This window comes from Coleofasciculus sp. C1-SOL-03 (assembly GCF_040220555.1).
Taxonomy (GTDB): Bacteria; Cyanobacteriota; Cyanobacteriia; order Cyanobacteriales; family Coleofasciculaceae; genus Coleofasciculus.
In genome coordinates this window covers 1-57,671 of the sequence record NZ_JAVJUO010000021.1, presented here as the reverse complement: position 1 = coordinate 57,671, position 57,671 = coordinate 1, and the positions used below count along the sequence as shown (strand labels likewise).

The 57,671-nt window shown below is 45.2% G+C and carries 38 protein-coding genes and 1 pseudogene (1 of these 39 running past the window's edge); 24 read left to right on the top strand and 15 right to left on the bottom strand.

Going from position 1 to position 57,671, the window contains the following annotated elements:
* The 7 genes from RIE73_RS02660 to RIE73_RS02630 form a co-directional block, all read left to right on the top strand.
* Nucleotides 1–6,573, top strand: the 3' portion of a protein-coding gene (locus RIE73_RS02660) for a calcium-binding protein (protein WP_446399707.1). It extends 531 nt beyond the left edge of the window; the window shows 6,573 of its 7,104 coding nt (coding positions 532–7,104); its start codon lies beyond the left edge, outside the window; the stop codon is at nt 6,571–6,573.
* Nucleotides 6,574–7,939: 1,366 nt separating this feature from the next.
* On the top strand, nt 7,940–8,188 hold the full coding sequence (locus tag RIE73_RS02655; RefSeq protein ID WP_446399706.1) for a hypothetical protein: 249 nt from the start codon (nt 7,940–7,942) through the stop codon (nt 8,186–8,188).
* 338 nt (nt 8,189–8,526) lie between these two features.
* On the top strand, nt 8,527–13,743 hold the full coding sequence (locus RIE73_RS02650) for a two-partner secretion domain-containing protein (RefSeq protein WP_446399705.1): 5,217 nt from the start codon (nt 8,527–8,529) through the stop codon (nt 13,741–13,743).
* Between the two features lie 254 nt (nt 13,744–13,997).
* Nucleotides 13,998–14,822, top strand: a complete 825-nt coding sequence (locus RIE73_RS02645) for an Rpn family recombination-promoting nuclease/putative transposase (protein WP_446399704.1) — start codon at nt 13,998–14,000, stop codon at nt 14,820–14,822.
* A 198-nt stretch (nt 14,823–15,020) separates the two neighbouring features.
* A complete protein-coding gene (locus tag RIE73_RS02640; RefSeq protein WP_446399703.1) occupies nt 15,021–17,756 on the top strand; it encodes a CHAT domain-containing protein in 2,736 nt (911 codons plus the stop codon).
* Nucleotides 17,757–17,945: 189 nt separating this feature from the next.
* Nucleotides 17,946–18,587, top strand: a complete 642-nt coding sequence (locus tag RIE73_RS02635; protein WP_446399702.1) for a restriction endonuclease subunit R — start codon at nt 17,946–17,948, stop codon at nt 18,585–18,587.
* A gap of 196 nt (nt 18,588–18,783) precedes the next feature.
* Nucleotides 18,784–19,353: a Uma2 family endonuclease gene (locus RIE73_RS02630; RefSeq protein ID WP_446399701.1), complete on the top strand. Its 570-nt coding sequence runs from the start codon at nt 18,784–18,786 to the stop codon at nt 19,351–19,353.
* A 134-nt stretch (nt 19,354–19,487) separates the two neighbouring features.
* Here the strand turns inward: RIE73_RS02630 and RIE73_RS02625 are convergent, their stop codons facing one another.
* From RIE73_RS02625 to RIE73_RS02605, 5 genes are all read right to left on the bottom strand, one after another.
* Entirely contained in the window at nt 19,488–20,465 is a 978-nt protein-coding gene (locus RIE73_RS02625; protein ID WP_446399700.1) for a tetratricopeptide repeat protein, read from the bottom strand.
* Nucleotides 20,466–20,735: 270 nt separating this feature from the next.
* Nucleotides 20,736–22,553, bottom strand: coding sequence for a protein kinase domain-containing protein (locus RIE73_RS02620; protein WP_446399699.1), 1,818 nt, complete (start codon nt 22,551–22,553; stop codon nt 20,736–20,738).
* Between the two features lie 9 nt (nt 22,554–22,562).
* On the bottom strand, nt 22,563–23,861 hold the full coding sequence (locus RIE73_RS02615) for an NB-ARC domain-containing protein (RefSeq protein WP_446399698.1): 1,299 nt from the start codon (nt 23,859–23,861) through the stop codon (nt 22,563–22,565).
* Between the two features lie 251 nt (nt 23,862–24,112).
* Nucleotides 24,113–24,517, bottom strand: a complete 405-nt coding sequence (locus tag RIE73_RS02610; RefSeq protein ID WP_446399697.1) for a hypothetical protein — start codon at nt 24,515–24,517, stop codon at nt 24,113–24,115.
* 138 nt (nt 24,518–24,655) lie between these two features.
* On the bottom strand, nt 24,656–26,056 hold the full coding sequence (locus RIE73_RS02605) for a cytochrome P450 (protein WP_446399696.1): 1,401 nt from the start codon (nt 26,054–26,056) through the stop codon (nt 24,656–24,658).
* 464 nt (nt 26,057–26,520) lie between these two features.
* Between RIE73_RS02605 and RIE73_RS02600 the strand changes: the two genes are divergently transcribed.
* From RIE73_RS02600 to RIE73_RS02535, 14 genes are all read left to right on the top strand, one after another.
* Complete coding sequence (locus tag RIE73_RS02600) at nt 26,521–28,734, top strand: phosphoketolase (RefSeq protein WP_446399695.1); 2,214 nt, start codon at nt 26,521–26,523, stop codon at nt 28,732–28,734.
* Between the two features lie 118 nt (nt 28,735–28,852).
* Nucleotides 28,853–29,185 carry a hypothetical protein gene (locus RIE73_RS02595; RefSeq protein WP_446399694.1) on the top strand — a complete coding sequence of 111 codons (333 nt, stop codon included), beginning with the start codon at nt 28,853–28,855 and terminating at the stop codon, nt 29,183–29,185.
* Nucleotides 29,182–29,616 carry a type II toxin-antitoxin system VapC family toxin gene (locus RIE73_RS02590; RefSeq protein WP_446399693.1) on the top strand — a complete coding sequence of 145 codons (435 nt, stop codon included), beginning with the start codon at nt 29,182–29,184 and terminating at the stop codon, nt 29,614–29,616. The genes RIE73_RS02595 and RIE73_RS02590 overlap by 4 nt, the downstream gene beginning before the upstream one ends.
* Nucleotides 29,617–29,642: 26 nt before the next feature.
* Nucleotides 29,643–30,590: a hypothetical protein gene (locus RIE73_RS02585; protein ID WP_446399692.1), complete on the top strand. Its 948-nt coding sequence runs from the start codon at nt 29,643–29,645 to the stop codon at nt 30,588–30,590.
* Between the two features lie 43 nt (nt 30,591–30,633).
* Nucleotides 30,634–30,783, top strand: coding sequence for a PIN domain-containing protein (locus RIE73_RS02580; protein WP_446399691.1), 150 nt, complete (start codon nt 30,634–30,636; stop codon nt 30,781–30,783).
* Between the two features lie 249 nt (nt 30,784–31,032).
* Nucleotides 31,033–31,410 (top strand): DUF433 domain-containing protein, encoded by a 378-nt coding sequence (locus RIE73_RS02575; RefSeq protein WP_446399690.1) that lies wholly within the window; start codon nt 31,033–31,035, stop codon nt 31,408–31,410.
* Nucleotides 31,407–31,799: an ACP S-malonyltransferase gene (locus tag RIE73_RS02570; protein ID WP_446399689.1), complete on the top strand. Its 393-nt coding sequence runs from the start codon at nt 31,407–31,409 to the stop codon at nt 31,797–31,799. The genes RIE73_RS02575 and RIE73_RS02570 overlap by 4 nt, the downstream gene beginning before the upstream one ends.
* A 22-nt stretch (nt 31,800–31,821) precedes the next feature.
* A complete protein-coding gene (locus tag RIE73_RS02565) occupies nt 31,822–32,025 on the top strand; it encodes a DUF4926 domain-containing protein (protein WP_446399688.1) in 204 nt (67 codons plus the stop codon).
* Between the two features lie 318 nt (nt 32,026–32,343).
* Nucleotides 32,344–36,633, top strand: a complete 4,290-nt coding sequence (locus RIE73_RS02560) for an NACHT domain-containing protein (protein ID WP_446399687.1) — start codon at nt 32,344–32,346, stop codon at nt 36,631–36,633.
* A 17-nt stretch (nt 36,634–36,650) separates the two neighbouring features.
* A complete protein-coding gene (locus RIE73_RS02555) occupies nt 36,651–36,893 on the top strand; it encodes a hypothetical protein (protein ID WP_446399686.1) in 243 nt (80 codons plus the stop codon).
* Nucleotides 36,893–37,297, top strand: coding sequence for a PIN domain-containing protein (locus tag RIE73_RS02550; RefSeq protein WP_446399685.1), 405 nt, complete (start codon nt 36,893–36,895; stop codon nt 37,295–37,297). Before RIE73_RS02555 ends, RIE73_RS02550 begins: the two co-directional genes overlap by 1 nt.
* An 83-nt stretch (nt 37,298–37,380) precedes the next feature.
* Nucleotides 37,381–38,514, top strand: coding sequence for an AAA family ATPase (locus RIE73_RS02545; protein ID WP_446399684.1), 1,134 nt, complete (start codon nt 37,381–37,383; stop codon nt 38,512–38,514).
* Complete coding sequence (locus RIE73_RS02540) at nt 38,507–39,277, top strand: hypothetical protein (RefSeq protein ID WP_446399683.1); 771 nt, start codon at nt 38,507–38,509, stop codon at nt 39,275–39,277. Before RIE73_RS02545 ends, RIE73_RS02540 begins: the two co-directional genes overlap by 8 nt.
* Nucleotides 39,278–39,351: 74 nt before the next feature.
* Nucleotides 39,352–39,954 (top strand): Uma2 family endonuclease, encoded by a 603-nt coding sequence (locus RIE73_RS02535; protein ID WP_446399682.1) that lies wholly within the window; start codon nt 39,352–39,354, stop codon nt 39,952–39,954.
* Nucleotides 39,955–40,319: 365 nt separating this feature from the next.
* Here RIE73_RS02535 and mutL read toward each other — a convergent pair whose 3' ends face one another.
* The 9 genes from mutL to RIE73_RS02490 form a co-directional block, all read right to left on the bottom strand.
* The gene (mutL, locus tag RIE73_RS02530) at nt 40,320–42,053 is read right to left on the bottom strand and encodes a DNA mismatch repair endonuclease MutL (RefSeq protein WP_446399711.1); all 1,734 of its coding nucleotides are present in this window, start codon (nt 42,051–42,053) and stop codon (nt 40,320–40,322) included.
* 409 nt (nt 42,054–42,462) lie between these two features.
* Nucleotides 42,463–44,124 (bottom strand): PAS domain-containing sensor histidine kinase, encoded by a 1,662-nt coding sequence (locus RIE73_RS02525; protein WP_446399681.1) that lies wholly within the window; start codon nt 44,122–44,124, stop codon nt 42,463–42,465.
* A 7-nt stretch (nt 44,125–44,131) separates the two neighbouring features.
* The gene (locus RIE73_RS02520) at nt 44,132–44,638 is read right to left on the bottom strand and encodes a Rab family GTPase (protein ID WP_446399680.1); all 507 of its coding nucleotides are present in this window, start codon (nt 44,636–44,638) and stop codon (nt 44,132–44,134) included.
* 89 nt (nt 44,639–44,727) lie between these two features.
* On the bottom strand, nt 44,728–47,403 hold the full coding sequence (locus RIE73_RS02515; RefSeq protein ID WP_446399679.1) for an OmpA family protein: 2,676 nt from the start codon (nt 47,401–47,403) through the stop codon (nt 44,728–44,730).
* Between the two features lie 202 nt (nt 47,404–47,605).
* A complete protein-coding gene (locus RIE73_RS02510; RefSeq protein ID WP_446399678.1) occupies nt 47,606–48,217 on the bottom strand; it encodes a hypothetical protein in 612 nt (203 codons plus the stop codon).
* Between the two features lie 366 nt (nt 48,218–48,583).
* Nucleotides 48,584–49,402, bottom strand: coding sequence for a DUF928 domain-containing protein (locus RIE73_RS02505; protein ID WP_446399677.1), 819 nt, complete (start codon nt 49,400–49,402; stop codon nt 48,584–48,586).
* Nucleotides 49,403–49,419: 17 nt separating this feature from the next.
* Nucleotides 49,420–50,244 (bottom strand): DUF928 domain-containing protein, encoded by an 825-nt coding sequence (locus RIE73_RS02500; RefSeq protein ID WP_446399676.1) that lies wholly within the window; start codon nt 50,242–50,244, stop codon nt 49,420–49,422.
* Nucleotides 50,245–50,481: 237 nt separating this feature from the next.
* Nucleotides 50,482–51,321: a DUF928 domain-containing protein gene (locus RIE73_RS02495; RefSeq protein WP_446399675.1), complete on the bottom strand. Its 840-nt coding sequence runs from the start codon at nt 51,319–51,321 to the stop codon at nt 50,482–50,484.
* A gap of 506 nt (nt 51,322–51,827) precedes the next feature.
* Entirely contained in the window at nt 51,828–52,625 is a 798-nt protein-coding gene (locus tag RIE73_RS02490) for a DUF928 domain-containing protein (RefSeq protein WP_446399674.1), read from the bottom strand.
* A gap of 196 nt (nt 52,626–52,821) precedes the next feature.
* Between RIE73_RS02490 and RIE73_RS02485 the strand changes: the two genes are divergently transcribed.
* The 3 genes from RIE73_RS02485 to RIE73_RS02475 all read left to right on the top strand — a co-directional run bounded on the left by RIE73_RS02485 (nt 52,822) and on the right by RIE73_RS02475 (nt 57,184).
* Entirely contained in the window at nt 52,822–54,501 is a 1,680-nt protein-coding gene (locus RIE73_RS02485) for a transglutaminase domain-containing protein (RefSeq protein WP_446399673.1), read from the top strand.
* A 262-nt stretch (nt 54,502–54,763) separates the two neighbouring features.
* Nucleotides 54,764–55,537: a 1-(5-phosphoribosyl)-5-[(5-phosphoribosylamino)methylideneamino]imidazole-4-carboxamide isomerase gene (gene hisA / locus RIE73_RS02480; RefSeq protein ID WP_446399672.1), complete on the top strand. Its 774-nt coding sequence runs from the start codon at nt 54,764–54,766 to the stop codon at nt 55,535–55,537.
* A gap of 285 nt (nt 55,538–55,822) precedes the next feature.
* A complete protein-coding gene (locus RIE73_RS02475; RefSeq protein WP_446399671.1) occupies nt 55,823–57,184 on the top strand; it encodes a protein kinase domain-containing protein in 1,362 nt (453 codons plus the stop codon).
* Nucleotides 57,185–57,307: 123 nt separating this feature from the next.
* On the opposite strand, the pseudogene RIE73_RS02470 reads toward RIE73_RS02475, so the two are convergent.
* Nucleotides 57,308–57,671: pseudogene (locus tag RIE73_RS02470) on the bottom strand (ATP-binding protein); the annotation flags it as partial.

Below are 57,671 nucleotides of genomic sequence, written 5' to 3'. Positions count from 1 at the left end.
ATACTCTTTATTAAGGAGGTTGCTGGTTTTCTTCCAGGTTTCGGAAATATTGTTGATGTAATTGACAGTATGATAGAAGCTGCTCCTGAAGATTTGAAAGAATCTCTAGAACAGTACTGGTATGCAGAGAGTAAATTTCAAGATATAAACAACACATGGACAAACTCTGCAAAAGAATGGTTATCTTCACATAAACACAATCCCTTCGACAATAATTCCTTGATTTTGCTAGGTCACTCTCAGGGAAATTTCTTTCTTGAGGATGGACTAATTGATATGGGCGCTCAAAATGACCCATCTCGTATCAGGGTATTGGCACTCGCTTCGCCAACGAGTTATCTAAATGCTGGTGGTATTAATTTGTACAAGGGTTCTGCTGTTCCAAATAATAATATCAAGAACTCTGGAGATCCTGTAACGTTTCTTCAATTTGATTCAGAGCCTTTTGTTTGGGACAAGATTGGTAAAATATTCAATCTATTAGCAGGTATAGGAGGTATAGGGCAACATCCACTTGACAAGTATTTGGAACGAGATGACGTTAAAAGTTATCTCAAAGATACCGTCTATGAACTTCACCCAAAGGGTTACTACTTTCCTAGTAGTGACACATCCTTGCGTCCTGGTACACCAGATGATGACTGGATAGAAGGAACCTCAGCTTCTGACACGATTGATGGAAACGAAAGAAACGATGTTTTGCGTGGTAATGGTGGCGATGATACTTTAATCGGTGATTCGGGCTATGATTTCTTAGATGGTGGAGAAGATAAAGATACAGCCAATTACTCTAGCAGTCCCAATAAAATCAATGTTCGGGCAGAAAAAGTTGATGGTCAAGATGTATACAAAGTTAACGATGGCTTTGGTACAGTAGACACCCTGGGAAACATTGAAGTTATTAGTGGTTCAAACCATGATGACATCATGGTTGGAGGTGACTATCAAGACATATTCAAAGGTCAAGATGGCAATGATAACTTCAAAGGAAACGGAGGAGACGACAAGTTTTACGGGGGTGCTGGTGATGATCAAGCCCTTGGTGGAAATGATAATGATGATCTCCGAGGAGAAGATGGAAACGACAAATTAAATGGAGAAGATGGTAACGATACCCTTTACGGTGGTGCTGGGGATGATCAACTGGTTGGCGGAAATGGTGATGATGAACTTCACGGAGAAGATGGTAACGACTATTTAAGGGGAGAAAACGATAACGATACTCTTTACGGAGGTGCTGGAGAAGACACCCTTGTTGGCGGTCAAGGTGAAGATCAACTCTATGGAGAAGATGGAAATGATGAACTTTTTGGTGGAGACAATAACGACACCCTCAAAGGTGGTTTAGGAGAAGACACGCTAGTTGGTGAAGAGGGTAATGATGACCTTCAGGGTGAAGACGGTAATGATAATTTAATTGGAGGAAACGGAAACGATACCCTTAGTGGCGGTAATCACAATGATACCCTCCACGCAGGTACTGGCGAAGACCTCCTCCATGGTGAAGATGGAGACGATATCCTCCATGGCGAACAAGGGAACGATACCTTATACGGCGGAAATGACCAAGACCAACTCCATGGCGGATACAATCATGACATCCTTTACGGTGAAGCTGGCGATGACCAACTTCACGGAAACGAAGGCAATGATGTCCTCTATGGTAATACCGGAAACGACCAACTCTACGGTAATGATGGGTACGACTATCTAGAAGGCGGCGATAACCAAGATTACTTGTCTGGCGGCTACGGTTTTGATACCCTTTACGGTCAAGCCGGAAACGACCAACTCTACGGAAACGCGGGTGATGACTTCCTTGATGGTGGTAGCCATGGGGATCAACTCTATGGTGGCACAGGTCGCGACGTTCTCTATGGTCAATCTGGGAATGATTTCCTCAATGGCGAAGCCGATAACGATGTTCTCGATGGTGGTTCCGGTGTCGATACCTTAGATGGCGGTACGGGAGAAGATACCCTTTATGGTCAAACTGATGACGATTTCCTCTATGGAAATGCAGGTCATGATGTATTAGAAGGCGGTGACGGAAACGACTACCTAGAGGGAAATTCCGGGGATGATATCCTTCATGGTCAAGCCAACAACGACCAACTCTACGGAAATCAAGGGAACGATGAACTCTATGGCGAAATTGGCGATGATTTCCTCATGGGAGAAGCCGGGGATGACCTGATTCATGGCGGTCGGGATAATGATACCGTGAGTTACCAAACCTCACCCAATGGCGTCATCGTTAATATTAACGAATATCGCGATTATGACCATAACCGCAGCGATCGCGCGGCGCAAGAAATTACTGATGCGAACCCCAGTGATTACTATAGCGACTTAGAACCGGATTTTGCGATTAACTCCGGAACCGCCATTGACGGATTTGGTACCACGGATACGCTGAAGAACTTAGAACATATCATCGGGTCTGAATTCGATGATATCCTGATTGGCAATCAAAAAGATAACCAAATCCAGGCGTTAGCTGGAGATGACTTAATTCTCAGTACCGCCGGAAATGACCAGTTTGATGGGGGGAATGGTACCGATACCCTCAGCTTCCGCCGTGATCCGGGATCTGTACAGGTGAACCTGGAAACGGGACGAGTGATTGATGGTTGGGGGGATATGGATATTATTATCCCGCGCCAAGACAATAATTCCCTCTCCACGATAGAAAATGTGATTGGTTCTCGCCATGATGACGAAATAATTGGCGATAATCAAGCCAATTGGATTACCGCAGATAAGGGCGATGATACCCTGGATGGACAAGCCGGAAATGACTCCCTGTACGGCGAACGCGGCGATGATCAGATAATTGGGGGTTTGGGTGAAGACCGCATCTTTGGCAATCAAGGCACCGATACCATCTATGGTGACTTACAAGGCGTTACCGATCAAGGCGATGCAGATTATATCCGTGGCGGCGATGGAGATGATACGATCCACGCTGGCGGTGGTGATGATTGGGTCAAAGGCGATAACGGATATGGCGATGATCTGATCTACGGAGACGATGGGGATGATACCCTAGAAGGCGGTGCTGGTGAGGATTTCATCAGTGGTGGAACCGGAAGCGATCGCATTTTTGGCGATGATGAGAATGACCAACTCTACGGTGATGCGGGGGATGACCATATTGTCGGCGGTACAGGGGATGATCAACTCGATGGTGGTGCAGATAACGACTATTTAGAAGCCAACGAAGGGAATGACCGACTCTTGGGTCAAGCTGGAGATGATTTCCTCTCCGCTGGCGATGGAGAAGATTCTCTCTGGGGAGGTGACGGTAATGATTGGCTAGAGGGAGAAGCCGGGGATGACTACCTGGCTGGCGAAGCCGGAAATGACCATTTAGAGGGGTCTGATGGGAATGATGAACTCTATGGTCAACAGGGGGATGATCACCTGGATGGGGGAGATGGACAGGATTATCTCATCGGTGGCGATGGTGATGATGTCATCTTTGGACAAACGGGTGAAGATACCCTGGATGGCGGTAGCGGTGAAGATGTTCTCATCAGTGGTGACGGTGATGACCTGCTGATGGGTCAAGCCGGACATGATATTTTAGACGCGGGTGCAGGTAATGATAGTTTATCCGGTGGCGATGATACCGATTTCCTCTATGGTCATCAGGGTGAGGATACCTTAGATGGCGGACAAGGGGATGATCATTTAGAAGCGGGTGAGGGGAATGATGAACTCTTCGGACAAGCTGGAGATGATCTCCTGGATGCAGGAGAAGGAAATGATACCCTGTTTGGCGGAACTGGAAATGACCAACTGTTTGGACGCTTAGGGGATGATATTTTAGAGGCTGGCGCGGGAGATGACCATTTAGAAGCTGGCGCTGGGGATGACTCCCTCTACGGACAAGCCGGAAATGATTTCCTCAATGGTGGCGATGGACATGACTATTTAGAGGGTGGCGACGGCGATGACGAATTAATCGCAGCAGCCGGAATCGATTACCTAGACGGCGGTTCTGGCGATGATAGCCTCAGTGGTGGCGATGATCACGATCAACTTTTGGGTCAGGCTGGGGATGATACCCTCGATGGCGGTTCTGGCGATGATAATCTCATTGGGGGTGATGATCATGACCAACTTTTGGGTCAAGCTGGAAACGATGACCTCGATGGTGGCGCTGGTGATGATTTCCTTAATGGTGGCGATGGGAATGATCACCTCTATGGACAATCCGGTAACGATACCCTAGACGGTGGCGCAGGTCAAGATAACCTTTATGGTCATGATGGAGACGATGAACTCATCGGACAAGCTGGGGATGATTATCTAGAAGCCGGAGACGGGAATGACCGAGTATCCGGTGGCGAGAATAACGATAAACTCTACGGAGAAGCTGGGGATGATACCTTAAATGGCGGTAGCGGCGATGACCGTTTAGACGCCGGAGAGGGAGATGACCAGTTATCCGGTGATGCGGGTTTTGATTACCTGGATGGCGGTTTCGGGAATGACCAACTAGCTGGCGGTGATGACAACGATCGCCTCTATGGTCGCCAAGGTAATGATACCTTAGATGGCGGCGCTGGGGTCGATTATCTCAATGCCGGGGAAGGGGAAGACCAGATTCTCGGTGGCGCGGGGAATGACCAACTCTATGCTGATGCTGGCAATGATACCTTAGATGGCGGTGCGGATAATGATTACCTGGATGGGGGTGCAGGTGAAGACCGCCTCACGGGTGATGCCGGGAATGACCAACTTTATGGTCAACAAGGCAATGATACCCTGGATGGGGGGACTGGCGACGATTACTTAGAAGGCGGTGATGGGGAAGATCACCTCACGGGTGGTACTGGAAACGACCGTCTCTATGGTAAAGGCGATCGCGATACTCTCCAAGGTGGCGATGGCAATGATCTCCTGGATGGTGGCGATAGCAGTGACCAACTCTATGGAGATGCTGGCAATGATACCTTATATGGTCGCGCCGGATTTGATACCTTAGCGGGTGGTGTCGGAAATGACGCCCTTTGGGGGGGTGGTGACGCCGATATATTATCCGGAGACGCCGGAACCGATGTCCTCCAAGGTGGCGATGGTAATGATCAGCTTGCTGGGGGTGAGGGAAATGACCGCCTCTACGGGAACAACGATAATGATACTCTAGAGGGCAATACTGGCAATGACCTCCTCAACGGGGGTGCTGGGAATGACTACCTACTGGGGAATGCAGGATTTGACCGCCTCTATGGGAAGAAAGGCAATGACTGGTTAGATGGCGGGGATGGAAGTGACCAACTTCGGGGTGAAGCGGGTGCAGATACCCTATTCGGACAAGCCGGAACCGACTATTTAGACGGCGGTTCTGGGGATGACCAACTCTATGGTGGCACAGGACGCGATCGCCTTTATGGACGTGATGGTGAAGATGTCCTCGACGGTGGCGCAGATCATGACCTCTTGCAAGGCGGTTCCGGGGATGATCAACTCTATGGTCAAACGGGTAACGATATCCTCAATGGTGGTCGCGGTGATGACCTAATTTGGGGCGGTGATCACAATGATACCCTGGACGGTGGTTCTGGGGATGACTATCTCGATGGCGGAAGTGGCAATGATCAGATTAACGGCGGTGGCGATAATGACCAACTTTTCGGTCAATCCGGTATCGATAGCTTAAACGGCGGTTCCGGGAATGATTACCTGGAAGGCGGCTTAGACAATGACCAGCTTAGCGGCGATCGCGGTAACGATCAACTCTATGGTCAACAGGGCGATGATTCCCTAGAAGGTAACGCCGGAAACGATTACCTCGAGGGCGGTTTAGGTAATGATACCCTAGCAGGCGATCGCGGGAATGACCAACTTTATGGTCAAGACGGTGAAGATATCCTCACTGGCGGAAGCGATGATGATTACCTCGATGGTGGTGCAGATAATGACCAACTGCTGGGAGGTAAAGGCAATGACCAACTTTATGGACAAGCCGGAGATGACGTATTAGAGAGTGGCGACGGTGACGACTATCTAGAGGGAGGTTCCGGTGATGACCAACTTTTAGGCGGCAAAGGCGATGATCAATTATACGGTCAACAGGGAACCAATTACCTTGATGGCGGTGCGGGTCATGACTACCTCGAAGGTGGTGATGGGATGGACACCCTGTTAGGACAATCCGGGGATGATTACCTGATTGGCGGTGATGGCGATGATCTCCTCAAAGGCGGTTCCGGTTACGACTGGTTAGAAGGCGGCGCTGGGAATGACCAACTCTATGCAGGTAGTGGTGATGATATCCTCGATGGCGGTATCGGTCAAGACCAACTCTATGGCGGAAATGGCATGGATACCTTTATCCTCGGTGCGGGTGCAGGTGTCGATACCATATTCAACTTTACCGTGGGCATGGATTGGATTGGTTTAACGGGCGGAATTACCTTTAATGATCTGTCAATTAGCCAAGGCACTAATAGCCAAGAAAATGACACCTTGCTCACGATTCAGGACAGTGGTGAACAGCTTGCCACCTTAACTGGGGTTCAAGCCAACACCCTCTCCAGTTTCGACTTCACGATCATCTAGAACCGCGATTAAACCAAGACAGGGACATGATACTATCGTGTCCCTACAAACGATCCGGTTTTAATTGTCAATCAAAGGAACATTGCCAAAAAAAGACCAAATCAGGGCTTGACCTTCTGGCAAATTTTAGGTATTTTTATACAATGGGAAAATGTGCCGTCCTATAGACCCCAATCAACCGTAACCCGTAGAGTCCCGTAGGGTGGGTTAGGCGGTAATCAATCCAGGAAACAAACCCTTTAATTAACTATCCGCCGTAACCCACCGAGTTATCCGTTGCAACAGGTGAACCAACGACGATAGACCCAAAATAACCGTAACCCGTAGGGGGGCTCTTGCAGTAATCAATCCACAAAACCAACCATTTAATTACCTATCTGCCGTAACCCACCGAGTTATCTTTGCAACAGGTGAACCAACGACGAGGGCGAGTCGATAACATTAGTGGATTTCCCCGTAACGATAGCTAGGGCGCAAGCATTGCGCCCCTACAAACAGGACACAGGACATAATAAAATAAATATCAGGTTAGGAATTACCTAAATCTCACATCTAAAGGGTGCTATGATGACCATCAATCAAAGCTTACAGCGTATAGGCTATTGGAGCGCGATCGCAAACGACCTCATCATCTCTTGTCACCCGATTCTTGCCCAGATTCTGCCCGATTCGACATGAAGTTCTGAATGTTCCTCAATCCTACCGAGGTTCCGGTTGGGTTTGCAGATCACAGGAGTAATCGCGGCTCAAAAAAAATAGGATTAGGGGTTGATTTTGGGGGAGAGTTTTGGTAATTTTATACCATGGGAAAATATGCCGTCCTATAGACCCCAATTAACCGTAACCCGTAGGGTGGGTTAGGCGGTACTCAATTGACCCAACAAATTATTTAATTAGATATCCGCCGTAACCCACCGAGTTATCCTTTGCAACAGGTGAACCAACGATGAAGGTTTCTCAACACAAGTAATGGATTTCCCCTGAACGATAGGGGGGCGAGTCGATAAAATTAATGGATTTCCCCTGGAAAATAGTGCAGCGACTCGCCCCTACCCCTACCGACAGGAAAATAAGACAATAGGACGACAGAACATATAAAATAAATATCAGGTTGGGAATGACCATTATCTCAAATCTAAAGGGTGCTATGTTGACCATCAATCAAGGCTTACAGCGTCTAGGCTATTGGGACGCGATCACAAACGACCTCATCATCTCTTGTCACCCGATTCTTGCCCAGATTCTGCCAGATTCGACATAAGAGACTCTTGCGGTGATCAATCCACGAAACAAACCCCTTAATTCCCTATCCAACCCACACAATCAACCTTTCCCACATCAGTCATTAATTGAGGACTACTTACTCATGAATAGTTCAGAGCTAAGAACCAAAGTTTTGCAAGAAATCCAGAGTGTTCCAGATGAGCAACTGATTGAACTATTAGAACTGATTCATACATTCCGACTACGTTCAGAAGCTGCCCATACTTCCAGCCAAATCATCATGAAATTCGCAGGTTGCTGGAGAGAGCTATCCAACGACACTTATACGGAATTCTTAGACGACATTTCCCAGCGCCGTCAGCAAGCATTTCAACAGAGGCAAAATCGGTGAAGCCCGACTTAATAGAATTAGTGCTTGACTTTCTGTCTGATTTTAGGTATTTTTATATCATGGGAAAATATGCCGTCCTATAACCCCCAATTCACCTTAACCCGTAGGGTGGGTTAGGCGGTAATCAATTCCGGAAACAAACCCTTTAATTAACTATCTGCCGTAACCCACCGCATTATCCTTTCCCACAGGTGAACCAACGATGAGGGCGAGTCGATAAAATTAGTGGATTTCCCCTTAATGATAGTGCAGCGACTCGCCCCTACAAACAGGACACAGGACATAATAAAATAAATATCAGGTTGGGAATTACCTAAATCTCACATCTAGAGGGTGCTATGATGACCATCAATCAAAGCTTACAGCGTCTGATACAGGGAAGCGCGATCGCCTCATTCCTCTTCATCCCCTGTAACCCTATCCTCGCCCAGATTACACCCGATTCCACATTAGGCGCTGAAGGTTCCTCAATCCTACCCAATGGGGTGGTTATCGATGGAGTAACCGCCGATTTAATCCAGGATGGCGCTAGCCGAGGTTCGGCATTATTCCATAGCTTTTTAGAGTTTAATATTAACGAAGGACAACGGGTTTATTTTGCCAACCCTGACGGAATCGAAGCCATTTTTAGTCGCGTAACTGGAACTGATCCCTCGGACATTTTAGGGACATTAGGCGTCAATGGTGCAGCCGATTTAATTTTCATCAATCCCAATGGAATTCTCTTTGGCGAAAATGCTCAACTCGATATCCGGGGTTCCTTTATCGGGAGTACAGCCAATGGGGTGGTATTTGAGAATGGCACAACGTTTAGTGCGACTAATCCCGAAGCGCCGCCATTGTTGACGATTAATTTGACACCAGGATTGCAGTACGGGTCAAATCATCCAGGAAGAACTATCACAAATTCTGGTAATTTAGCAGTAGGACAAGATTTGACTCTAGCTAGTGCAGGTAATCTGGATTTACAGGGTCAGTTACAGGCTGGCGGAAATTTGACACTTTTTGCGACAGATACCGTTAAGATGCGCGATAGTGTCGCCAATCCTTTTATCGCCGCCGCCATGGGTCAATTGTTGGTGCAAGGGAATCAAAGTGTGGATATTTTTGCCTTGAATCACCCCGATAGTGGCTTGTTCTCTGGGGGGGATATGACACTGCGTTCTGCTAATACTGTGGCAGGTGATGCTCATTATTGGAGTGGTGGCAATTTCCAGATTGAACAGCTTGATGGTTCTCTGGGAAATTTGTTGAGTCCCGATGACCCAATTATTCGTTCCCGTGGGGATGTTCGTTTTAATGGTTATCAGGGAGCCTCCCTTCATATTTTAGCCGGGGGACAGGTGAGGATTGGTCAAGTCACGATTACGAGACGAGAATTTGGTAGAGCCGGAAATGATTACATTGATGAAGATGTGACTTTATCAGATGGTCAAGTGGTACATATTAATGGGAGGGAGCGTCCTACTTTTGATGTACGTGCAGGAGTAGACCCAAATGTAATTGGTAAGAAGGGAGTGACGGGTCTAATTCCCGTGATTGATACCTTCTTCAATTTGGTTCCCTTTGCATATCCTGACATTAAAGATACTGTCACGAATGCGGACATCAGAATTCGTAGCATTTCTATCGAACAGCCTAACGGTCAAGTTTTGCTCACAAATCAGTATGAGCCAAATACAGAAATCAGTGGCAATATTCAAGTCAACGAGATTCGTGTTGATGACAACAATGGTGCTTTTCCTAGCTTTAAGGGGGATGGGGGTGATGTATTTTTCGACTCACGCGGCGATATTACTATCTCTAATGCTGGTGAAATTGGAACAAATTCTGCCACTGGCGATGCGGGTGATATTACAATGCTGGCTCAGAACTCAATCTCTTTATCAGATGAAGCTAATATCCAAAGTGTTACTAATGGTTCAGGGAAGGGAGGTGATATCACCATCCAAGCATGGTCACTGTCTATGATGAATAATGTTCAATTAGCTACTGCCACTTTTGGCACAGGAGATGCAGGAAATGTAAACATTAATGTTACGAATACATTCTCTATAAGAGATAGTGCTATTCTCAGCACTGTAGGATCTGGAGCAGTAGCAAATGCAGGTGATATTGAAATTGAGGCTGGTTCAGTTCAGCTAAAAAATCGAGCTTTCTTGTGGACTAGTAGCTGGGGAGAGGGAAATGCTGGAAATGTTTCTGTTGAGGCTGATGACTCTGTGGAAATCGTTGATAACAGCGTCATTTTAACGGGTGTATATCCAGAAGGTATGGGTAATGCTGGTGATGTTGATATTAAATCTCGTACACTTTCTTTGACAAGTGGCTCCGGGATTTTTACTAATTCTAACTCAGACAATAGCTCTGCTGGCACGGCGGGAAGTATTCAAATTAATGCAGAAGAATCAGTGACTCTTTCTGGTGTTAGTTCTGTCTATGGATATTCTAGTGGTTTATATGCTGGCAACGCTGATAACTTCGATGCTCCAGTAGGTGAGATTGAAGTAACTACGGGTACATTTCGCATAACGGATGGCGCAGTTATAGACAATTCAACCTACAATTCCAGTGATGGCGCTACTGTTACTATTAATTCTGATACCTTAGAACTCACTGGAGGTGGACAAGTCCTCGCCGTTACTCGTGGTAGTGGCAAAGCAGGTACTATCGACCTTAATGTAACGGATAATGTCACCATCTCAGGTAACGACTCTACCTATTTCAATCGCTTACTTCAATTTGGCCCCGATGTTGTGACAAATGAACCTTCCGCCCGTGACCTTACGGATACCACTATAGTTGCTCCCAGTGGACTTTTTGCAGGTAGCTCGGTTCTAGGTGTAGGTTTGACAGGAAACGGCGGCACAATCTCTATTAATGACACAAAAAAGCTAACGGTTAGTAATGATGGACAAATTTCTACGGCGGCTTTTGGTACAGCCGATGCCGGAAATATATTCATTAGCAATACAGGCTCAATAAATGTTAGTGATGGGGGCAGAATTCTCACGGCAGGGTTTGGTACAGGAAATATTGAAACATCTTCTGATGGCGGTGCTGGCGGCGAACTTTTTATTGATACAGAAAGCCTAAGTATTCGAGATCAATCCCAAGTTTTCAGTGGTACAGGTGGTGCAGGAACAGGAGGAAATATAACAGTAAAAGCCGCAAATTCCGTAGAAGTTATCAATGACAGTTTACTCTCTACAGATACAGTAAGCAGCGGCAATGCTGGCAATTTAACCATTGAAACCAGAAACTTGACCGTTGGCGATCGCGCAGGGATTTCATCTTCTACTCAAGGTGCTGGACAGGGTGGAATTTTAAGCGTGGATGCTACGGATTCTGTTACTCTAGATAACCAAGGTGCAATTACGACCTATTCAAATGGTACAGGGGATGCGGGACATCTGGAGATTAATACCGACAAGCTAGAGATTCAAAATGAATCAGTCATTAGCAGTAGTACCTTCAGTTCTGGAACCGCTGGAAACTTAACCATAACAGCCGATAATTCTATCAATCTTAATAATCAAAGTCGGCTAGAGGCGAACACCTTCGGGAGTGGCAATGGCGGAAATTTGCGGGTTGACACAGGGAATTTGAATGTTGAGAATCAGTCAAAAGTCTCCTCTTCAACCCTGGGTAGCGGTCGAGGTGGAAATCTCAGCATAGACGCGGTTGATGCTGTCAATATAGATAGTGAGAGTACAATCGCCACATTTTCTACTGACATCAATACAGGAGCTGCTGGTAATCTTTCTGTTGAAACGGGACAACTCAGCATCCAGAATGAGTCAGCAATTCTGACTTCAACTTTGAGTGCAAACGATGCTGGAGACTTAACCATAAAAGCAACGGACTCGATTGAACTTGCCAATCGCAGTTTCGTTTCTTCTGGAACAGTAGCCAGTGGAAATGCTGGGGACTTAACCATTGAAACCAAAGACTTAAACCTGCGCGATACTGCAATTGTCTCAAGTAGCACCACAGGTAGCGGTGAAGGGGGAAATCTGCGAGTACAAGCCTCTGATTCCGTGAATTTAACTAACTTTAGTGCCATCATCACCGCCTCTGGTTTTATGGATGTGAATAACCCAGACCAGGTTATGGCATCAGCGGGAGATACAGGCAAAGCTGGGGATTTATCCATTGAAACACAAACCCTGAGTATTCGCGATCGCTCTTTAGTCAGTACCACGACAATTAGCACCAATGAAGCTGGCGATGCAGGGGATTTGACGGTACAAGCGACTGATTCTGTGGAAGTGATTAATGGGAGTCGGCTTTTAGCCGATACTCTAGAACATAGCCGTGGCGATGGCGGAAACTTAACGGTTAAAACTGGCACATTTAGTATCCGAGATAATTCAGAAGTAAGAGCTAGCACAGCTCTTTTCAGTCGTGGACAAGCTGGGACAATCAACGTAGATGCTGCTGATTCTGTAGAAATTAGTGGGAGTAGCGCCTTATTTACCCTGACAGGGGGGTCTGGACGTGCTGGCGATATGATTGTTAATACTGGCAAAGTCGTTGCTACCGATGGAGGACGAATCGAAGCCGGAACTTTTGGGATTGCGCCAGGGGGAAATTTAACCGTTAATGCCTCTGAGTCTATCGCATTGAGGGGGAGTTCATTGAATGGTTTTCGCAGTGGGTTGTCGGCGTTTAGCCTAACACTTGGTAATGCTAGAAGTGGAAACTTGACAGTGAACACAGGAGATTTCACCATTAATGATGGAGCCGAAGTCACCGTCACCAGCCTGAAAGGACAAGCGGGTAATGTGGATATCACCGCCAATTCGCTCTGGCTGAATCAAGGATATGTTACGGCGGAAACCCGATTAGGTGAAGGAGAAGGCGGTGCAAATATTTTCCTGCAACTGGATGAGGATTTAATTCTGCGGAATGAAAGCTTGATTTCCGCCACCGCGTTTGAGGAAGCCAATGGTGGTAATATTACCCTGAACACGCGATTTGTGATTGGCTTACCCCCAGAAGGTCCAGAGGGGAGTGATATTATTGCCAATGCCTTCTTCGGCGATGGGGGTCGGGTTAATGTTACTGCTCAATATCTGTTTGACATCGATTTTCGCGATCGCCGCACGCCTTTAAATGATATCACTGCCAGTTCAGAATTTGGTGAACAAGGTGTAGTGACAATTGAAACGCCGGGAATTGACCCGAACGCGGGATTAGTTCAATTACCTCCCCCAGCGTCTCCCCCAGAGTTTGTCAATTTCTGTCAAGGGCGTTCTGACCAAACTCCCAGCCATTTTATCATCAGTGGACGCGGCGGAGTTCCGCCCACAATTTCTCAAGTAACGGGAACATATAATGTGTGGGAAGATTTACGTCCATTGACTCCCAGTAGTGATAACTCTCCGGCAAAAATTGAACCTGTAAGCCAGAGGAGTTCAAGGACAATCATTGAGGCTCAAGGCTGGATAAAGTTACCCGATGGAACAATCGTTCTTACCGCCCAAGCGCCCAATGTTACGCCGAATACGGGTTGGCAAAATCCGCTACATTGTCAGAGTGCGGTTGAGTGATGCATGGGGGATAATAATTAGGGATGAGATTGAGTGGGTGAGGCGTGAGGTACACCCAAATATAAGGGCGAACGTAGGGGCGCACCGACGTGCGCCCTCATAAACCTCATCTTATGAGCAACGTTATATATTTTTTAACGCAGAGGTTCGCAGAGGTTTACGCAGAGGGCGCAGAGGGATTGAGTGGTGGGGTGGTGGTAGGTTGGGGTTGTTTAAATGGACAGGATGGAATAGTTAAGGGAGGTGGATGACTGATGACGTTTATTAATCCGAAAACTGATTTTGCCTTTAAGAAGATTTTTGGGTCGAAGAAAAGTAAGGAAATTTTGATTAGTTTCCTGAATGCTATTCTGTATCAGGAACAGGAGATGATTCAAGACCTAGAAATCCTTGACCCTTATCAATCGCCTCGCATCCAGGGAATTAAGGATTCCTATTTAGATGTTAAAGCCGTCATCACTGGAAACAAAACCGTCATCATTGAAATGCAGGTACTCAACGTTTTAGGCTTTGAGAAACCAGTCCTGTATAATGCCGCCAAAGCTTTTTCCATTCAACTAGGCGTCGGGGAAGATTACAACTTGTTGAATCCGGTGATTGCCTTAACCATTACCGACTTTGAGATGTTCTCCAACAGTACCAACGTCATCTCTCGCTATTGCCTCAAGGAGAAAGAAACCCTAACCGATTATACCGATGATATTGAATTAGTCTTTGTCGAATTACCCAAATTCAATAAAACCCTAGAGGAATCAGAAACCTTAACCGATAAATGGCTCTACTTCCTCAAATTTGCCAACACCTTAAAAGACGTGCCGCCGCCAATGGCAACAATTCCCGCCCTAAAACAAGCATTTACAATTGCCAGACAGAGTAAACTAACTAAGCGAGAGTTAGAAGCCCTAGAGAAGCGAGAGATTTTTATTCAAGACAGTCAGAATGCGATTCGCAAAGCTAAACTAGACGGTATGCGTGAAAAAGCGATTACCATTGCCCGTGAATTACTCGATGTTTTAGATATTGAAACAATCAGTCAAAAAACCGGATTAAGTATTGCCGAAATCCAAGACTTAAATTGATCCGCTTCCCTAACCACCCATAACAAAGGGCTAATAAACCTTAAAGAATGACGAAATAATCTCCTTAAAAATCCCAATCATTCTCTCTGGATAAAGAACATAAAATTTCCGTGTAATCAGTGTAAATAAACTCTCACCTCCCTACCCCTATCTCTCCAATAAATCCGTGAAATCAGTGTTTTGACAAAGGACAAAAAAATGAACAAAACCCATCGCCATCTACTCATTGGATTTATTCTCGGATTATTCCTATTCATCGGTATCCCCCCTGTCTTATCCCAAATTAATCCAATCACCCCCCCTATCCAATCCGCCGCACAATCTATCGCCCAAGGGAGAACCTTCTACGCCGCCAAAGAGTATCAACAAGCCATTCACCTCTGGCGACAAGCCGCCCAAGGCTATGAAACCCAAGGCGATACCCTGCATCAAGCCCAGGCGTTGAGTTATCTCTCTTTAGCCTATCAGAAACTGCACCAATGGACAGACGCCGACGCCGCAATCACAGCCAGTCTGAGTCTATTAGATACCGTAGCAGAATCAACAGAGCGATCGCGCCTTTATGCTCAAGCCCTGAATCACCGAGGTCGTCTAGAATTAGCCTTAGGGCGGGCAGAATCTGCATTAGCCACCTGGAAGCAAGCCACGCAAATCTATCAGCAACTGGATGATGACATCGGCGTCACAGGTAGCCGATTCAACCAAGCCCAAGCCATGGAAGCCTTAGGATTCTATCGTCGCGCCTGTCAAGTTTCTCTGCAAGCCCTCCAAGTAGACAATCACTGCAATTTGTCCGAGTCAGGCGAATTAGCCGCCGCCGTTAACACCTTTGAACAGCAATCTCAACCCGCGTTTACCGTTGTCGGGTTACGCCACTTAGGAAATGTTCTCCGCTTGGTTGGACATTGGCAGGAGTCAAACCACATTTTACAGCAAGCCTTAGACTTAGCCGAACAAATCGACTCCCCATCCGACCAAAGTGCCACATTACTCAGTTTAGGCAAAACCCAATACGCCTTATACCGTCAAGCCAAAGATTTATGGGAGAGAAGTAATATCACCCAGAATCGCGACAAAGCCAAACAATTGGCAAGAAAAGCCTTAAACACCTATCAACAAGCCGCCGCCATCAACACCGACTCCACCACCTTACCCCTAGAAGCCCAACTGCATCGACTCCATTTATTAATCGAGTTTCAGCAATGGTTACAAACCCTAGAAAAAACCGATACAACCGCAAACCCTGCTGAATTTACCCCTCAAATCAAATCCCAAGTTGACACATTACTCCAGAGTACCCTTGCCAACTTACCGCCCAGTAAAATCGCCATTTATAGCCGACTTAAGTTTGCCAAAGAGTTACTAAAATCACCCCAGTATGACCCAAACTTTAGTCATGCCTTAAATTATACCAAAGTCGCATTAAATCAAGCGCAATCCCTACAAAACCAACGGGCAGAATCTGAAGCCCTGGGTACATTAGGTCACATTTACGAACACAATCAACAATGGAAAGATGCCCAAGACTTAACCCATCAAGCCCTCGGTTTAGCCCAATCCCTTGACGCCGAAGACTTAGCCTATAAATGGTTATGGCAATCGGGACGAATTTATTGGCAACAGCAACAAAAGGAAAACGCCATTCACGCCTACGACGCCTCAATCAACCTGCTGGATTCCGTGCGCCGAAATTTATTAGCCATCAACCCCGGTGTGCAGTTTTCCTTCTTAGACGATGTACAACCCATTTATCAAGAATTCCTGCAAATCCTACTCCAACCCGACGCCAATTCTGACCATCTCCGCCAAGCCACCCGCATCAGCGAAGCCCTACAACTGGCTGAACTCGAAGACTTTCTCCGCTGTAGCTTTACCAACTTAGTCCCGATTGACAAAAGTGACAATCCCCCAGATGCAATTATTTATCCCATTTTACTGGAAAACCGTTTAGAAGTTCTAGTAAAATTGCCCCAATCTGAATCATCTCCGGAAAAAATTTATCGATATACGCCCCACGTTTCCGCCCAAGACATTCGCCAAACCCTCTACGACTTGCGCCAACAATTAGATGACCCCCGAAATCCAGTAGACCGCTTAATTTTACCCTCAGCCCAAAAACTCTATAACTGGTTACTCCAATCAGCGCAGGCTAACTTACCCCCAGAGGGAACCCTAGTCTTTGTTCTCGATAGCACCCTGCAAAATCTCCCCCTTTCCATTCTCCACGATGGTCAGCATTACTTAGTCGAAACCTATAACATTACCGTTAGCCTTGGGTCACAATTTCCCAACCTCAACCCCTTATCCCCAAGCCATTGGCAAGGGCTATTAGGAGGAATTCATAAAAAAGCCGAGAGTTACCCGCCCCAATTACCCGCCTTATCCAGTGTCTGGGACGAACTGCAACAGATTCACAACACCGTTCCCAGCCAACTGCTAGAAAATGAACAATTTACCCAAACCAACTTCCGCAACCAACTCATTGACCATCCATTTTCCGTGATTCATCTAGCCACCCATGGCGAATTTAGTTCAGATGCAACCAAAACCGTCATCTACGCTTGGGACAAAAAAATCCCCGTAGAAAAATTTGGTCAACTGCTGCAACAGAGAGAACAAAGCCGCAGCGAACCGATTCAATTATTAGTCCTCAGCGCTTGTCAAACAGCCTCTGGTGATAAACGCGCCGCCTTAGGATTAGCTGGGGTCGCCTTAAGAACAAATGCCAGTAGTACCGTCGCCAGTTTATGGCGTGTTAGTGATAACTCTACCGCCCAATTAATGAACGACTTTTACCAGCAATTAAGCCAAGGCATTCCCAAAGTCGAAGCCCTAGCCAACGTGCAACGTAAATTTATAAATAATCCCGATTCTCCGACCTATCAACATCCTTACTATTGGGCAGCATTCATCCTCGCCGGAAACTGGTTTTAATCGTCATTGGTCATTAGTCATTGGTCATTGGTCGTTTTGGTTTGACACCAAAATTGTAGGGTGCGTTAGCGAAGCGTAACGCACCAATAGAAAGGTAACGTAACGCACCAATAGAAAGGTAACGTAACGCACCAATCATCTTACAATAGCCTTATAATAGTCAACATTAACGCTATAATTTTTAACCCCATGGTTTTAACAGTTAAAGCCTCAGTTATCCCCATAGACGAACTAGAACGACAATTTGGTCTAGTCGAAGTCGAGGATACTCAATTTTTTCAAGAATGGCAAAATAATCTCCCCGAACTCTCTGACATCGAGAAACAGATGTTAGACAAACTCAAGCGAGGTTACTTCAATTTCCTCAAACACCCACCCCTATTAGAAAATGCCATCCGCATGGCAATAATTGCCCCACTACTATTTTTAGCCGACTTTTACCTATTCCCCTTTCACATCAAAGCCGAAAAATCCGTCGATATTTCCACAGAAGACCAAGGCTTAATTGTAGAAGGGCGACTAGACGTATTAGTCCTCAAACAACACCTCTGGGTAGCCGTAATCGAATCCAAACGCGCCGCCTATTCCATTGAAGCCGGACTCTCACAGATGTTAGCTTATATGTTAGCTAACCCTCACCCCGAACAACCCAGTTTTGGCATGATTTCCAATGGAGGGAGTTTCCTATTCGTCAAATTAATCCAAGGACAAATCCCTCAGTATGCGACATCAAGCCAATTCGACTTGCGACGCAAACCCGGAAATGATCTCTATAACGTCTTAAGTATCTTAAAACATTTAGGAGAATTAACCCGAACCAACTCCAACTAGCCATCCCCATCCTCCTACCCATATATTCCCAACACCTACAAAAACCAATATCGCTTCCACTTATGTCCGAATCCTACAAAACCTTGCCCCAAATCCTTAAACTCCCTCTGCGTACCTCTGCGCTAACCTCTGCGCCCCTCTGCGTTGAAAAAACATAACAGACATAATATCTACCCTTCTCACCAAAACCAAAAAAATGATTGCCAATCCCCAACCCAACACCCTAACACCCCAAGACTACCTAGACTGGGAAAAACACCAAGAGATCAAATATGAATACATCAATGGTGAAGTTTTCGCCATGACAGGGGGAACCATTCCCCATAATGAAATCGCCGTTAACCTCATCGCCGCCTTGAAAAATCACCTGCGCGGGAAAGGATGTAAAGTCTTATCCTCAGATGCCAAAGTTGGCATAACAGACAAGGGTCCCTTTCACTATCCTGATGGCATGGTAACCTGTGACGAACGAGATAAATCTGCCATCGAATTTGTGCGCTATCCCTGTCTAATTGTCGAAGTTCTCTCACCCAGTACCGAAGCCATTGACCGAGGTAAAAAATTCAGACATTACCGTCGCATTCCCACATTGCAAGAATACGTTCTTATTAGTACAGATCAAATCAATGTTGAGTGTTTTCGACGCAACGCTGAAGGAATTTGGGAACTGCATTCTTATACAGAAGAAAATGAATTACACCTAACTAGCGTTAATTTTAACTGTACGCTTGAAATGCTTTACGAAAATGTAGAATTAAGTTCGTAGTAGGGGAACCTTAGCCCCATATTTTTTGGATGTTTGGCAGAGAAAACCGAGAATTTTAAAATTTATAGATGGTGCGTTACGCTTCGCTAACGCACCCTACGTCTAAAGCGTTTGAGTCAATGACAAATGACAAATCAATTTAATCGCTGCATCGCTTTTTCCACAGTCTCAACCCGCTGTTCATCACCAATCGCCTCATATCCCGCCTTAGCGTCTTGATACCAACGCCGCGCCTCTTCATAATTATTATCCCCTTCATAAACCTCGCCTAAAAACTGGGCAACTTGCGGAGTCAATTCAGCATTATTTAACTGCTGATAATTGCTGTAAGCTGCTGTTAACGCCTCAACAGCTTGCGGTAATTTTTCCTGCGCCACAAAGGATCTCGCCAGTCCAATTTGCGCCTGGGCAAGTCCGGCAATATCTTGACGACTGCTTGCCAAATCTAGGGATTCTTGATAAACTGATTCTGCTACTCTCGGTAGTTCCAATTGATTATATAAATCCCCCAGACTCTGATAAACCTCTAAACTCTGGCTACTTGTATCAATCGCCTCTGTTAGCGTTTGAATCGCCAAAGTCATCAAGTCATAGTCTTGGTAAACCTGGGCAAGTTGCAGAGCCATTTCATCTGCACTCAGATTCTGCTGGCGAATCTCTTCCACCTCAACCATCACCGATTCAGCTTGGCTGGGTGTCATCAGTCTAAACATCGATTTCCCCGCCTTTCCATCCGCCTCAACCATCAATTCATAATTAATCCCAGGGGTTAATGGAGATTGAGTCGCCGGATAGGGAATTTCGGTGTTTCGCACATTCGGTAATTCCCAGACAGTTTCCCCCGATCGCAACAAACGCACGGTATACTCTTGAGTATCAGGTAGCGGTGTCCAAGATAAGGTAGGTTGGGGATTTAGCAGCGAACCTCGGGGCGGAGTGATAACCCGAATATCCGTCAACCCACTGCGACGGGGTGGGCGACAAGGACCCCTTTCTGGGCAGATTGGTTTGGGGTTTTGGGTATCCGCGATCGCACGTTGCCAGACAATACTCTCGATTCCCGTTGTTAAGCTGAATGCGACGAGTAAGGGAAATAAAACCTTAGGCTTCATATTAACACAAAAGCACGGTAGCAGCACAAGACATTAATATTATTGTATAGACATTAACGATTACATTTCTAGCACTATTGCTTGGATTGACAAAATTGTTGCTTGTATCAACAAAATCGTAGTGGCGTGGCACACCTTATTTGATGAATTAGAATTACGCCCGGAAACTGTAGGGGCGCAAAGACTTGCGCCCGATTCAATGGTCAAATCTATTCCACAATTTTAGCTGTGTCACGCCAGTAGCGTAACGCACCGTTGTTCTTGAGAGAATTACTGTGCATTTAAATAATCTAATGCATCCGCTTGCCATACCTGTACTTCGGGTAATCCTCTCGACTCAGCCTGACGACAATTTTTCCAAGATATCAACGCCTTTGTATCATCCTCCTGGTTTTGCCAAACTTGGGCGAGAAGACAATGTGGCGCCGCTTGCTTATTATCTAACATAATGGCTTTTTTTAAATAGTTCTCGGCATCTTGACCGCGATTTTGTTCCAGACGCGCCCAGCCTATATTTTTGTAGAGTATGGATTGGAGACTATTTTTTTCTGTTTCATCTAAACCCAGACTTTCTGTACGCTGTAAAGCCTTAAGTAGGAGATTAACGGCTACATCATAATTCTGCTTTTGCCAAATTTGCAGACGGGCAAAATTGTTCGTCGCATCAATCCCGACATAACCCTTATCCTGCATGGCACGTTTATATTCAACTAGCGCCTGATCAAAGTTTTCGTCATCCTCATAAAGTATTCCTAAATTGTAGTGAATTGTTGCCTTTGTTTCAGCGTTTGGCTTTAGTTTCAAAGCTTGATTAAATTGTTCTTTAGCACATTGAAAGTCTTCTTGATACTTACAAACCAGTCCCAAATCACTACGCGCTATGGCACTATTAGGATTAATTTTAACCGCTCGTTCCAAATTAATTCTAGCTTGCTCTAAGCGAAACTCCATGAGGGCTTCTCGTCCCTGTTGCAAATAATACTGAGAAGAGTATTCTTGTACCTGTATTAAATATTTTTTTCCTGGTTTAAAATAATACTGAAATCGCCAAGGTTGTGAGATATGATATACGCCAACTCCCATAATTACTAGAGTAATAATAGTAGCAATTCCTTGAGGCGATCGCACCCAGCACCCCAACCCCCGCAACCACAGACTGACTCTAGTTAATCCCTGCGCGATCGCTTGTACATCTTGGGGACGATTCACCACCGCATTTGCCATCAAATCATCGATAAACTCGGCTAAAGGTTTAGAGATTTGTGGTGCTTTATCTTGCCAAATTAACTGACCTGTATTATGATTAATAGGTAGACAACTAGGCGGTTTATTAGTAAGTAAATGAACCAACGTGCGTCCCAAGGCATAAAAGTCGGATTGGGGCAAACATCTACCCTGCCTTTGTTCCGGTGCGGTGTATCCTTCTGATATAATCTTAGTTAATTCAACATCTCCCCGAAGTTTAGCTAAATACGTCCCGGTAATCTCCCGCACACTGCCAAAATCAATTAACACCAATCTGCCATCGGGCTTCAGGATAATATTACTCGGTTTAATATCCCGATGAAAGAATTGGTTTTGATGCAAGTAATCAACAATCTCTAGAAGTTGTCTCAGCCAATTGAGGGCTAACGATTGAGAAATCGCCCCATACTTTTTTGCCCACGCTTCTAAATTCTGTCCTTCAATTTTTTCCAACACTAGGCAGTGTAATTCTGTGGTACTATTAACAAAAACCGTAAAATACCCATCACTCTCCACCTTGGGAATCCCTGGATGGTTTAACAGTTCTAGCGTCAAGGCTTCCCGTTCAAAGAGTTCGACTAATTTGGCATGATTATCTTTAAGAACCTTCATCACTTTCCGGGTTCCCTGATCATCCACCTCAAAGACATCGGTATATTTCCGCGAATCTAATCGGCGTAGAGGTTGAATTAACCGATATCGGTCATGAATCAGTAGTGGAGTACCGCAGGTTTGGCAACACTCCAATTCATCGGGGTTTTGACGCTGTTGACAGTGGGGATTAATACAGTAAATCACATAGTTATTCAGGGTAGGAGGGTAAACCTGTACCAGACGTTGCATAAAACGTCTCTACAAATCATTCAGTTTGAACGTTTTCACATATTTTCTAATAATCGGCTGTAAGGTAAAAAAGGGTTCACTCGTCTTTTTCCGATCTCCCCCAGTCTTCTCAATCAGAGAACGTCCCCGTAAGGAGTCCAGTACCTCTAATAATTCCGAAAACGAGATAGAATTATTTTTTTGCAACGTTCTCAGAGACAGTGGCTTATCTTGACTCGCTAAACTCTGTATAATTTCTTTCTCTAAATCCGATAACTTCTCAAACTGTCGGTCGAGGTTTTCCCGAAAAATATCATCAACTAAAATAGTTTGCAGGTTGGTGAATTCCACCACATCCCCATTAAAATACTCTTGAATCGTCGCCGCGACTAACTTTAAAGCTAAAGGATTCCCTTGATAATCCCGAATCAAACTCTCCCATTTTTCCTCACCCGTTAACCCATTTTCAGCTAAGATTTGGCGGGCGGCGGCGTCGGGTAAAGGATTAAGTGGTAAGGAATGAACCGAGGGACGAGTTGTCTCTAAGCGCCGGATATCTCTCAGGGTTTCTTGAGAACAAAGTAATAAACAACTTTGATGGGACGATTCACCAACTTGTCTCACAAGTAACCCGTATTCCTCATAGTCAGGACTATAGCGTCCAAATCTATCACCACTTCGCACAATTGTCTCCACATCATCAAGGATTAATAGACAACGGTGTTGGTTTAAATAATCTCGCAACAGAGAGAGTCTCTCATTCAAGTCTCTGGGTAAATCCGATTCCACCTGATTTCCCAAAGCGACAAGCCAATCTGCTAAAAGACTGTCTAGGGGTAGCGGATTTCTAAGCGATCGCCAGATAATAAACTCAAACTCCTCCTCTATATCCTGCGCCAAGTTCACCGCCAACGTGGTTTTACCAATTCCTGCCATTCCCAGGATAGCGACTAAGCGCGAGTTATCCTTGACAATCCATTGCTTTAGCTTCTCCTGTTCCTCTTGACGCCCATACATCACCGAAATATCCGGCGCTTCTCCCCAATCTCGACGCCGAGAGGACTGAGTTTGATGGGTTTGATAAGCACAGATGAGACGCTGTTTCAATTCAACTAACTTACCCGGACCCGTTCCCGTAATCTCAAACTTGCGATAAACTTCACCCAATCGCTTCCGCAAGGCGATGGGAGTGATCCCCAGGAAGTGGGCAATCTCATCCTGAGTTGACTTGCCCGTTAGGACTAACGACAACGCCTCCAGTTCAGTGTCAGACACGCCGCGTTCATCGGTCAAGGTTTTCAGGAATTCAGGGGGAATCGGGGAAGTCAATGTCTTCGGTTCTCACGTTAGTCTGTACTTTTCATTATAGACTGTGAGACGGACAGTTTGATCCGTTCGTCCTTCGTTCGTAGTTGAGGAACTTTAGCCTTCTCCCACTATCAAGGGAAGCATCTCTAGTCTTAGTCCATTTTAATGGACTTTAGCTATCAGCCCGGAGTTTGAACTCCGGGTTCCGGACGGGTATCTGACTCAACTACCAAAAACCCAAATGTGAGGCTTCATTAACCCCATCACGGAGGCTAACGCTGCATTGATCCACCAGAAGAACGCAACGATGGAGCCGCCGCCGCGCCATAATTCACTCGGCAACCAATATTAAAGATACTGACGCCACATTCTAGGGGAACTACGTCACCGTTCCGCATGGCACTACAGCTCACATAACCATCATTGTTGGTATCTTTCATCATGCACTCAATAGGTTCTGCACCAGCACGACTAGACCACGAATTCATCCCCATCCCAGCAACAATGTGATGCCAGAAGAAAACCAGCAGGAAGAAACCCAGAAAAATTGAAACAACGGCTGTCGTGATTAATCCAGCTCTAAATTTCCAACTTTGCAGAAAATTACCGGACTGAGTTTGACTCGCGTCTGGTGTAGGAGTCGATTCATTGATTGGTTTATCTTGAGTTTCGGTCATAGGAGTACGTAATCTCTTGTGATTTTAAGATAATCGCTTATGGATCTATTCTGATTGTAGCGATCGCGCCTTTCCCCTGCTTCCCCTGCTTCCCCTGCTTCCCCTGCTTCCCTTTATTCAGCAGCCCCTACTTCAGCCCTAGCCGTACCGACAGGCACTGGGGCTGGATGGGTTGGCGAAGCCTGCTGAAGAAGGAACGTATCGCACTCCCTTGATCACCATCTGCACACCCCCTGTTGGGGAAACCGTGAAGCCGCGACGTTTGGGTTTTACGGGTTTGGTATCCCTCAGCGCTAACTGATAGTGCGACAAAATGGTCGCCAAAACCAGTTTCATTTCCATCTGCGCCAATGCCAAACCCACACAACGGCGACTACTACCTCCAAAAGGCAAATACTCGTAAGGAGAAAACTGGCGTTCTAGGAAACGTTCTGGCTGAAACTGTTCCGGTTCGGCATAGATATCTTGGCGATGATGAGTCAGGTAAATGGCAGGAAACAATGTTGTGTTGGCGTCATAGTCACGACCCATAATTTGCATCGGTGCTTTGGTAATGCGGGGGAAGGCAATAAAAGCAACCGGGTAAATCCGCAGGGTTTCTTGGCAAACGGCGGTGAGATAGGGTAATTTTGCGATCGCGATCGGTTCTGGGTGAGTCCCTAAGCTATCCAGTTCCTGTATCAGTTTTTCATAGACCTCAGGACGCTTGTGAATCCAATAAAACGCCCAGGCTAAAGCCGTCGCTGTCGTCTCGTGACCAGCAAACAGAAGCGTCATCAACTCATCTTTCAACTCCGCATCGGTCATCGGCTGACCCTGTTCATCACGCGCCGACATCATTAAACTAAGGACATCATCCCCTTCTAGATGTGACTGGTCTCGACGTTCATCAATCTCCGCTTGCAAAAGTTGATAAATTTGCTGCCTGCGCCGGACAAAGCGCCCCCAGGGACTCCACGCACCCCAGTCTTTTTGCAGAAATTTCAAAAATAGCAGACTGGAACTCACCGGGGAGTCAGTCATATTTAACAGGGCTGCTAAAAGGGGCTTGAGGCGTTGGTAACGCGCCCCTTCCTGTAGACCAAACACGGCTTGCATAATCACTTGCAGGGTAATGTCCTGCATTTGATCGCGAATACAGATTGGCTTACCCACTTGCCACTGACTGGCAACCTGTTCGGTAATGTCGCCAATTAATTGACTGTAAGCCTGCATCCGTTCTCCATGAAAGGGCGGCATAATCAAACGTCGTTGCTGGCTGTGACGGTCGCCATCAAGCAACGATAGGGAATTTTCCCCCACCAAGGATTCCCCCAACTTGTTCCCCCGCCCTGAGTCAAACCGTTTGGGATCGGTGGTAAAAATCTCCCGAATTGCCTGGGGATGGCTGAGGAAAACGAAAGGCTCAAAGTTTCTCAGATTTACGGTAAAGGTGTCCCCGTAGCGCTTGGCACAACTATCCAAGAATTCCAGAGGGTCAATAATCCACTGGATCAGTTGCACGATGGCAGGGCTTGTCGGACCTTCTGGCAGTTTCATCTTTAAAAACCTGCTGGAGACCCTCGCTTTTAGCGACGGGAGGAAAGCAGGGCAGGATGTACTACTTTCCTTGAACAAAATTGGTGGGGGAGTAGAGACGTAGCATGCTACGTCTCTACAGACTGGCACGCATCCGTAGGTAGGAACTTTAACGCTTGCCGTTAACGTAGTGCGCGTAGCACTTAGGCTGGTCAACTTAGGCTATAAGGAGCCCTCGCTTTTATCGACGGGTTGTTGACGGCAGGGTGTTTGAGTTCATGTTTCTTAGAGTAGCGAATTGTCGCCTATTGACATAACCCTGATTCTATGAAACAGATTTAATTTCTTCGGTAAATCCAGTCTGATTACCTTAAATTATCACTGCATAACCCAAAATTGATTAAGTTTAACAACCTTTAGGTTGCAAAACATTGTAAAATTTTCATAAAGTTAATCTACCGATACAATTATTTAAGGTACTCAGCATGACTGCAACAACCCCAAAAACTACGTCACCCGTTCCAGCCTTTTGCGAAGGCATCCAATATTTTGGGCAAGCCTTACCAGGTTTGGAGACGTATGGTGGAAAACCTGCCATTGCTGAGGACAAGGTTGCGATCGCCTCCCCATCTGACCCAGCGGCTGTCTTCCAAACTCTCCTCGCGGCTGATGCCCTGCGTTACCTAACCCTGCAAGTCACGGCATCCAAAGCATCCGGTCATCCCGGCGGATTTGCCAGCGTCGCCGAAGGCATCGCCGCCTTAATCATGCTGGGCTATAAAAATATTATTACCGAAGTTGGACACCATGCCCCCGGCTTTTACAGCACCATGTTCTTAGACCGTTCCCTAGAGGACATGGGGATTACCACCGTGCAACAGATGCGGGAACGCTTCCGGGAAATGCATGGACTCCTAGGACACCTATCCGGTCAAATTCCTGGACTACTGAACCCCGCTGGACCCCTGGGACAAGGGCAGCATTTCGCCATGGCGGGGGCGTTACTCCACCGGGATACCCTCTTCCCCGTAACGATTGGCGACGGGGGGATTGGTGAACCTTACGTAATGAGTAGTTTTGGTCACTTCCACACCGCCTATCCCGATGTCACCAACTTCCTGCCCATCTTAGTTTGGAATGGATACTCCCAGGAACACCACAGCATGGTATCCACCAAACCCAACGAAGAGATGATTGAATATTGGGAAGGGAATGGATTTAAAGAAATTATCCTCGTCAATGCCAAAGACTTTGACGACGCCAACCAACCTGGTGAATATGTGGATAGCACCGCCTTTTCCTGGGAAAAACGATTGGAATTTACCAAAGCTGTATTAGAAGCGACAGACAAAGCCGCTAAATCTGCCCTGGGCGGTAAGCTTACCGTACTGATTATCAAACAGCTTAAAGGCGCTGGTGTCCATGCGCGAGGTGCTAAAGCCCACAACCTCTACGGCTACCATACCTTAGACAATGAAGAGATTGTCCAGGCTTTGAAACAACGTGCCTTACCCCCAGAAGCGTGGCAACTGGTACGCACCAACTCTGAACGGGCGGCTGGGGGTCCGGCGTCCCATCAGGTGGTGACGGAGAAGGAGTTATCGTTACCGGATTTAGGCACATTACCCTTAAACGAATTTGAAATTAAGGGTGATAAGCAAGTGGCGACGACGGCGATGGGGGCGTTAGTTGCCCATGTGGGGAAACAAGACCCTAACTTTATCATTTCTAACGCGGATGGGAATGCCGCCTCTGGGATTAATAATGTTAACGTGGCGCTGAAGATTCTCCATCCTACCGTCGATGACCTCTATTATCAGGGACCCAAGGGTCAGGTATACGAACCCTTAAGTGAAGATGCTTGTGCGGGGTTAGCGGCGAGTTTAGCCTTGTTTGGTTCCCGTACTCTCTGGTGTTCCTATGAATCCTTTGCCGTGAATGGGTTACCGATATGGCAAACCGTTACCCAAGCCATGGCAGAATTGCGCCGTCCAACACCTGCGACAATTACCTTATTTACCGCTGGGGCATTGGAACAAGGGCGTAACGGTTGGACTCACCAGCGTCCAGAGATTGAAAATTACTTTGCTGCCATGATGCGGAATGGTAATGTGTTTCCCTTATTTCCCTGTGATGCTAATAGTATCCAGGTGTGTTATGACTGGGCGCTGACAATGAAGAATAAGGGGATTACGATTACAGCGAGTAAGTCTCCTTTACCGGTATTAACGACATTTGAACAAACCCGTCAAGCGTTAAAAGATGGCGGTGTGGTACTCCATGAAACCGAAGGGAGTCAGAAAGTCGTGTTTGCCGTGGTTGGCGATATGCCACTGATTCCCGTCTTAGATGCAGCCGTTCACCTGGAAAATGAAGGGATTGGCGTGCGAGTTGTTTCGGTAATTAGTCCCCGACGTTTGTATCGTCCCCATGATGTGGCGTGGGAAACCTGTAAGGAACCCGATAGCCACTTTTTAAGTGATCAAGGGTTTGAACAATTGTTTGGTGGCGATGCATTGATTGGCGTAACCGGGGGTGCCAGTGCCATGCTGGAACCGTTGATGTTACGGAGTACCGTCAAGCGGGATATTTTTGCCTGGAAGCGTGGGGAAACGGCATCGAGTGCAGGTCAAGTTATGGCGTTTAATGGGTTAACGGCAGAGAATTTGGCAAAGCGAGCGACTGAGTTAGTTGGATAAGATTGATTTAAATTAGGGCTTGCTGAATCAGGATTGTAGAGACGTTGCATGCAACGTCTCTACTCTTGGGTAGGAGATTGTTACAATAGAGCCAAAAATGAGGGTTAAATCATCATTTATGACTATCTCACTATCTGTGCAAACAATAATTGAATCCATTGAAGCCCTTTCTGTTGAAGAGCAGGCTTTATTATTTGAACAACTTTACAGGCGAAGACTGGAAAAGCAGCGTCAAGAGAATATCAAGGAAATAGCTGAGACAAAAGAGAATAAGCCAGTAACAGGCAAGTCTCCTCAATCTCAGAATCCTTTACTACAGGTTCCTGCTACGCTCAAAAATAATCCCTTATTTGATGAGGTATTAGGATACATAGCAGCCTATCGTCATGAACTAGATCAGGAAACAGAAGCTTATTATCGTCAACGTGACACCGAGGTTCAAGCCAAGTGACTCGATACATTCTGGACACTGATCATGTCACACTTTTGCAACAAGTTCATCCAATTGTTACCCAGCGTGTTAGTGCAGTTAATTCCAATAATATTGATGTGACTGTCGTAACCGTTGAAGAGCAAGTACGGGGATGGCTAAGTGCGATCAGAAAAGCATCCCAATCCTCCCAACCTGAACGATTAATATGGGCTTATAGAGGATTGCGAGACGTGGTGAAATATCTGAGCCGATTAAACCTAATTGACTTTAGTGAAGCGGCTTATGCTCATTATCAGGAGTTGCGTCGTCAAAGAATACGCATTGGCACACAAGATTTGCGAATCGCCGCTATTGTGCTGGCAGAAAATTCTATTCTCGTTACGCGCAACCAGCGTGATTTTGCACAAGTGCCTGGTTTGGTATTTGAAGATTGGACAGTACCGAATTGAGATAGCAGAAACAGAAACAAGTAAAAATGAATTCGATACAAATTGAAAGCTGGGCATTGAGAGTGATTGATTGCGTCAAAAAGGGTCAACCTAACGAAGATTTTCTAGTTGAGTTGAAGCGAGATTGGATAGAAAAAGAAAAAGCGGCTCGTCGAATCGCAGGTCATGCCAATGCGGCGCGAGGAGAAAATATACTTTGGTTAATAGGTGTTGATGGAAAACAAGGTGTTATTGGAGTTAATACTACCGATATTGCTAGTTGGTATTCTACTGTAGAGTCTTGCTTTAATGAACTAGCCCCAAGAATGATACCATTAAATATTCCTGTAGATGGGAAAACAGTTGTAGCTTTACTGTTTGAAACTGATCACGCTCCTTTTGTCGTTAAAAATCCGGTTTATGGATCTAAAGGCGCAGGTGCTGTTGAGCTTGAAGTTCCTTGGCGTGAAAACACATCGGTAAGATCAGCACGTCGTTCGGATCTGATTCGATTACTAGCACCACTCGAACGGCTACCAGAAATTGAAATTATTGATTGTGACTTTATCGCAACAATAGAAAAAACAGACGATCGAGGGCATTACACTCCTGATGAATTACGGTTGAGTTTAGAATTGTATATTGTTCCTCACAATAAGAACCGTATAGTTATTCCTATTCACCGATGTAAAGTAGAATTTGAAATTATCGGAATTCCCAGAATTAAATCTAATTGGCTCAGCTTAGAACCAGCTACAAATTATTGTGGATGGGGAGATCCAAGTATATCTGTCCCTTTAACAATTCAAAGTACAGGACACGAAATCATAATTGATGCTCCTGGTAAGCTTGTACTAAAAGCAACAGCAGAAAGACCATCCTTGCCAGAGAACGCCAAAAATTGTGATATTCGTATTTTCATTCATCTTTTACCAACTGGTACTGATCGCCCAGTTGTCTTAACTAAGACATTGCCTTACCCAAAAGAACAATGACGGTTCATATTGTGGGGTCTTCCGTAGTAGGGGCGCAAGTGAATTGTTAAGCTTATATCGGCTAAGTCATGGCTTACTCATTGCTGATAGTCTTATTGCTGCTACTGCAATAGTGTATAACTGCCCATTCATTACTAACAATCAACGCGATTACAGATTCATTCAAGGTTTAAACCTCTTATCGTATCCGTAAAGCAATCGAATTATATTAGTAAGCTAATGTTAGAAAGCTTAGTTTATAGGTTTGGTCTTTGGAAAGTAGACTCTCGCCTTCTCGTACTCGCCTAGGAGAACCCGAAAGGTAGAGTAACCCAATGCAAGCGGGTTAGACTGTTGGGTTTCGCGATCGCTCTACCCAACCTACTTGAATTTACCCACAATAAAAATGACAGTTTATATTGTGTAGATGTAATATTAAATTAGTTAGAGAAGGGCTACAGATATGACTCTGGCATCAAATGAAAAAGGGGCAATCATCTGTACAGAAAGGGGACTGACTATCCTAGGGACACGCATCACCCTCTATGATGTGATGGATTTTTTGAAAGCTCAGTATCCCCCTAAGTTGATCCGCGATAAATTTAACCTTACGGATGAGCAAATTAATGCAGCATTGTCTTATCTTGAAGCCAATCGCACTCAAGTAGAAGCTGAATATCAACACGTTCTCCAAACCAGAGAAGAAATTCGCCACTATTGGGAAGAGCGCAACCGCGAACACTTTGCCCGAATTGCTACAATGCCCCGTAAACCAGGTCAAGCAGCTTTATGGGCAAAGCTAGAGGAGCAAAAAGCCAAACGCGCCTCAAAATCGCCATGAATTTTCTGGTAGACTACAATCTTGATGGATATGCCCTGGTTTTTCTTGGAATCTTAACCAAAGGGTGTTGGCTGGAGTTTCTGTCTATCCAGTTTGTAACGTTTACAGAAGCTGGATTGTCGATGGATAGTAGCGATCGCATTGTCTGGAATTATGCTCAAGCTAACCATAAGATGATTCTCACAGCGAACTGGAATATGAAGAGTGATGATTCTTTGGAGCAAATCATACGCCAAGAAAACACGTCGAATTCATTTCCTGTCGTTACAATTGGTAGTCTTGATCGCCTTGACGAATTTGACTATCGAGAGCGATGTGTTGAACGCCTCATCGAGATTGTACTGGACATTGAGAACTATATGGGAGTTGGTCGCTTATTCATTCCATAGTGCCAGATAAAGGAGCGAATTCATGAAAATACAATACCCTCTGTTTTCCCAAGTTGCCCTGGCTCAAGACTTACCTGAATACAACCTAAAACGGGGAGATATTGCAACAATTGTGGAATATTACCATAAGGCAGAAGGTGAAGAGGATGGATACAGCTTGGAAGGATTTGATCTGCCTCAAGTAACAATCGAGGTTGCCGCCTCGCAAATTATCCCCGTCCTCTAGTATACAACTTTTTTATACCTTTCACAAATAATCAATAATCCCTTATTTGATGAGGTATTAGGATATCGCTGACATGAGCGAGGTTCGTAGTTGCGCTTTAGCGCCATATAGCGGGTTACAACTCAGTTGAATACACTTTATGCTCAGATAACTTGATATCATAAATGTTTGCTGTACTCCACCAAGTCGCAAACTGCTATAAACCCTCGCCTCATCTACTATAATTAAGGAGTGTAACATTCCTTGCCTGTCAGTGCCATTGAACTTAAGCTAAACTGATCTTTAAACGAGAGTTTTATATCTCTAAACTTATTCAGCATGTCTGAGCGAGATTACGATTGGAAAAGGTTTTGGTGTCCTCGATCAGGTTATATTGATCTCAGCGATCGCGGATATTTGGTCGATCCAGAATCAGAATGGGGACAGCACTATAATCCTAACCTTGTGACGCTTGAGGCGATCGCTGATATTCCATGCCTAGTTTTACTGGGAGAGCCAGGTATTGGCAAATCTCAGGAGATGAAAAACTTGAGAAAGTATACAGAAGGGACAACGAACCAAACTTATAAAGTCCTTGCACTCAATCTTCAAGCCTATGGCAGCGAGGAGCGGCTAGTTCGCAATCTATTTGAATCTAGACGTTTCACTGACTGGATAAACGGTACACACCGCCTCTATGTATTTCTGGATAGTTTGGATGAAGGTTTGCTGAGGATTGAAACCTTAGCAACATTGCTAGTTGAAGAACTTGGTAATGAGGAATACCGCGACCAACTTAGTCGCCTCTATCTCCGAATAGCGTGTCGGACGGCTGTTTTCCCAAATGTTTTGGAAGAAGGATTAGACAAACTTTGGACGAAGGACAATTTAAGCATCTACGAGTTGACTCCACTACGTCGAATTGATGTAGAGAGATCTGTAGAGAGATGTGGCTTAGAGCCTGCTGCATTTATGGACGAGGTTGATCGCAAAGGTGCTGCACCATTCGCAATCAAACCAATTACGCTGGACTTCCTTGTGAATATTTTTCAGCGTAACAATGGACAGTTTCCTGCCAATCAGCGGCTCGCAGATCTCTACCTTCAAGGATGTAGTGTACTTTGTGAAGAACCGAGAGAGAAAAACTATCATCCGCAAAGAAAACCTAATAATCTTGAGGTTGAACAGCGTCTGATTATTGCAGCCCGTATTGCTGCTGTCACCGTTTTTGCTAGACGATTTGCTGTTTGGATTGGACAAAACAGGGGAAACGTTCCTGATGAAGATGTTCTGCTTGGAAAACTATGTTTAGGAAGTGAAACCGCTAATGGAAGAGTTTGCCCAGTTACCGAAAACGCAATTAGAGAGGTTTTAGACACTGGACTGTTTTCATCTCGCGGCACAAATCGAATGGGATGGGCACATCAAACTTATGCTGAATTTTTAGCCGCCTGGTATTTGCTACAGCACAATGTTAGTTTGGCTCAAGTTTTGGCTCTGATTATTCATCCAGATCAGAGAGTTGTTCCTCAATTACAGGAAACAGCGGCTTGGCTAGCTAGTATGATGCCTGACTTGTTTCAGGAAATTATGAAAACTGATCCAGATGTACTACTTAAAAGTGATATCGCCACCACAGACGAGTCGAATAAAGCCAAATTGGTTGAATCACTACTCAGACTACATGATGAAGAAAAGTTATCATTTTTTCAATATTTGCGGTATGACAATCTGAATCACTCAAAATTACCAGACCAACTGCGTGCCTATATTTGTGATTCGACGAAGAGCCAATGGTCAAGGCTTACCGCGATCACTATTGCACTTCACTGTAATGAGAAAGCTGTACAAGATTGTTTGGCAGATGTTGCGCTTGATCCGACACAATCCCATGAAATTAGAAAACATGCAGCTTGTACAGTGTGTTACGTTGGTGACGAAAGTACCAAAGCACGATTTAAACCTCTTGCACTTGGCGAAGCGGGAGATGATCCAAACGACGAACTAAAGGGTTATGGACTCCGGGCTGTTTGGTCAAACCACATGACAGTTGAAGATGTATTAAATTGTTTCTCGCAACCCAAATCAAGAGGTGTTATCCCTACTATCGGCGGCGTATATCAGAAGTTCATAGCGTGGGAGTTTGCCCAGCGTCTTCAGTTAGCTGATTTGCCAGTAGTACTTCAATGGATTGGGAAACAAGTATCTAGGCGTGAACTTCATTATCCATTTAACAAACTTGTCCATACAGTCATTTTCACAGCATGGGAGCATCTTGAAAACCCAGAAATCATGAGAGCTTTTGCTCAAGTTGTCTTTATTGGTATGAATAGACATTTGATATTTGGGAATCCTCGTAGCAATACATTATTTAAAAAAGAGTTGACAGGAAATCAGCATAAACGACGCCAACTCATAGAAGCAATCATTTCAATACTTCCCGATTCAGCGAAAGAACCGGGGTGGTTACTAGGTGATAGTGAGTACAGTCCACTAGTGATTTTAGAAGAAGATTTTTTGTGGTTGATAGAATGTCTACGAAAATCAAAATCTGATCGCCTTCAAAAGGTATATGCGTACTTAATTTACCAAAAGCTAGATTGGAATAGTTCAGGACAATTGAGTACTATTATCAATATCAGTCAGTATAATTCGATTTTGAAATCAAAATTTACGTCATATCTAGAACCAATAGAACTTGATTCAGCCAAGGCAAAACAAGCAAAAGCAAGTTATTTAGAATTGCAAAATTTGTTAAAACCTCCTGAACCCGAACCATTACTCGATCCACCACCTAAGCAAAGAGTGCTTGCAGCAATAGACAAGGTTGAAGCAGACCAACCTCAACTCTGGTGGCAAATATGTGTTGAAATGACACTGATGCCAAGAAGTACTAACGATAACCACTATGATATTTTGACGCCAGATATAACAAGATTACCTGGATGGGAAGAAGCGGAAGCAGATACAAAAGCGAGAATTGTCAAAACTGCCAAACGCTACCTTGATGCTGGAGATCCAGAAACTCAAACATGGATGAGAACAAATAATCTCTCTCATCCTGAATTTGCTGGCTACCAAGCACTGCATCTTATTGCCAAGCAAGAGCCGGAATTTATCTCAACTATTTCCTCCGATCTATGGACAAAGTGGATACCCCTTATTCTTAAATCTATAAGTTTATTTGATGGCAATGGAGCAAGAGAAAATGAATTCTGCCGACAGATAGTGAAAACAGCATACCAGAGCGCTCAAAATGAATTTATCGAAGCACTGCTCTGTTTGATGATTCAAAATGCTTATCAGCCTCACGCTTTTGATCGTAATGATGTCTATCGATTGACAAGTGATTTACTGGATCAGTGTCTAGCGAGTTTGATTCTCAGTCGGGTTCACGATGAAGACTTGAATGCTGGAATGTTGGAAATTTTGCTAACAGATATTTTTAATTATGACGTTGATCAAGCTACAGCTTTAGCCCTACCTTTTATTTCTAAACTAATACCTGAATCAGGAGAAGCAAGGGCTAAAGCGATTGTTGCTGCGCGTCTGCTTGCAAATTACCCAAATAACTCTAGTTGGTCAGTTCTGTGGTCTACTATACAACAAGATCATGAATTTGGTCGGGAAGTATTGGAAGCTATTGCATTTCAAGCTACCTGTAAAGGTAAAATTGAACAGGAGCTTAAGGAAGAATATCTAGCTGATTTATACATTTTCCTTTCCCAGCAATACCCAGAGGTTGAAGAGCCTGAACCTGAGACGAATGAACTCATTGGTATTCAAGCTCAAATACTAGAATCAATTGGTAGTGTGAGATTGTGGAAAAACTATATTCTACAACGCCTGCAAGAACGAGGTACTCCAGAAGCGTGCGACGCACTACGAAAAATTATCCGTGAGCTTCCAGATCAAAAAGATAAACTACAACAGAGGCTACTGGAAACCGAGATTTTAGCACGTCGCAAAACCTGGAAACCACCTCAACCAGAAGCGTTACTTCAACTTGTTAGCGATAAAAATAAGCGTCTTGTTCAAAATGGTCAACAACTTCTCAATGTGCTGATTGAATCTCTAAAGCGTCTTGAACTAGAACTTCAAGGAGAAACCCCTGCTGTTAGAGATTTATGGGATAAGGTTGGCGACAAGACTTTCAAACCCATAGATGAAAATGCCTTTTCGGATTATGTAAAACGATTTCTTGATAAAGACTTGAAATCAAGAGGCATTATTGTCAATCGTGAAGTAGAACTGAGGCGTGGTTATGGAAATGAACCTGGAGAGCGAACTGATATTCATGTAGATGCTGTCCTCAAGCGACCCAATGGTGAAACTTATGACTCGATAACTGTAATCATAGAAGTTAAGGGGTGTTGGCATAGTGAAGTTAAGACGGCAATGGCTACTCAGCTTGTTGAACGTTACTTAAAAGATAATGTTTGTAGTTATGGTTTGTATTTAATTGGCTGGTTCAGTTGTCCTCAATGGGATGATCAGGATTCAAGGAATAAAAAAACGCAAAAGATTGGTATTGATAAAGCTAGAAATAAATTTGACAAACAAGCTGAAGAAATCTCTTTATCCGGTAATGTAGTTCGAGCGTATGTACTGAACACGAGCCTACGATAAGTTAACAAGGAAAACCCATGCAAATCACAATCAACATACCCAAAGACTTAGAACAAAGGCTGATCCAACAAGCTACCCAACTCAATATTCCCCTTGAAAGCTTTATCCTCCAATCCTTGCGTCAACTGACTCAAACAACCCAAAACAAAGTTGCCTGTTGGTCAGATACTATCCTTAGCTATAAAGGTGATCCTGACTTTCCAGCATTTGAATCTTACCGTGATGAACTTCTACCCCCCCGCGAACCGGAGTTATTCTAATGCGCTACCTACTTGATACCTGCGTCATTAGCGACTTCATCAAAGGGGAAACCGGTACCCAAGCCCGACTCAAGCAAACGCCGCCAACTGATATTGCGATTTCCGTAATTACGGTTATGGAATTGCGCTATGGGTTACAACTCAACCCTCAACGCACCCAGAAAATTGAACCCGTTATTACCAGTTTTCTCAGTTCCATTACTCTGCTTCCTTTTGGCATTCCAGAAGCAGAACAAGCAGCTCAAATTCGTGCCATTCTCAGATCTCAAGGACAGCCAATTGGCGCTTACGACGTGCTAATTGCTGCTACTGCCCTTCAGTACAACCTCGTCATGATTACTGCCAACCAACGGGAATTTGATCGAGTTCCTGGTTTACAAACTGAAAACTGGCGACAGTTATAGAAGAGCAAATTGGGTGTGTATTGTTCAAAAAAACGAGTAATAAAAAATTCGTTGTCCATTCAACTATTGTAGATATATAACTAATGTTAGAAAGGTTAGAACTTCATAATTTTAAAAGCCATCAATCTACACAACTTACTTTTGATCGTTCCCGTTTACATGCCATTGTCGGGCAAAACAGTGCTGGCAAAACATCAGTCCTGCAAGCGTTGCATTATCTCAGTCGATTGGCTGGCTCAGAATTTAAATATATCTTCCAGCAGGAAAGATCACCTCAATTTATTACAACGACAGGCAAAAAAAATATGTCGGTTATTGCCAGCGGTTTTTGGGGATATAACAAGCGGCAAGATTGGCAAGCATCCTATAGCTGGACACAAGAAAAGCCTGATTATTGGTATCCAAAGGCATCGTGGAAAGTAGATGACAAACTCGATAACTGTGAGGGATGGCAAAGCTCACTAAAAGATGCGGAATATCCCATTCCTCAGTCTCTCAGACATACAGTTTATCTTAAGCTAATAGCCAGTAATCTTGCCAAAGCAGCGTACAGTGATGAAATTACACCGCGAGTTGAGTATGATGGTTCGGGACTAGCGCCGACTCTGGACTTTCTGCGTAATGAAAATCCTGATAACTTTCAAGCTTTAGAGGAAAGGTTAAGGCAAATTGTACCCGGTATACGCAAGGTAGGCGTCAAGCGAGCAAAGGTTGTTGTCAATCGCCAGCGTTCCCTTGAAGTCAATGGTAAATTTATTCCTTATGAAGAAACTCAGGAACTTACCGGACAAGAAGTCGTACTTGATATGAATAGTGGTGAGCGTATACCCGCCCATTCCGTTAGCGAAGGAACGATACTTACCCTCGGATTACTGGCTGTGCTGATGACTCCTAATCAACCCAATTTGGTTTTACTTGATGATATTGAACAGGGACTCCATCCCAAAGCCCAACGGGAATTGATGACTGTTTTTAAGGAAATTATTCAAGACAACCCCAATTTGCAAATTATCTTTTCGACTCACTCTCCCTATATCATTGATGAACTGGTTCCTGCTCAAGTACATGTTTTAAATAATACCGATTCCGGCTTCACCGTCTCCAAGCGGTTAGATGAACATCCTGATGTGGAATGGGCAAAACAAACGTTAACAACGGGTGAGTTTTGGGATGCTGAGGGGGAAGATTGGGTTGTTGTAGGAGAAGGAAGTGATTGAGTTTATTGTTATCGTGGAAAGTGGGGCAGATGCACGAACCGCTACAAAATTAGCTGAACGTGTTCTGGTTGAGAAAGTAGATTGGTTAGATGAGGATAATCTTCAGTACTTTTTCCAGTGGAGTGGATTACAAAATGGGACACAACATTCCTGCTGGAGAGACATTGGTAAAATTATTGACGAGGCAAAAGAACAACTGAGATTTAAACCGCCACGATTTCTGGGTCATGATAGCAAGGGTGAACCGTTGAAAGCTGATGGTGCAATATCTATAAAAGTCCTGAATTTGGTTCGTTTCCTGCAAAGAACGCGACAGATTAAGGCGGTTCTCTTTATCCGTGATTTAGATAATCAACCTGAGCGCCGCCAGGGGCTTGAACAAGCACGCTTAGAACAGGTTAATCGACAACCTTTCTTGGAAATTATTATTGGTACAGCGAATCCAAAACGTGAGGCATGGGTTTTGAATGGATTTGTTCCCTTGAATCAACGGGAAAAACAAATTTTAGCAGAGATAAAAACTAGATTAACGTTTGACCCTTGTACGGAATCACACAGATTACGCTCTACTTCACGGAAAGAACCTGATCGAATTAGAAATGCGAAAGTCATAGTTGAACAGCTAACGGACGGAGATATGAGACGCGAACAGCAGTGTTGGGAAGATACAGATTTAGAACTTCTGCGCGAAAGAGGTATTCATACAGGTTTGGTAGACTATATCGGTGAAGTTGAGCAACGATTACCCGCTCTAATTCAATAGATACTGAAACTTGTCTGGATTGGCTTAATTATTACTAAGCATTTGTGTACTCACCCGAAAAGTTTAAATTTACTATGACTATACAACTTACAGAACAACTCAACCCAGTTAACGACCAGTATTTTATCCTACCCGGACGTTATAATTGGCAGCAATTCAAGGCAATTCAAGCCGTGATGCAAGAGGTTCCTGGATTAAAATTAACGTATCTTGATGGGTGTGTGGAGTTCATGACGACAGGTGAAGACCATGAAATGATTAAAAAATTTCTAGCGATTCTCATAGAAGCCTATTTATTTGAAACGGGGATTCGATTTATCCCGATTGGCAATGCCACTCGTGAAGCAGAAACGAAAGGGGCTTCCTTTGCTCCCGATGAGTCTTACTATATTGGCACAAAGAAAGACCATCCTGATCTGGCAATTGAAGTGGCTCTCACCAGTGGCGGAACGGATAAACTCAAAAAGTACAAGCGGTTTCAAATTCCTGAAGTTTGGTTTTGGCAAAAGAATAAGATTTTAATCTACCATTTTCGGCAAAATGACTATGAGCAAGTTGAGCGCAGTGAGTTTTTACCCAACTTGGATTTAGAGTTGCTGGTGCGCTGTGTGTTAATGTCTGATATAGTTGAGGCGAGAATGGCGTTTATTGATGGGATACGACAGAACAAAAGCTGATCCAACAAGGCGATTGAAATCGCTGCTACACAAACAAAGTCCGCCTGCGCGGACTGGGTTATAACGGGGGTAGCGTTCCCCGGATTTGTTATGACATTACGGTTCCCGTGATCACGGTTATGGAATTGCGCTATGGCTTATATGATGTCCAGACCCATCACCCTTAATAAAAAAGCCCGAAACCCTTGCGATTACAGCATTGCTATTATGGGCAATTCACCGGACTTGATATTACAACTCAACCCTCAACGCGCCCATAAAATTGAACCCGTTTTAACGGGTTTTAGCTTTTAGCCCTAACTTTAGTTAAGGGCTTAAGTTAACTCTAGCGATACGATTATGGCGCTAAAGCGCAACTACAAACATTAAATTCCATGGCTTTTGCCAATCACCCAATGACGACGAAAGAAACGAGCCAGCGCTGATTCTTCTAGGGGTAAGTAAATTGGACGCCCATGGGGACAGGTGCGGGGATGGCGGGTCATTTTCCATTGATTTAATAATGTCTGCATCTGCTCTAACGTTAAGGGTGTGCCATTGCGAATTGCACTGCGACAAGCTGTGGCAACTTGTGCGTTTTGTAAGTCTCCACCTAAACTGAGTTCTAATAGGGCATCAGCACAGTCGTCTCGCTGATGGAGTAGGGCGGGTGCGTTACGAACTGCCCACATTTGATCGCCAAAGGGTTCTATTTCTAAGCCAATCCGTTGCAGTTGTTCGAGTTGAACGGGGGTTAAATGGTTGAGAATTACGGGCGGTTCTAGGGGAACAAGTTGCCAGCGATCGCACAGTTGTTCGTACAAGACTCGTTCATGGGCGATATGCTGCTCAATTAACCACATTCCTGTATCATGTTCTGCCAGAATATACATTTTATGTACCTGAGCAACGGCTTTTAATTCAATTAAGCCAATGTCGGAAGGATTACGTTCCGGTTTTGGCGATTCATCCAGGTGATAAACTCCCTTTTTTGCTGAGGCTGTCAGTAATTTGCCGACGCGATGGGATTGAGAGGCGGTGTCGAAATTTTCCGCCCCAATCCGCAGGGCTTGTTCAATGGCTTGGCTAATCTGTTCTTGCCAATAGGAAAGGGAATGCAGATAAATTTCGGCTTTGGCGGGATGACGATTCCAATCAATTTGGCTGGGGCAAATTTGTAGGTGAAGAAAACAAATCGGATAGCGATCGCGCGGTAAGGTTTTCGCCATAGCGGTGAGAATCGTCTGTTCCAATTCTGGCGATCGCACTAACCGTCCATTCGTTGCTACTTTAACCCAATCTGGGCGGCGACGGTGACAGCGATCAGGCAATCCTAACACTAAATGTAGAGACGCACCATGGCGCGTCTTTGGGGTTGAGTTGTAAGTAAACTCCTTTGTCTCCTGCGTACCTTTGTTCCCCTGATCTGGTGTGGGAACATCTAGGGTTAATTGCTGCAAATCATGCACGCGCACTTGTTTGAGGAGTTGCGGGATGATTTGTTGAGCCGTTTTACCCGGACTAATTGTAAACCAGGAGCGATCGCTTTGTTGAACTTGCCAGGTCACCGATGGATGGCAAAGGGCTATATTCTGTATCGTGGCTTGGATTATGCGTTGTTGTTGGCTTCTCGACGGTAATCCCTGACGACGCAGACGCCACTTGCCAAATAGATTCGAGACAGTCACCACCGTACCTGGCGCGATCGCAACCGCTTCTGTGTCTTCTGCTTCTCCCTGGGTATTATACGTACAGCGCCATCCCTCAAAACCTGTCAGTCGGCTGCATATCTCTAATTCGGCTAACGCTGCAATACTATGCAGGGCTTCACCGCGAAATCCCAAGCTGGTAATCTTGTATAAATCATCGCGACTTTGAATTTTGCTGGTACTGTGGGGTGATGCAGCTTGTTGTAAATCTGTCAAGTCCATACCCGTACCATTATCTGCCACGCGCACACGCCACAAATCAAACCATACAGCCACAGCGATGCGTGTCGCCCCAGCATCTAAAGCATTTTCCACTAATTCTCGTACTACGGCGGCTAAGGAATCAATCACCTCGCCAGCCGCAATTAAGTTAACAACCTCCGTCGGTAGGGTTTGAATCGAACCAGTCATAGTTTGCAGTAGGGGCGGGGTTAGCACTGTTGCGTTTCGCTGTTGATGATAACGTTTTCTCAAAACACTGATTTCACAGATTTATAGAAACGGTAGTGGTGGGCTGTCACAGGTTAGTCACACTGATTTCACGGATTTACGGTAGCGGTGGAAACACTGATTTCACAGATTTATTGAAACGGTAATGGTGGGCTGTCACAGGTTAGTCACACTGATTTCACGGATTTACGGTAGCGGTGGGGCTGTGATACCAAATCCGGGTTAGCCATCCCCTTTATAATCTAGTCCGCGCAGGCGGACTTTGTTTGTGTAGCTGCGACTTCTAGTCGCCAAGGCAAAAAGGGGGTTTCTGATTTCTTGTCTGTGTTAATCTGTGTCATTTAATCGTGAGACTTCTGGAGAGTGTCATTCAATCTGTGTAATCTGTGTTTCGGAGAAGCTCTAATTTAAATTTTTCTCCCCCTGCTCCCCCTGCTTCCCCTGCTCCCCCTGCTCCCCCTGCTCCCTCTGCTCCCCCTGCTTCCCCTGCTTCCCCTGCTCCCCTTGCTCCCTCTGCTCCCCCTGCTTCCCCTGCTCCTAGGGGTAACGTGACTTTAAACGTTGTACCCACACCCACTTCACTGTGAACCGCCAATTTCCCCCCATGTAAATCAACCGATTTTTTGACAATGGATAAACCTAATCCTGTTCCCTGAATATTGCCCACATTTTTAGCCCGATGAAAGGACTCAAAAAGCCGCTTTTGGTCTTCTGGAGGAATACCAATTCCTTGATCTTGAATTTCAAAAAGAACCTGCTGTTCTCGACAGTGACAGTTAAACTGCACGGTAGAACCTGGCGGTGAATACTTTACCGCATTTGTCAGCAAATTGGTTAAAATATGCCGCAGGAGTTTTTCATCCATGCAAGCCTTGCTCACCCTACCCGAATCGACAAATCTGATTTCATGCTGCTTGCCGATACCTAATTCAATGTCTTCAACTAAATCGCTGCATAACTGGTTTAAATTTAAGGGGTGAGGATTAAACTCCAATTTGCCCGATTCCGCTTTGTTGACAATCAACACATCATCTAACAGGGTTGTCATGCGGTTCACTGAGTCTTTAATTCGATTAAAGTGTTTGAGCTTTTTCTCCTCCGCCCAATTATTACTATACTGTTCCAGTAATTCTGTCGAGGAAAAAACCGCCGTTAAGGGAATCCGGAATTCATGACTCGTCATGGAAATAAAGCGAGATTTTAGTTCCGTAAGTTCTTTTTCTCGCTCTAGTGCCTGAAGCATTTCCGCTTCCAAAAGTTTACGCTGGGTCACATCTCGACCGACATAGACGAAATTGAGTGAACCTTCTAGATCAGTTATCAGAGCCGAACAAGAAAACGCTACAGCCACGGTTTCACCCTGTTTAGTCAGGCAATTTAATTCGATGTCCTGAAATGTCGAACTATCCGGTGATAAACGACTTAAGTTATTTAAAAAGTCTTGATTTTTAATAATTTTGGTAATCGGTTGCCCCACTAATTCGTCTATCTTGTATCCAAATAGAGTTTGTGCGGCACGGTTTGCCGTTTTGATGTCTCCTGAAGCTGTAGTGACTAATAGGGCATCAGCCATTGAACTGATAATTTTATCAATATAATTTTTAGAATGAGTTAGCGCACTTAATAACAGATTAGTTTCATTTGATTTTTGAATTAATTTTTGCTGTAACCTCATCCGTTCGGTGACATCTTTAAATAAAAGAATTAAATGACTTGCATTATCATCTTGATGGTGACAAATATGCAAATCAAAATAAAAAGGAGAATCAGTCACTTTAGCTGTGTGATGCTGATCAGCTCGAACAATCCCTGCTAACTGAAAACTCATCTGCCGTCCTGTTAAAATGTCCATCATTATCCCTTCCATACCAACTAATTCCGGAAAGGCTAAGCGGACATCTTCGCCAAATTTTAAATCTTGAGGAGATTCCGCAAAATTAGGAACACCGTCAGACAACTCTTGAACGAGTAACTCGTGATCAAGGGTGAGATACTCGTAGTCGGGTGCTAATAGTTTTAAGTGGGACGGCATACAAATTCTAAGCCTTTAATATCTGAGCAGCAAGTTGTCCAAAAATCTCATCGACATAAGCACCTGTTTTCGCTGAGGTTTGATAAAGTCCTGCTTCGGGATTTAATTCTTTATCCTGAACGATTTGAACCAGTTGGTTCAGTTTTTCCGGTTCGACTAAATCCGATTTATTTAAGGCAATGGCAATTTTGCCTTTGGGATTAACCGATAGAAACAGGTTAACGTGTTCATCTAATCGCTCAACGGTTTCCAGGCGGCTGACATCAGCCACGACGATGACACCACTTGCCCCCTGTAAGTAACTGGGAGCGATGGATTTAAATTTAGTATGTCCTTCCAAGTCCCAGATGAGCAACTGTAAATTTACGGATTCTAGGGTTTTCCGGGAGATCTTCACACCGACGGTGGACAGATACTGATCGCTAAACTGGCGTTCGACGAAACGGCGAATCAGGCTGGTTTTGCCTACGCCAAAGTCACCGACGAGACAAATTTTCTTGGATATTTTAGCCATTGGTTATTGGTCATTTGTCATTGGTCATTGGTCATTGGTCGTTGGTTTAGAGTAATCCTTCCCAACGCGCTTGCGAGTCGGGTATGCTGTTAACGGGCGATCGCCTCAAATTCGACGAATCGGCTGTACTTATGGGGTTCATCCGCATACACGCCTGTGGGGGGTTTGGTAGTCCCGGACACTTCTAAGCGTCTGGCGTCAATCCCTTGACGCACAAGGGCTTCCGCGACGGTTTTTGCCCGTTCCAGGGCTAATTCCTGATTTTCTAGGGGTGTACCACTGGGATCGCTATGACCAATGACTCGCAGTGATTGGTTGGGGTAATCGTTGAGGAATGCAGTCAAGGCATCCATTTTGGCTTGTTCTGAGGCTTTTAAGTCGGCGGAATTGAGATCGAAGTAGATGCGAGAGGCTAAGGCTAGAGGTTGCAGTTGCACGGTGTTGGTTACAGAGTCTACTCCCGGAATTTCTTCTAACGCCTCGGTAATTTTCTGGGCATCTTTAACCTGAATTACGCTACCTTCTACGGTAACTTCACCATCCTGAAAATTTGTCCAAATTGCCAAACGTTCGGTTTGATTGAGAATAGCGGTGACACGCTCAACCTCGGCGGCGACTTCGACGGGATCGGGGGGAACCTTGATGGCAATGATATCATTGTCTATCTCATTATTGGGTACAGTGGTTTGGGCAATTTGTCCGGCTTTTTCGACCAGATATTGATTCGGTAATTTGCCGGATAGAGTAATCGTATCGCCTTGTGCCTCCACATTTAACCGATAAACAGCCAGTTCGGGATCAGATGCCAAAGCCACAGCGGTTTCTTCCTCAAACTGATGATTGACACCACTGCGATGCAGATGAATACCCCAAGGAATAAAAATCAGACCCAATACAGCCGCACAAAGGCTTAACAAAGCGACAGGAACTTTACGCGGCGAGGTTTCGGATTTGGGATTAACGATGGTTAATGATTCCAGAAGGGAGGGGATTTGTTCCGGTACATTATCTGGATCACCATCAAATGATTCGATCGCCTTCCCATGGCGAAGAACGATGGTACTTAAAGCCTCGCGCATTTTGTCGATAAATGACTTCGGCGGATCGCCTTGTGTCACCACAGCCAGATAACAGTATCCAGCGACTTCTAGGAGAATGTCACAATGTCCGTATTCGATGCGATCCAGTTCGGAGATTTCACCGGATTGCATAATACAATCATTGACAAAACTGCGAATAGCAGTCAGCATCCCCGCCACCATATCTGATTCCAAGTGTTGTTTGCCAAAGGGTTGAACTTCCGCAATCACTAATCCTGAGGCTTTGTGAATCAGAAAAATTGCCTGAATGCTAAACGGCATCGACTCTTTAAATATGAGTTCTGCCTCAGAGATTCCCTGACTTTTCGCCCGAATTTTGCGAGCAATTCCTTCCGGACTTAGGGAGTTTTCCAATTTCTGATCAATCGTCCGCATCGCTTCGGACAAGTATTTATAGAACGTCCCCCCCATAACTGGATAAAGGGCGTCTACCATGGCATCTCGTTCAATATCAATTTGTTCTTTAATCGCCGCGCTCATTTCTGGGGCAATGGCTCGGGCAAATTCACCGGGATTGCTGAGGATTTGATAGTTAACGGCAGAGGGAATAATCGGCGCTAAGGCGGAACAGATGCCCTCTTTATCTTCTTTGGTTTTCGCCTCGATCATCTCATCCACAATGGGCGCGATCGCACTTGCCATTTCTTCTCTCGCTTCAGCAATTTTTATGCTTAAAATTTGAGTAATTAATGGCAGCATTAATTTAATTAAATTACTCGGATCATAAATTTGACTTTCTAAAGAAGAAAATTTTTCTTTGAGCAGTTCAATCCCTTCTTGGGAATCGAGGATATCGGGGGTTAGGAGTAATTTTTGCAATCGTTCAAATTCATCCTCAATATTTGCATCATAAGCGGCGAGGGATTCCTGGCTCTGGTTTTCAGGTATATGTTGAAGCTGAGAGGAGGATTCGGCTGACTGTTCAAATTCCTCAGTTTTTGGCTGATCCGATTCGCTTAACTGGGATGAGGATAGTCCATTTCCTGCTGACTCTAATGGTGATTGATTCAACTCTCCTAGTGCTGTTAAAAGTTGATCAGAAATTAAATTATCGCTGGAGTCGGTAGATTGTTCAGACACGTTTTCAGGTGGGGTTGGGTTGATCTGAGATTGATTCAATGAGTTCAAGTTTTCAGAGGAGGACAGTTCAGGAATTGAAGGGTCAAGTAATGATTCACTTTCCCCATTTGATAAATCTTTTAATGTTGTTTGAGTCTCCTTTGTAGCAAAATTATCTGTGGGGTTTTGCTGTGATTCCTCTAGATTAGTCTGACTTTTCACCGGATCTGAAACATCTCTCTCCCAACCTTGCTCCTGCTCTTGAGAAGGCGTTGAATTCTGGGGGGTTGATTTATCCTCCAGACTACTCGAATCGGCTATAATTTCATCTTCCGCTGCTTCCTCTGCTTCCCCTACTTCCTCTACTTCCGCTGCTTCCTCTGCTTCCCCTACTTCCTTTGCTTCCGCTGCTGCTTCATCTTTTTCTACTCCCTGTTGTTTTAACAGATCGGTATGGGATTCACCCTGAGTTTCCCCGTTCTCCTTGGCGGAAGACATTCCTGTTGTGGCGGCTTCAGTCGAGTTAGGATCTTGTAAATCCATTAATAAATCCAGCAAGTCCTCTAGCTGGGATATGGCAGATCCCTTTTTTCCTGGTAAAGCCATAATTTGATCCTGCCTTGTTCTATATTGGCACCGAGTTTTGTAAATGCCAAATTGAGTCAAAGTTGGCATTTGACCCAATTCTAATCCTATTCATCTAGGACATCCACTACATTGCTAGCTTTGAGCCAACATTTTGCTGAACGTTGGGATTAATAACCAGCCACTTGAGTGAATGACAACCATTCATTTATCATCCCTTATCTTACTGCGAAAGGGGACCTGCTTCTAAAAGCCGAACATCAACATCTACATCATTACCCGCTGCTTCTTTCAGCTCAGGCGCAAACTCCGTTCCTTTAATTCTTAATCCCAATTCAAACAAAATATCTGCCATATCATCTTTAGCCACTTTGCCTTCATTGATCAGGGAAAAGCGCCGTTCGAGTTCTTCAAAAATATACGATCTCAGGCTTCTAATATCCTCTTGGAGTTTTTCCCGAGTTTCTGAGAGTTCGTTATGCAAATTATTGGTTTGTTTTTCTAAGCTATTATCCAGGGATTCCAGATTTCCAGAAAACTTTTTGTTGACCATATCGATGGTTTGCCGAATCTCCGAATTGTCGTTTTGAACCGTCATATTCAACGACTTCAGTTTTTTCTCCAGGGAATCTACGGCGGCTCGTAGCTCTGTCGCATAGACAGTCTTGGTTTGCTCGATGCGATCGCGCATTTCTTGCTGGATCAATGCCAGGTTCGATTCAATTTTGTCAATTCGGCTATCGTACTCTCGGAGTTGAGCGCCGAAGATGATATCTCGGATCTGGTCAATATTGCCTAGGCGCTCGCGCATTTGTTCTTTGCTGATTTCTGCCATACTTTTCCCTCTCACTGGGTTAAACGTCTGGTTGGCTCAACTTGATAGGTTGGTGGTAAATATCCTCCGATCAGGGGGTGACACTACTATAACACTGCTGTTGGCGCTAAAAGATAAGTCAGAATCCTTCACGGTAGAGTCTTTCCTACTGAGTCAGTTGTTGGATTGGCGCACTGTCTTATCTATTTTATTGCTGTCCGTATTTTTATCGAGTTTAACCATAGTTTTCTGAGATTACCAAGTTCCCTAGAAAAAGTTGACAAATTAGGCTTTATATGAATTGTAGGGACACGACATGTCGTGTCCCTACAGTTAACCGATTCGGGGAATTCCCCCCTCTCTTAGAGGTTGGAGTGCTTCACAGGATTAGGGTTGTGACGATGATAAGGGTACATCAACAGGCGTATTCTGAGAGGCGAGTGACTCACCCACCAGATTGCTAAGTCCCGCCGCATTTAACAACTTGACCCACTGATTCGCCACCTCTGAATCACTCGGATAATTGCGGCGCAGTTCCACCAGCTGTGCTAGAGTATCCTGCCAAAGTTCTGCCTCAGCATAGAGTTCCACTTTTTTTGTCGGGGATGCCTGCGCTAACTGAGTTTCTAGGGTAGGATCAATCGCAACCCGTCTCACCCATCCTTCAACCACCTGATCATTGGATCGTTCATTCTCAGGCGGACAGAGAATCGAGAACATCCAACGATAATCTTCACCCACCTCCAAGGGGGATAAGCTAACGTCCTGGGGTAGATCCAATGTGATGATTCCTGACTTGCCATTGGTCAGGAATTTGCTTTGATAAACGAGATTTCCCTCGCTATCTTCCAGGACAAACTCCACAGGTAAAGATGTACCAGGATTGGCTGAAGCTGGTAGGTAGACAAAAAAGCTGGGATAAGCCGCAACCGTTGTACCAAAGCGATCGCTCGGCATTAATGCGGTTAACGGTTTATCGGCAATGGGGCAATTAACTCCAGGACTGCGGGTTGCTCCTCCTTCGACACGATTCGCCGAGCCAATACCCCTTGGGGGTTCATATTTGTTGGTTGTCCAGGTTTGGGGGATTCCCTGAGCCTGGACTATTTGGGGGCTGTGGATCAGGGCAAACCCTGCGGCAAATAGCGCCAGTTTTAGCCCCACAGCCAAAGAAAATCGATAAAAAGGACGTCGCTTATGTACCATGACAGTGACAAGGGTGATTAATTCGGATTGGTTCTGACACCCTGAGCTACTGGTTCTTCAGAAATTACGTCTAATTCGACTGAACGGAGAAGTTTGCTCCATGCGGCTTTCAACGTGGGATCATTAGGGCGCTGACGACGCAGTTCCACTAACGTGTTCAGCGTGTCATACCACAGTCGTTCATTGGCGTAGATAGACACTCGCTGTTCCGGCGTTGCTTGTTGGAGGCGGCGTGTCAGATTGGGATCGGGTTCCACTCGCTCGAATTTGCCCTCTACGTATACATAACTGGATGGGCTATTGTAGTCGCATATCAGCCCTAACTCCCAACTGTATTCCTGACCAACCTCTGGTGGCAGAGTACTACTTTCTAATTGAGGCAGCGTTAAGCTCATAATACCGGGAGCGCCGACCACAAATTGTTGCTCATCTCCCTGAGAATCTTGTCCGGTGTAATGGGCAAAGGCGTACTTCGTCGCATAAACTTCCTCACCCTGGGCATCTTTTACGACCAACTGTACTCCCCAAGCTGTGTTTTTCGGTAGATACCACGAGAGAGTAGGATACTCCGCTACGGTTTTGCCGACAGACATAGGAACCAATGCGATCGGAGGTCGATCTTCCTTAATACAAGGTCCTCGCGTACCTCCCCCTTGTCTGTTAATCGCAATCGGGTTGTCGGACTCTCCAGTTGGCGGCGTGAATTCCCATTCGGTTGGGATATCACGGTTGAGGGATGAACCCCCTAACTGGGCTTGTACGCCAGCGGGTACATTAGCCACCAGTCCTAGGGTTAGCGCTAAAGCGACGGTAAAACGGGATGAATGGGTAAACCAAGCCATAATAATTTAGAACTCCTTCTTAATCAGAGTCTTTCAAAGTTTTTGGAAAAATCTGTCTGAGCAGATACTTAACCTTCCTACAAAAGGGATGATAATTGCAGAATTTTCAGGTTTCTCGTCGAATAATTTGCCTGAATGGTTCTATTCTAGCTTGAGATAGGGAGGGAACTGAAACCGGGGATTGGACTCTTGTCTGAATCTTTATGTTAGTTTTTCCCTATCTTGATAGTGGTGGTTTTATTCAACAGAACTAGCTCCTGAGTTAGACAACGATTCAGTTAAAGCAGCACTCCGGTTTGGACTTAATTGCTCAGAAACACTTTGTAAGCCAACTGAGCGCAATAACTTGTTCCAGGCAGTTTGCACGTTGCGATCATTGGGAAAATCCCGATGGAGTTCTACCAATGTCTCTAACGTGTCATACCAGAGCAATTCCTTGGCATAGAGCGCCACTCGTTCTTGAGGCGTTGCCTGTTGAATCCGCATTTTTAGCGTTAGACTCGGTTCCACCCGCTTAATCCCGCCCCCCACGACAATATCGGCTGAACGTTCCAGGGGATCGCAAACCAATACTAATTGCCAATAATAAAGCTGATTCGTTTTCAGGGGAGTAAGATGGGCAGAGGTAGGAATCGCTAGACTCATAATTCTGGGCATCTGTGTTTCCCCTGTTGCCAACTGATCTAAGGAATAGTTGACCCGGTAAACTTCTTCTTCATTAGCATCTTTGAGTACAAACTCGACTGCCGATGCTGTTGTTGGCGGCATATACCAGAATAATTTGGGATATTTTTCTAAGGTTTTGCCGATCAACGATTCTGGAACTAAGGCAATGGGTGATTGATTCTGCGGGATACACTCCTCTGGACCTCGCGTTCCCCCAGCTTCTCGATTCACGGGAATCGGCTTTTGCGTTGAACTGTCTGGAGTTCTGAATTCCCACTGAGTCGGTAGTTCAGCACCCAGAGAGGTAGCCCTAACCTGGGTTGGCACTTGAGCGACTAGCTTGGTGGTTAGTCCTAGGGTCAAAGCTATGGTTAAGAATGTTAGGTGTGATAAGCGGGTGAAGCAAGCCATAATTCAGATATATGCTCGTAGAACCGAGTCTTTAGTATATAGATGTTAGAGCAGAAGCCAAGGTTCCAGACCCAGGTTGGTTGTCATCAGACGTAATCGCCTTTTTTGCTCAGACAAGCATCTACCGTAAGGGAAATGTTGCTGAAAAGAGTTTGTCGTAAACAAGGATACAAGGGATGCTAGCCCATTTTGGCTCTGACTACGAACCCTGGTTATGTCAGTACCATTGACTTAAGTTGTTAATATTTTAACTTTAGACATGGGAAATCCCGGAACTTTGTTTCCACTCTTATCTAAATCTTCATCACTGTTACAGCCGATTCCTGATTTCTCGGCTTCTATCGCCGGAAAAATTAAATCTTTTGTAAAGGTATAGCCATTCTCACTTGGCTGAAATACACAAATTCGTCGAGAACGGGGGATTGGGGATTAGGGAATTCTCCTTTGTATCCCAATACACAAGGGATAGAAAACAGGTAGAGACGTGCCAGAGCACGTCTGGAGGCTTATCCGAGTCGAATCATATCTAACCCAACAGACTTCAGCAGTTTGTTCCAAGCCGAAATCACCGCCGGATCGTTCGGGCGATCGCGCTGCAATTTCACCAACGTCTCTAATGCTTCATACCACAGTCGTTCCTTGGCGTAAAGTACCACACGCTCCTTAGGTGGTGCTTGCTGTAAGCGACGGCTTAGGGTCGGATCAATTGACACTCGCCGGATTGTGCCAGCTATATAAACATCACCGGATGAATCATTGGGGTTACAGATTATTCTTATGGTCCAGTCATAGGTCTGATCCACTTGTAGCGGCAGGGAGCTACCCGTTAATCTCGGTATGGTTAAACTGAGTATACCTGGAGTACCAACGACTAATTGGGCGTCTTCTCCCTGATAATCGTCTGGGGTGTCATGGGCAAAGGCATACTTGGTTGAATAAATTGCCTGATTATCACTATTGGTTAACCGAAACTCCATTCCCCAAGCCCTTGTCTGGGGTAGATACCAAAAGATGGTGGGATACTCCGCAATTGTCTGTCCCATACCCGAGGCGGGTACTAAGGCGATGGGATAACTGCTCAGACAACCCGCAAACGGTAAATTGCTGCTATCTGGTAGACTTGCATCACCAGGAGGCAAGGGCGCGGATTCCCATCGTTCGGGTAACTGAGAACTGATCGAGGCATTACTGAACTGCGCTTGTACCCGAACGGGTTCTTTCAGGCTCAACCCTACTGTTACAAGCAATGTTACTAAAGCGGTTATGGCAAGTTTGTGCGGGAAAAAACGGATAAGTTTCATCATACATAAAAAACTTTTTTTGTCAATACAATCCTTGGATGAAAACGGCTACCAAATAGCAAGCAATGTTCAAAGGTGCGATCGCACATTTAGAATAGTTCAGATGCCCGCCCGGAGTATCCGCCTAAATGAGTGGGGTATTAACACCACCTGAGTATAGATAGCAACGCTGAAATCTAAATCTTGATATAGACTGATCATGATTCCTAATCCTGATTCCTCTGTGTCACCTAAATTGAAATCTTTCCACACCATTCGACCGATTGGGGCGGCTGCCCTACAGGGTATTGCTTTTTGGGGAGAAAAATTGATTGCCATCGATGCCACGAGTGGTTATCTGTTGCAAATCGACCCCCAAACTGACGATACCAAAATTTTGAACTCCTCGCCGGATCTCGATTTTGCGGATGCAACAGGCTTAGCTATCGTGGGGGATACGCTGTGGCTGACGTGGAAAGAGAAGGTGTACTACTGTCAACTGCATGGCGATCTCCAGCTTCAGCATTTCCTGACATTGCCCTACACCGCCAATGGTATTGCCATCAAGGACTCGACGGTTTATATCACCTGTCAAAAAATGGGATATATCCTGATTTACAGTCGGGATACTCGACGAGAGATCACCCGCTTATACGCCCCTGGAATTGGCATGGAGAACATTACGGTGGGGGATGAGGAACTTTGGGTCTCAGATCAGGAAGAACAAACGGTCTATTGTCTTGATCGCGCCACCGGAAACATTATCTTCAGCGTCCTGACTCCCTTTGAGAATCCCACGGGTTTAACCTTCTACCGAAACCCACAAACAAATCAGGAGATTCTCTATGTCGCCTATGCTAGCGAAGAACCCTACATCCGCGATAATCCCAACGCCCGACCCAACCACGAACTCCAATATCGCGATCGCACGTTTATTCATCCCCTCTCCTTTCACTACAATGCCGAAGAACGCTATGCTCTCTCCAATGGCTATTTAATTGAAATGTCTTATGTGGAGGAACTGTCCCCCCTAGACGACGTAGCCCTCCAAGACGTAGAATGGCGCATCGCCTTACCCTCAGAAACCGCACGCCAAAAAATCCGCGCCATTGAAGCCGTTGGTATGCCCTTCACCGAAGAAATCCAAGGCAATCAGCGGGTGGCGGTGTTTAAATTTGATCACCTCGCCCCCGGAGAACGGCATTTATTTGGCTGGAAGGCGCTTCTAGAAGTTTGGAGTATCAAATATCGGATTACACCCAGAGATTTAGAAGATACGCCAGAATTGCCACTGGAATACAAATCCCGCTACTTGGTGGATGATGACGAGTTAGCCATGGATACCGAAATCATCCGCCGCGCCGCCCTAGATGCTGCGGGTCGAGAAACGAATTTATTGCGACAAATGTATAGTATTCGCAATTATGTCTATGACCAACTCGCTTATGGAATCAAACCCCATATCGATACCCCAGATGTGGTGTTAGCGCGAGGAATTGGTTCCTGTGGGGAGTATCTCGGTGTCTTGTTAGCCCTATCCCGTCTCAGTGGAATTGCCTGTCGTACCGTTGGTCGTTACAAATGTCCCGCCCATCCCGATCAACGAGACATTCCCTTACAACCTGATTTTAATCATGTTTGGATGGAATTTTACTTACCAGGATTTGGTTGGGTTCCCATGGAATCTAATCCCGATGACACCCGCGAAGGTGGACCTTACCCCACTCGATTTTTTATGGGATTGGCTTGGTATCATGTAGAAATTGGTAAAGGAATTACGTTTGAAACCCTGACCAGTAAAGGTGTTCCAGTTAACAAGGAAGAGGTTTCTATTGGGGATCTGGCGATTAATCATGTCCGGTTCAAAATTCTCGAAGAATTACCACCTCCGGGGGAATAGTTTTTTCGAATGTAGGGGCGGGTTTCACATAGCACTTCTCGATTGGGTGTAATACACCTTGGTAGAGACAGGATGTGGGGTGTGGGGTGTGGGGTGTAGTGCTTTCAAATGAAAACCGCTATATTATCATTTTGAGTTCACCTTGATGTAACTAAACCCGTCCCGACTGAACCTTCGATGCACTCAAGGACATGGTTTTGATGCCCTGTTTTTTACGAATGACAAATGACAAATGACGAATGACGAATGACAAAGGACGAATATGAACGTTATTCCAGCTATTGATTTACTCGAAGGTCGCTGTGTACGGTTATACCAAGGCGACTATGGGCGATCGCAAGTTTATAGTGAAAACCCGGTGGAGGTGGCGAAACAATGGGTTGACCAAGGGGCGAGTCGGTTACATCTAGTGGATTTAGATGGGGCAAAGGTGGGTCATCCGGTTAATACTAAAACCATAGAAGCCATTGTCCAAGCGGTATCGGTTCCCGTAGAAGTTGGAGGCGGATTGCGTGACAAGGAAGGGGTTAGTCAACTGCTTTCTCTTGGGGTTCAGTATGCGATTCTGGGAACAGCGGCGGTTGAAGATCATCCCTTAGTCGAACACCTGTGTTCTGAGTTTCCCGATCGCATTATTGTTGGTATCGATGCGCGAAATGGACAAGTCGCCACACGGGGATGGCTAGAAACCTCAGAAATTACCGCGACTCAATTGGCACAGCAAATGGCGAATTTGGGTGTATCGGCAATTATTTATACAGACATTCACCGGGATGGTACACTCACAGGACCCAATCGCGACGCCTTGCGAGAAGTAGCCAGCCATGTCTCGATTCCGGTTATTGCTTCTGGGGGTGTCAGTTCGATTACAGACTTATTGAGTTTACTGGCGTTGGAACCCCTAGGCGTGACAGGTGCGATCGTGGGTCGCGCCCTGTATACGGGCGATGTTTCCCTCACAGAAGCCATTCAAGCGGTGGGACAAGGGCGTCTTCAGGATATTCCCCCCGACTTGGGATCGTCTTCACTGGCGTGACATCCTCCGACGATGAATCAAAGATTACATCGTCAGGTTCCCAACCTCACGATTGGGCATTGCTCCCCTACGCCAGTTATCTAGATACATATAAGTACACACGCCATTTAGGGTAAGGGCACGATAATATCGTGCCCCTACAGGTAGCTCTCAAACTCCTCATTAGTTACAGGAAACAGGGAAATCAGGATCAAGGTGGCGGTTGCCAGGACAAATAGGAAACAATAGATCAGGAGAAACCATTTTTTCCTAACTGAACCCTGACTCCTCAATAAATGATCCCAGATGTCTGCCAAAGTTATCCTCACAGTCATCACAGGAAGTCTCAAAGGTGAGAACTTTGAATTTTGCGATCGCACGACTTGTATTCTAGGTCGCGCCAAAGATTGCCATCCCCGACTCCCTAATGATCGGTATCATAAGACTATCTCGCGCTATCACTGTTTGCTGGATATCAATCCTCCCGATATCCGTATCCGTGACTTCGGTAGTCTCCACGGCACCTACGTTAATGGTAAAATTATCGGCAAACGCCATCGATATCAAACTCCAACCGAAGGGGCTAGGATACAGTTTCCAGAGTACGACTTAAAGAATGGCGACGAAATCAAGCTTCGCCATACTGTATTGCGCGTCAAGATTGAAGGGGTAAACCACAGTGATGTGAACTCCTCTGAATCACAAACAATTGGTGTTGATCCCAGTGAGAAACCTATCTTACCCCGTCAAAGTGGGTTAAAAAGCGCTTCAACGACTCTAGGATGTGACTCTTATCTACCTAAGATTCGCGGCTATACAACATTGAAACGATTAGGTCAAGGGGGATTAGGAACCGTCTATTTAGCCCATCATGATCGAACCGGGGAATTAGTCGCCCTCAAAATCATGCGATCGCACAACAGGCGTCCGAGTGATGCAATCCGGCAATTCCTGATGGAGATTGACAAAACCAAAGCCTTACAACACCCTAATATCGTTCGACTCCGGGAATTTGGTTACGACCAGGATTCCTTTTTTTTTACCATGGATTATTGTAATGGTGGCAGTGTTCTGGACTTAATGCAGCAACGCGGCGGCAAATTATCGGTCAATGAAGCCATGTCGATTACGCTGCAAGTCTTGGATGGGTTAGACTATGCCCACACTATCCAAGTACCCGATATTACCCTAGCCCAGAGTGGTAACATTCAAGCCCAAGGATTAGTACACCGTGATCTGAAACCGGGGAATATCTTTCTTGCCAATCTAGGATTAGGGCGTCTTGCCAAAGTTGCTGATTATGGATTAGCCAAGGCGTTTGATTTGGCAGGATTGAGTGGGTTGTCTCGCAGTGGTCAATATGCGGGAAGTCCGGCTTTTATGCCTCGACAACAGGTTATTGATTTTAAATATAGTAAACCCGATGTTGATGTTTGGGCAACAGCAGCTTGTTTGTACTATATGTTAACGGGCAGATTACCCCGTGATTTTGGTAACCAAGACCCATTCTGGGTTGTATTGCAAAACAAACCTGTACCGATTCGCCAACGAGATGCTGGAATTCCCAAGGGACTAGCGGAGGTAATTGACTTAGCGCTTACCGATAATCCTCAGATCTATTTTAAGAGTGCAGCCGCTTTTAAACGGGCGTTGGAAAGTGAATTATGACTGATGTAGAGACTGGGAAACATTACAGCGCTTTTCAAGTAAGTGAGGTACACATACAGATCCCCGACTTCTCCAAGAAGTCGGGGATCTTGCTCGGAAACCGTCGGATGAACCAACAGGATTTTAAACCCAGCCCCTGATTTCAGAATCCGTTAAAATTTTCCCTAACTTAAGAGATTCGCTTTTCGTCGCTTGTAAAAGATGTTTCATCATCACAGGTTCACCCGCATCAGCCGCTATAAACGCCGCATTTAAGGCAATATTGCGGATATTTCCTCCCGCCATATTCAGCTTACCTAACTTTTGCATATCTAAGTTCTTTGTCGGCGTCTCTTTTGGGAAAATACGCTGCCAAATCTCGGCTCTATCGGCAGCATTTGGAAAGGGAAACTTCACCGAAAAATTAATTCGACGCATAAACGCTTGATCTAAAGCATCGAGCAGATTTGTCGTCAAAATCGCTAATCCCTGATAGGCTTCCATCCGT

Bases quoted from the DNA above. Each gene is read 5' to 3' on its own strand.
- RIE73_RS02655 (WP_446399706.1), top strand. From the start codon at position 7,940: ATGAATAGTTCAGAGCTAAGAACCAAAGTTTTGCAAGAAATCCAGAGT.
- RIE73_RS02650 (WP_446399705.1), top strand. From the start codon at position 8,527: ATGATGACCATCAATCAAAGCTTACAGCGTCTGATACAGGGAAGCGCG.
- RIE73_RS02645 (WP_446399704.1), top strand. From the start codon at position 13,998: ATGACGTTTATTAATCCGAAAACTGATTTTGCCTTTAAGAAGATTTTT.
- RIE73_RS02640 (WP_446399703.1), top strand. From the start codon at position 15,021: ATGAACAAAACCCATCGCCATCTACTCATTGGATTTATTCTCGGATTA.
- RIE73_RS02635 (WP_446399702.1), top strand. From the start codon at position 17,946: ATGGTTTTAACAGTTAAAGCCTCAGTTATCCCCATAGACGAACTAGAA.
- RIE73_RS02630 (WP_446399701.1), top strand. From the start codon at position 18,784: ATGATTGCCAATCCCCAACCCAACACCCTAACACCCCAAGACTACCTA.
- RIE73_RS02625 (WP_446399700.1), bottom strand. From the start codon at position 20,465: ATGAAGCCTAAGGTTTTATTTCCCTTACTCGTCGCATTCAGCTTAACA.
- RIE73_RS02620 (WP_446399699.1), bottom strand. From the start codon at position 22,553: ATGCAACGTCTGGTACAGGTTTACCCTCCTACCCTGAATAACTATGTG.
- RIE73_RS02610 (WP_446399697.1), bottom strand. From the start codon at position 24,517: ATGACCGAAACTCAAGATAAACCAATCAATGAATCGACTCCTACACCA.
- RIE73_RS02605 (WP_446399696.1), bottom strand. From the start codon at position 26,056: ATGAAACTGCCAGAAGGTCCGACAAGCCCTGCCATCGTGCAACTGATC.
- RIE73_RS02600 (WP_446399695.1), top strand. From the start codon at position 26,521: ATGACTGCAACAACCCCAAAAACTACGTCACCCGTTCCAGCCTTTTGC.
- RIE73_RS02595 (WP_446399694.1), top strand. From the start codon at position 28,853: ATGACTATCTCACTATCTGTGCAAACAATAATTGAATCCATTGAAGCC.
- RIE73_RS02585 (WP_446399692.1), top strand. From the start codon at position 29,643: ATGAATTCGATACAAATTGAAAGCTGGGCATTGAGAGTGATTGATTGC.
- RIE73_RS02575 (WP_446399690.1), top strand. From the start codon at position 31,033: ATGACTCTGGCATCAAATGAAAAAGGGGCAATCATCTGTACAGAAAGG.
- RIE73_RS02570 (WP_446399689.1), top strand. From the start codon at position 31,407: ATGAATTTTCTGGTAGACTACAATCTTGATGGATATGCCCTGGTTTTT.
- RIE73_RS02565 (WP_446399688.1), top strand. From the start codon at position 31,822: ATGAAAATACAATACCCTCTGTTTTCCCAAGTTGCCCTGGCTCAAGAC.
- RIE73_RS02560 (WP_446399687.1), top strand. From the start codon at position 32,344: ATGTCTGAGCGAGATTACGATTGGAAAAGGTTTTGGTGTCCTCGATCA.
- RIE73_RS02555 (WP_446399686.1), top strand. From the start codon at position 36,651: ATGCAAATCACAATCAACATACCCAAAGACTTAGAACAAAGGCTGATC.
- RIE73_RS02550 (WP_446399685.1), top strand. From the start codon at position 36,893: ATGCGCTACCTACTTGATACCTGCGTCATTAGCGACTTCATCAAAGGG.
- RIE73_RS02545 (WP_446399684.1), top strand. From the start codon at position 37,381: ATGTTAGAAAGGTTAGAACTTCATAATTTTAAAAGCCATCAATCTACA.
- RIE73_RS02535 (WP_446399682.1), top strand. From the start codon at position 39,352: ATGACTATACAACTTACAGAACAACTCAACCCAGTTAACGACCAGTAT.
- mutL (WP_446399711.1), bottom strand. From the start codon at position 42,053: ATGACTGGTTCGATTCAAACCCTACCGACGGAGGTTGTTAACTTAATT.
- RIE73_RS02525 (WP_446399681.1), bottom strand. From the start codon at position 44,124: ATGCCGTCCCACTTAAAACTATTAGCACCCGACTACGAGTATCTCACC.
- RIE73_RS02520 (WP_446399680.1), bottom strand. From the start codon at position 44,638: ATGGCTAAAATATCCAAGAAAATTTGTCTCGTCGGTGACTTTGGCGTA.
- RIE73_RS02515 (WP_446399679.1), bottom strand. From the start codon at position 47,403: ATGGCTTTACCAGGAAAAAAGGGATCTGCCATATCCCAGCTAGAGGAC.
- RIE73_RS02510 (WP_446399678.1), bottom strand. From the start codon at position 48,217: ATGGCAGAAATCAGCAAAGAACAAATGCGCGAGCGCCTAGGCAATATT.
- RIE73_RS02505 (WP_446399677.1), bottom strand. From the start codon at position 49,402: ATGGTACATAAGCGACGTCCTTTTTATCGATTTTCTTTGGCTGTGGGG.
- RIE73_RS02500 (WP_446399676.1), bottom strand. From the start codon at position 50,244: ATGGCTTGGTTTACCCATTCATCCCGTTTTACCGTCGCTTTAGCGCTA.
- RIE73_RS02495 (WP_446399675.1), bottom strand. From the start codon at position 51,321: ATGGCTTGCTTCACCCGCTTATCACACCTAACATTCTTAACCATAGCT.
- RIE73_RS02490 (WP_446399674.1), bottom strand. From the start codon at position 52,625: ATGATGAAACTTATCCGTTTTTTCCCGCACAAACTTGCCATAACCGCT.
- RIE73_RS02485 (WP_446399673.1), top strand. From the start codon at position 52,822: ATGATTCCTAATCCTGATTCCTCTGTGTCACCTAAATTGAAATCTTTC.
- hisA (WP_446399672.1), top strand. From the start codon at position 54,764: ATGAACGTTATTCCAGCTATTGATTTACTCGAAGGTCGCTGTGTACGG.
- RIE73_RS02475 (WP_446399671.1), top strand. From the start codon at position 55,823: ATGTCTGCCAAAGTTATCCTCACAGTCATCACAGGAAGTCTCAAAGGT.